This window comes from Sphingomonas sp. (genome assembly GCF_039594485.1).
Lineage (GTDB): Bacteria > Pseudomonadota > Alphaproteobacteria > Sphingomonadales > Sphingomonadaceae > Sphingomonas.
On the sequence record NZ_JBCNNI010000031.1, the window covers coordinates 1 to 49,108 of the forward strand.

At 68.6% G+C, this 49,108-nt stretch carries 49 protein-coding genes and 1 pseudogene; 29 read left to right on the forward strand and 21 right to left on the reverse strand.

What is annotated here, in order from left to right; all coding sequences use genetic code 11:
- A pseudogene (locus ABDV78_RS14390) lies at nt 1-217 on the reverse strand (electron transfer flavoprotein subunit beta/FixA family protein); the annotation flags it as partial.
- A 152-nt stretch (nt 218-369) separates the two neighbouring features.
- Nucleotides 370-1,569: an ADP-forming succinate--CoA ligase subunit beta gene (sucC, locus tag ABDV78_RS14395; protein ID WP_007405207.1), complete on the reverse strand. Its 1,200-nt coding sequence runs from the start codon at nt 1,567-1,569 to the stop codon at nt 370-372.
- A 195-nt stretch (nt 1,570-1,764) separates the two neighbouring features.
- Between sucC and ABDV78_RS14400 the strand changes: the two genes are divergently transcribed.
- Both ABDV78_RS14400 and ABDV78_RS14405 read left to right on the forward strand, forming a co-directional pair.
- Nucleotides 1,765-2,298 (forward strand): beta-carotene hydroxylase, encoded by a 534-nt coding sequence (locus ABDV78_RS14400; RefSeq protein ID WP_343528097.1) that lies wholly within the window; start codon nt 1,765-1,767, stop codon nt 2,296-2,298.
- A 27-nt stretch (nt 2,299-2,325) separates the two neighbouring features.
- Nucleotides 2,326-2,658, forward strand: coding sequence for a pilus assembly protein PilZ (locus ABDV78_RS14405; protein WP_343528098.1), 333 nt, complete (start codon nt 2,326-2,328; stop codon nt 2,656-2,658).
- Between the two features lie 114 nt (nt 2,659-2,772).
- Here ABDV78_RS14405 and ABDV78_RS14410 read toward each other — a convergent pair whose 3' ends face one another.
- Complete coding sequence (locus ABDV78_RS14410; protein WP_343528099.1) at nt 2,773-3,708, reverse strand: ribose-phosphate pyrophosphokinase; 936 nt, start codon at nt 3,706-3,708, stop codon at nt 2,773-2,775.
- Nucleotides 3,709-3,806: 98 nt separating this feature from the next.
- Between ABDV78_RS14410 and gltX the strand changes: the two genes are divergently transcribed.
- From gltX to ABDV78_RS14430, 4 genes are all read left to right on the forward strand, one after another.
- Entirely contained in the window at nt 3,807-5,141 is a 1,335-nt protein-coding gene (gltX, locus tag ABDV78_RS14415) for a glutamate--tRNA ligase (protein ID WP_343528100.1), read from the forward strand.
- 87 nt (nt 5,142-5,228) lie between these two features.
- On the forward strand, nt 5,229-6,125 hold the full coding sequence (locus ABDV78_RS14420) for a tetratricopeptide repeat protein (RefSeq protein ID WP_343528141.1): 897 nt from the start codon (nt 5,229-5,231) through the stop codon (nt 6,123-6,125).
- A 4-nt stretch (nt 6,126-6,129) separates the two neighbouring features.
- Nucleotides 6,130-6,735, forward strand: a complete 606-nt coding sequence (locus ABDV78_RS14425; protein WP_343528101.1) for an LON peptidase substrate-binding domain-containing protein — start codon at nt 6,130-6,132, stop codon at nt 6,733-6,735.
- A complete protein-coding gene (locus tag ABDV78_RS14430; RefSeq protein ID WP_343528102.1) occupies nt 6,732-6,911 on the forward strand; it encodes a Trm112 family protein in 180 nt (59 codons plus the stop codon). Before ABDV78_RS14425 ends, ABDV78_RS14430 begins: the two co-directional genes overlap by 4 nt.
- Nucleotides 6,912-6,934: 23 nt before the next feature.
- Here the strand turns inward: ABDV78_RS14430 and ABDV78_RS14435 are convergent, their stop codons facing one another.
- Genes ABDV78_RS14435 through ABDV78_RS14445 form a run of 3 tightly spaced genes read right to left on the reverse strand, consistent with a single transcriptional unit; the run spans nt 6,935 to nt 9,070 of the window.
- Nucleotides 6,935-7,507 carry an MAPEG family protein gene (locus ABDV78_RS14435; protein WP_343528103.1) on the reverse strand — a complete coding sequence of 191 codons (573 nt, stop codon included), beginning with the start codon at nt 7,505-7,507 and terminating at the stop codon, nt 6,935-6,937.
- Nucleotides 7,491-7,835, reverse strand: coding sequence for a VOC family protein (locus ABDV78_RS14440; RefSeq protein WP_343528104.1), 345 nt, complete (start codon nt 7,833-7,835; stop codon nt 7,491-7,493). The genes ABDV78_RS14435 and ABDV78_RS14440 overlap by 17 nt, the downstream gene beginning before the upstream one ends.
- Before the next feature lie 20 nt (nt 7,836-7,855).
- The gene (locus ABDV78_RS14445; RefSeq protein WP_343528105.1) at nt 7,856-9,070 is read right to left on the reverse strand and encodes a UbiH/UbiF/VisC/COQ6 family ubiquinone biosynthesis hydroxylase; all 1,215 of its coding nucleotides are present in this window, start codon (nt 9,068-9,070) and stop codon (nt 7,856-7,858) included.
- A gap of 124 nt (nt 9,071-9,194) precedes the next feature.
- Between ABDV78_RS14445 and ABDV78_RS14450 the strand changes: the two genes are divergently transcribed.
- On the forward strand, nt 9,195-11,513 hold the full coding sequence (locus ABDV78_RS14450) for a DNA translocase FtsK 4TM domain-containing protein (RefSeq protein ID WP_343528106.1): 2,319 nt from the start codon (nt 9,195-9,197) through the stop codon (nt 11,511-11,513).
- Nucleotides 11,514-11,547: 34 nt separating this feature from the next.
- Here ABDV78_RS14450 and ABDV78_RS14455 read toward each other — a convergent pair whose 3' ends face one another.
- The 6 genes from ABDV78_RS14455 to hemC form a co-directional block, all read right to left on the reverse strand.
- A complete protein-coding gene (locus ABDV78_RS14455; protein WP_343528107.1) occupies nt 11,548-12,309 on the reverse strand; it encodes a hypothetical protein in 762 nt (253 codons plus the stop codon).
- A gap of 64 nt (nt 12,310-12,373) precedes the next feature.
- Complete coding sequence (locus ABDV78_RS14460; RefSeq protein ID WP_343528109.1) at nt 12,374-12,979, reverse strand: response regulator; 606 nt, start codon at nt 12,977-12,979, stop codon at nt 12,374-12,376.
- Between the two features lie 2 nt (nt 12,980-12,981).
- Entirely contained in the window at nt 12,982-14,631 is a 1,650-nt protein-coding gene (locus ABDV78_RS14465) for a sensor histidine kinase (protein WP_343528110.1), read from the reverse strand.
- 81 nt (nt 14,632-14,712) lie between these two features.
- Nucleotides 14,713-15,684 carry a hypothetical protein gene (locus ABDV78_RS14470; RefSeq protein ID WP_343528111.1) on the reverse strand — a complete coding sequence of 324 codons (972 nt, stop codon included), beginning with the start codon at nt 15,682-15,684 and terminating at the stop codon, nt 14,713-14,715.
- Complete coding sequence (locus tag ABDV78_RS14475) at nt 15,681-16,364, reverse strand: uroporphyrinogen-III synthase (RefSeq protein WP_343528112.1); 684 nt, start codon at nt 16,362-16,364, stop codon at nt 15,681-15,683. The genes ABDV78_RS14470 and ABDV78_RS14475 overlap by 4 nt, the downstream gene beginning before the upstream one ends.
- 5 nt (nt 16,365-16,369) lie before the next feature.
- Entirely contained in the window at nt 16,370-17,281 is a 912-nt protein-coding gene (gene hemC, locus ABDV78_RS14480; protein ID WP_343528113.1) for a hydroxymethylbilane synthase, read from the reverse strand.
- Nucleotides 17,282-17,346: 65 nt separating this feature from the next.
- Between hemC and tsaD the strand changes: the two genes are divergently transcribed.
- Entirely contained in the window at nt 17,347-18,372 is a 1,026-nt protein-coding gene (gene tsaD / locus ABDV78_RS14485) for a tRNA (adenosine(37)-N6)-threonylcarbamoyltransferase complex transferase subunit TsaD (RefSeq protein WP_343528114.1), read from the forward strand.
- On the forward strand, nt 18,369-19,346 hold the full coding sequence (locus ABDV78_RS14490) for an NAD(P)H-dependent glycerol-3-phosphate dehydrogenase (RefSeq protein WP_343528115.1): 978 nt from the start codon (nt 18,369-18,371) through the stop codon (nt 19,344-19,346). Before tsaD ends, ABDV78_RS14490 begins: the two co-directional genes overlap by 4 nt.
- A 33-nt stretch (nt 19,347-19,379) precedes the next feature.
- On the opposite strand, the gene ABDV78_RS14495 is transcribed toward ABDV78_RS14490, so the two are convergent.
- Nucleotides 19,380-21,188 carry an AsmA family protein gene (locus tag ABDV78_RS14495; protein ID WP_343528116.1) on the reverse strand — a complete coding sequence of 603 codons (1,809 nt, stop codon included), beginning with the start codon at nt 21,186-21,188 and terminating at the stop codon, nt 19,380-19,382.
- A gap of 183 nt (nt 21,189-21,371) precedes the next feature.
- Here ABDV78_RS14495 and ABDV78_RS14500 point away from each other — a divergent pair, with 183 nt between their 5' ends.
- Genes ABDV78_RS14500 through ABDV78_RS14515 form a run of 4 tightly spaced genes read left to right on the forward strand, consistent with a single transcriptional unit; the run spans nt 21,372 to nt 23,488 of the window.
- Complete coding sequence (locus tag ABDV78_RS14500; protein ID WP_343528142.1) at nt 21,372-21,683, forward strand: YggT family protein; 312 nt, start codon at nt 21,372-21,374, stop codon at nt 21,681-21,683.
- Nucleotides 21,683-21,985: a DUF167 family protein gene (locus ABDV78_RS14505; RefSeq protein WP_343528117.1), complete on the forward strand. Its 303-nt coding sequence runs from the start codon at nt 21,683-21,685 to the stop codon at nt 21,983-21,985. Before ABDV78_RS14500 ends, ABDV78_RS14505 begins: the two co-directional genes overlap by 1 nt.
- A complete protein-coding gene (gene folD / locus ABDV78_RS14510; protein WP_343528118.1) occupies nt 21,982-22,860 on the forward strand; it encodes a bifunctional methylenetetrahydrofolate dehydrogenase/methenyltetrahydrofolate cyclohydrolase FolD in 879 nt (292 codons plus the stop codon). The genes ABDV78_RS14505 and folD overlap by 4 nt, the downstream gene beginning before the upstream one ends.
- A gap of 4 nt (nt 22,861-22,864) precedes the next feature.
- Nucleotides 22,865-23,488: a MarC family protein gene (locus ABDV78_RS14515; RefSeq protein ID WP_343528119.1), complete on the forward strand. Its 624-nt coding sequence runs from the start codon at nt 22,865-22,867 to the stop codon at nt 23,486-23,488.
- Between the two features lie 135 nt (nt 23,489-23,623).
- On the opposite strand, the gene ABDV78_RS14520 is transcribed toward ABDV78_RS14515, so the two are convergent.
- Nucleotides 23,624-25,393, reverse strand: a complete 1,770-nt coding sequence (locus tag ABDV78_RS14520) for an AcrB/AcrD/AcrF family protein (RefSeq protein WP_343528120.1) — start codon at nt 25,391-25,393, stop codon at nt 23,624-23,626.
- A 119-nt stretch (nt 25,394-25,512) separates the two neighbouring features.
- On the opposite strand from ABDV78_RS14520, the gene ABDV78_RS14525 reads away from it, so the two are divergent.
- From ABDV78_RS14525 to ABDV78_RS14555, 7 genes are all read left to right on the forward strand, one after another.
- Nucleotides 25,513-25,896 (forward strand): GtrA family protein, encoded by a 384-nt coding sequence (locus tag ABDV78_RS14525; protein ID WP_343528143.1) that lies wholly within the window; start codon nt 25,513-25,515, stop codon nt 25,894-25,896.
- A 4-nt stretch (nt 25,897-25,900) separates the two neighbouring features.
- A complete protein-coding gene (locus ABDV78_RS14530; RefSeq protein ID WP_343528121.1) occupies nt 25,901-26,629 on the forward strand; it encodes a class I SAM-dependent methyltransferase in 729 nt (242 codons plus the stop codon).
- Nucleotides 26,630-26,699: 70 nt separating this feature from the next.
- Entirely contained in the window at nt 26,700-27,809 is a 1,110-nt protein-coding gene (locus ABDV78_RS14535) for an 8-amino-7-oxononanoate synthase (RefSeq protein WP_343528122.1), read from the forward strand.
- Entirely contained in the window at nt 27,806-28,426 is a 621-nt protein-coding gene (bioD, locus tag ABDV78_RS14540; RefSeq protein ID WP_343528123.1) for a dethiobiotin synthase, read from the forward strand. The genes ABDV78_RS14535 and bioD overlap by 4 nt, the downstream gene beginning before the upstream one ends.
- The gene (locus ABDV78_RS14545) at nt 28,423-29,670 is read left to right on the forward strand and encodes an adenosylmethionine--8-amino-7-oxononanoate transaminase (protein WP_343528124.1); all 1,248 of its coding nucleotides are present in this window, start codon (nt 28,423-28,425) and stop codon (nt 29,668-29,670) included. The genes bioD and ABDV78_RS14545 overlap by 4 nt, the downstream gene beginning before the upstream one ends.
- A gap of 113 nt (nt 29,671-29,783) precedes the next feature.
- Nucleotides 29,784-33,203: a LamG-like jellyroll fold domain-containing protein gene (locus ABDV78_RS14550; protein WP_343528125.1), complete on the forward strand. Its 3,420-nt coding sequence runs from the start codon at nt 29,784-29,786 to the stop codon at nt 33,201-33,203.
- Nucleotides 33,200-33,949: an SGNH/GDSL hydrolase family protein gene (locus ABDV78_RS14555; protein WP_343528126.1), complete on the forward strand. Its 750-nt coding sequence runs from the start codon at nt 33,200-33,202 to the stop codon at nt 33,947-33,949. The genes ABDV78_RS14550 and ABDV78_RS14555 overlap by 4 nt, the downstream gene beginning before the upstream one ends.
- Here ABDV78_RS14555 and ABDV78_RS14560 read toward each other — a convergent pair.
- Together ABDV78_RS14560 and ABDV78_RS14565 are read right to left on the reverse strand one after the other, a co-directional pair.
- The gene (locus ABDV78_RS14560) at nt 33,928-34,341 is read right to left on the reverse strand and encodes a PaaI family thioesterase (protein WP_343528127.1); all 414 of its coding nucleotides are present in this window, start codon (nt 34,339-34,341) and stop codon (nt 33,928-33,930) included. The genes ABDV78_RS14555 and ABDV78_RS14560 overlap by 22 nt on opposite strands.
- Nucleotides 34,338-34,760 (reverse strand): PaaI family thioesterase, encoded by a 423-nt coding sequence (locus ABDV78_RS14565; RefSeq protein ID WP_343528128.1) that lies wholly within the window; start codon nt 34,758-34,760, stop codon nt 34,338-34,340. Before ABDV78_RS14565 ends, ABDV78_RS14560 begins: the two co-directional genes overlap by 4 nt.
- Nucleotides 34,761-34,822: 62 nt before the next feature.
- On the opposite strand from ABDV78_RS14565, the gene ABDV78_RS14570 reads away from it, so the two are divergent.
- Complete coding sequence (locus ABDV78_RS14570) at nt 34,823-35,608, forward strand: crotonase/enoyl-CoA hydratase family protein (protein ID WP_343528129.1); 786 nt, start codon at nt 34,823-34,825, stop codon at nt 35,606-35,608.
- Between the two features lie 120 nt (nt 35,609-35,728).
- On the opposite strand, the gene ABDV78_RS14575 is transcribed toward ABDV78_RS14570, so the two are convergent.
- Nucleotides 35,729-36,184, reverse strand: a complete 456-nt coding sequence (locus ABDV78_RS14575; protein WP_343528130.1) for a peptidylprolyl isomerase — start codon at nt 36,182-36,184, stop codon at nt 35,729-35,731.
- Nucleotides 36,185-36,301: 117 nt separating this feature from the next.
- On the opposite strand from ABDV78_RS14575, the gene mgtE reads away from it, so the two are divergent.
- The 4 genes from mgtE (at nt 36,302) to ABDV78_RS14595 (ending at nt 40,959) form a co-directional block, all read left to right on the forward strand.
- Complete coding sequence (gene mgtE / locus ABDV78_RS14580; RefSeq protein WP_343528144.1) at nt 36,302-37,714, forward strand: magnesium transporter; 1,413 nt, start codon at nt 36,302-36,304, stop codon at nt 37,712-37,714.
- Between the two features lie 147 nt (nt 37,715-37,861).
- Nucleotides 37,862-39,199 (forward strand): NupC/NupG family nucleoside CNT transporter, encoded by a 1,338-nt coding sequence (locus ABDV78_RS14585; RefSeq protein ID WP_343528131.1) that lies wholly within the window; start codon nt 37,862-37,864, stop codon nt 39,197-39,199.
- 258 nt (nt 39,200-39,457) lie between these two features.
- A complete protein-coding gene (locus ABDV78_RS14590) occupies nt 39,458-39,604 on the forward strand; it encodes a hypothetical protein (protein ID WP_343528132.1) in 147 nt (48 codons plus the stop codon).
- Nucleotides 39,605-39,630: 26 nt separating this feature from the next.
- A complete protein-coding gene (locus ABDV78_RS14595; RefSeq protein ID WP_343528133.1) occupies nt 39,631-40,959 on the forward strand; it encodes a carbohydrate porin in 1,329 nt (442 codons plus the stop codon).
- 33 nt (nt 40,960-40,992) lie between these two features.
- On the opposite strand, the gene ABDV78_RS14600 is transcribed toward ABDV78_RS14595, so the two are convergent.
- The gene (locus ABDV78_RS14600; protein WP_343528134.1) at nt 40,993-41,862 is read right to left on the reverse strand and encodes a 3-hydroxyacyl-CoA dehydrogenase NAD-binding domain-containing protein; all 870 of its coding nucleotides are present in this window, start codon (nt 41,860-41,862) and stop codon (nt 40,993-40,995) included.
- 77 nt (nt 41,863-41,939) lie between these two features.
- On the opposite strand from ABDV78_RS14600, the gene ABDV78_RS14605 reads away from it, so the two are divergent.
- Nucleotides 41,940-42,968 (forward strand): DUF1176 domain-containing protein, encoded by a 1,029-nt coding sequence (locus tag ABDV78_RS14605; RefSeq protein WP_343528135.1) that lies wholly within the window; start codon nt 41,940-41,942, stop codon nt 42,966-42,968.
- A 16-nt stretch (nt 42,969-42,984) separates the two neighbouring features.
- A complete protein-coding gene (locus ABDV78_RS14610; protein WP_343528136.1) occupies nt 42,985-43,605 on the forward strand; it encodes a YbhB/YbcL family Raf kinase inhibitor-like protein in 621 nt (206 codons plus the stop codon).
- Between the two features lie 405 nt (nt 43,606-44,010).
- Here ABDV78_RS14610 and ABDV78_RS14615 read toward each other — a convergent pair whose 3' ends face one another.
- Nucleotides 44,011-45,033, reverse strand: coding sequence for a GGDEF domain-containing protein (locus ABDV78_RS14615; RefSeq protein ID WP_343528137.1), 1,023 nt, complete (start codon nt 45,031-45,033; stop codon nt 44,011-44,013).
- A 112-nt stretch (nt 45,034-45,145) separates the two neighbouring features.
- Nucleotides 45,146-45,679 (reverse strand): peroxiredoxin, encoded by a 534-nt coding sequence (locus ABDV78_RS14620; RefSeq protein WP_343528138.1) that lies wholly within the window; start codon nt 45,677-45,679, stop codon nt 45,146-45,148.
- A 105-nt stretch (nt 45,680-45,784) separates the two neighbouring features.
- On the opposite strand from ABDV78_RS14620, the gene ABDV78_RS14625 reads away from it, so the two are divergent.
- Nucleotides 45,785-46,615 carry an inositol monophosphatase family protein gene (locus tag ABDV78_RS14625; protein ID WP_343528139.1) on the forward strand — a complete coding sequence of 277 codons (831 nt, stop codon included), beginning with the start codon at nt 45,785-45,787 and terminating at the stop codon, nt 46,613-46,615.
- A gap of 24 nt (nt 46,616-46,639) precedes the next feature.
- Here ABDV78_RS14625 and ABDV78_RS14630 read toward each other — a convergent pair whose 3' ends face one another.
- Nucleotides 46,640-48,757 carry an AsmA family protein gene (locus tag ABDV78_RS14630; RefSeq protein WP_343528140.1) on the reverse strand — a complete coding sequence of 706 codons (2,118 nt, stop codon included), beginning with the start codon at nt 48,755-48,757 and terminating at the stop codon, nt 46,640-46,642.
- Between the two features lie 206 nt (nt 48,758-48,963).
- Between ABDV78_RS14630 and ABDV78_RS14635 the strand changes: the two genes are divergently transcribed.
- The coding region (locus ABDV78_RS14635; protein ID WP_343528145.1) for a 50S ribosomal protein L35 at nt 48,964-49,108 on the forward strand (145 nt) is incomplete at its 3' end.

The following is a 49,108-nucleotide window of genomic DNA, read 5'->3' on the forward strand; positions in this document are numbered from 1 at the left end:
GCAGCGTGTCCGCCGCCTTGGGCTCGCCGATCGAGACGACGACGACCTCGGTCGCCGCCCCCTTCTCCTTCAGCCGGATCGCCTCTTCCACCGCGATCTCGTCAAACGGGTTCATCGACATCTTCACGTTCGCCAAGTCGACGCCCGAACCGTCCGCCTTCACACGCGGCTTCACATTGTAATCCAACACCCGCTTCACGGGCACGACGATCTTCATCGCGGTTCCTTCCCGGCTGGATAGCCTATCATGCCGCCGTCTTTGGCGGTGTTGCGAGCGCTTCGCAAGAGTTCAACCGGACCAACGACAAAGGGGCCCGGACGTTTCCGCCCGAGCCCCTTCTATCGGTCCATCAGGGCCGAAAGTGCGGATCAGGCGACCTTCTGTACCTCGGCGACGATCTTCTTGGCGGCATCGCCCAGATCGTTGGCGGGGACGATGGCGAGACCCGAATTGGCGAGGATTTCCTTGCCCTTCTCGACATTCGTGCCTTCGAGGCGGACGACCAGCGGAACCTGCAGGTTCACTTCCTTCGCCGCCGCGACGATGCCGTCGGCGATGATGTCGCAGCGCATGATGCCGCCGAAGATGTTGACCAGGATGCCCTTCACCGCCGGATCGCTCAGGATGATCTTGAACGCCGCGGTGACCTTCTCCTTGTTCGCGCCGCCGCCGACGTCGAGGAAGTTGGCCGGGAACATGCCGTTCAGCTTGATGATGTCCATCGTCGCCATGGCGAGGCCGGCGCCGTTGACCATGCAGCCGATGTCACCGTCGAGCTTGATGTATGCCAGGTCGTACTTCGACGCCTCCAGCTCCATCGCGTCCTCTTCGGTGGTGTCGCGCAGTTCCATCAGGTCCTTGTGACGGAACATGGCGTTGCCGTCGAAGCCGACCTTGGCGTCGAGCACCATCAGCTTGCCGTCCTCGGTGACGGCGAGCGGGTTGATCTCGATCTGTTCGGCATCGGTGCCCAGGAAGGCGGCGTACAGCTTCGACGCGACATTGGCGGCCTGCTTGGCGAGGTCGCCGGTCAGTTCCAGCGCGGCGGCGACGGCGCGGCCGTGATGCGGCATGAAGCCGGTCGCGGTGTCGATGTCGATCGAATGGATCTTCTCGGGCGTGTCATGCGCCACGGTTTCGATGTCCATGCCGCCCTCGGTCGAGGCGACCATCGAGACACGGCCGGTCGCGCGGTTGACGAGCAGCGCGAGGTAGAATTCCTTGGCGATGTCGACGCCGTCGGTCACGTACAGGCGGTTGACCTGCTTGCCCGCTTCGCCGGTCTGGATGGTGACCAGCGTGTTGCCCAGCATGTCGGTGGCGTGCGCGCGGACTTCCTCAGCGGTCTTGGCCAGGCGGACACCGCCCTTGGCGTCGGGGCCGAGTTCCTTGAACTTGCCCTTGCCGCGGCCGCCCGCATGGATCTGCGCCTTGACGACATAGAGCGGTCCGGGGAGCTTGGACGACGCCTCGACGGCCTCCTCGACGGTCATCGCGGCGAAGCCGGCGGGGACGGGCACGCCGAACTTGGCGAGCAATTCCTTGGCCTGATATTCGTGGATGTTCATGCGCTAGCCTTCCGCCTCTCGGGTGGTTCTAGGGAAATTGCTTCGCGCTAAAGCACAGCCGAACCGACAAATCCACCCCGAAACCGCTTTATTGCAATTGCATCGCAAGTGCGATTTCTGGTCGGTCGAGTTGTTATAAGAGCGCGACGAAGGGAATCGCGCGCAAAATCATCGCGGATGCGCTATATTGGTGCGATGCATTGGGCTTTCGGCATTCTCCTGTTCCTCGGCACCGTGATCTTCATGGAGGGATTCGCCTATGCGGCGCATCGCTGGATCATGCATGGGCCGGGTTGGTTCCTGCACGAAAGCCATCACCGGCCGCGCACCGGAAACTGGGAACTGAACGACCTGTACGCCGCGATCTTCGCGGTGCCGTCCTTCGTGATGATCCTGGGCGGCGCACAACTGGGCTGGTGGCCGGGCTTCACCTGGATCGGGGCGGGCATCGCGGCCTATGGCGCGATCTATTTCGGCTTTCACGACGTCATCGTGCACAAGAGGCTGCCGAGCCGCTATCTGCCCAAATCCGACTATATGAAGCGGATCATCCAGGCACACCGACTGCATCATGTGGTCGAGACGAAGCACGGGACGGTCAGCTTCGGTTTCCTGGTGGCGCCGAAGCCCGAGGCATTGAAGGCAGAATTAAAGCGTCGGGGGCGTGCCGGGGTCCGGCGGTCGACCGGGGCAGTCGGGGAGCGGGATGCCATGTTGGCGGAAAAGTAACCTTCTTGGCGTTACAGGGGACGTGTTATGGACAAGCCGGTCTTCACTCCGCCGTTCGAGCCGGTCGCCGGCCAGGATCTTCGCCGTTCGCTGCGTCACGCGGTGCGGATGCGCGCGCATCTGCGGGACAAGGGGCAGACCCGGTTCGAGATCGACGTGGTCGACCTCTCACCCGAAGGCTTTCGGGCCGAAACCAGCTTTACCCTGTGGCCGGGCACCATCGTCTGGTTGACCGTGCCGGGCCTCGCGCCGCTGGAGGCGGTGATCGCGTGGCGCGACCGGTTCAAATATGGCTGCGCCTTCTCCAAGCCGCTCCACCCGGCGGTGTTCGAGCATATCGTCGGTCTGGGGAATAGCTGACCCAGCGTCAGGCCGGCTTCGGCTGGGGTAGCTCGCCGTAAACCAGGGGCGAGCGCCAATGGCCCCGGCCTGTGTCGGAGCGGCGGCTTTCATCGTCCGCCGCCCCCCACAGCATCAATCGAACAGGCTCGACACGCTGGTTTCGTCGGCGATGCGCTTGATCGCCTCGCCCAGCAGCGGGGCGATGGGCAGGTGGCGGATCTTGGCGGTGGTGCCGATCGAGTCGTGATTGCCGATCGAGTCGGTGATGACCAGCTCGCGCAGTTCCGAGCCCTCGACTCGCGCCACCGCGCCGCCGGACAGCACGCCGTGGGTGACATAGGCGACGACATCCTGCGCCCCCGCCTGGCGCAGTGCGGCCGCCGCGTTGCACAGCGTGCCCGCCGAGTCGACGATATCGTCGATCAGGATGCAGAAGCGGCCTTCGACGTCGCCGATGATGTTCATCACCTCCGACTCGCCGGCGCGCTCACGGCGCTTGTCGACGATGGCGAGGGGGGCGTTGTTCAGCCGCTTGGCGAGCTGGCGTGCGCGCACCACGCCGCCGACGTCGGGCGACACGACCATGAGGTTGTCGTTCTTGAAGCGCGCCAGGATATCCGCCGACATGACCGGCGCGGCATAGAGATTGTCGGTCGGGATATCGAAGAAACCCTGGATCTGACCGGCGTGAAGGTCGACCGACAGGACGCGATCGGCGCCCGCAACGGTGATCAGATTGGCGACCAGCTTGGCCGAGATCGGGGTGCGGGGGCCGGGCTTCCGGTCCTGGCGCGCATAGCCGAAATAGGGGATGACGGCGGTGATGCGGCTGGCCGACGCGCGCTTCAGCGCGTCGATCATGATCAGCAGTTCCATGAGGTTGTCGTTGACCGGATAGCCGGTCGACTGGATCACGAACACATCCTCGCCGCGGACATTCTCCTGGATTTCGACGAAGATCTCCTCGTCGGCGAAGCGGCGCACCAGCGCCTCGGTCAGCGGCACTTCCAGATAGGCGGAAATGGCCTTGGCCAGCGGCAGGTTCGAATTGCCGGTCATCAACTTCATGGTGGTACCCCGTCCCCGCAGACAGACTGTCGTCCCGGCCCCTTTAATCGCGCTGTCACAATAGCGCAAAGGCGATTCCCCGATTATGGCGCAGGCCCATGACCGCGACCTCCGTGACCCGTTTCGCTCCCTCGCCCACCGGGCGGCTGCATGTCGGCAATATCCGCACCGCGCTGCACAACTGGATCTATGCGCAAAGCACCGGCGGGCGCTTCCTGCTGCGGATCGACGATACCGATGCCGAACGGAGCGAGGAACATTATGTCGAGGCGATCCGGGCGGACCTGGCCTGGCTGGGCCTGAACCCCGATGCCGAGGTGCGCCAGTCGCAGCGTTTCGCGCTGTACGAAGCGCGCTTCGCCGAACTGGTGGCGAGCGGCCATGTCTATCCGGCCTATGAGACGGCGCAGGAACTGGACCTGAAGCGCAAGATCCAGCTCGGGCGGGGTTTGCCGCCGGTCTATGACCGCGCCGCGCTGTCGCTGACCGACGAGGATCGTGCCAAGCTGGAAGGTGAGGGCGTTCGCCCGCACTGGCGCTTCAAGCTGGATCATGGCGCGCCCATCGAATGGGACGATGCGGTGCGCGGGGCCCAGCGTTTCGACCCCGCGACGATGAGCGATCCGGTGATCCGCCGGGCGGACGGGACGTGGCTCTATATGCTGCCCTCGGTGATCGACGATATCGACATGGGCGTGACCCAGGTGGTGCGCGGCGAGGATCATGTCTCGAACACCGCGCTCCAGATCCAGATGTTCCGGGCGCTGGGTGCCGAACTGCCGCGCTTCGCCCATGCCGCCCTGCTGACCGGCAATGAGGGCAAGCTGTCCAAGCGACTCGGCTCGCTGGGCGTCGATCATTTCCGTGGACAAGGGATCGAGCCGCAGGCGGTGCGCGCGCTGCTCGCGCGGATCGGCACCAGCGACCCGGTCGAGCCGGTCGCCGACATGGCCCCGCTGATCGCCGGATTCGACTTTTCGCGCTTCGGTCGCGCGCCCGCGCGGTTCGACGAGGCGGAACTGGCGCAGTTGAACGCCCGCATCCTTCACCAGACGCCGTATGAGGCGGTCGCCGACCGGCTGCCCGCCGGCATGGGCGCGGCGGAGTGGGAAGCGGTGCGGCCGAACCTCTCCACCGTCGCCGAGGCGGCGGACTGGTGGCAGGTGATCGAGGGGCCGGTCGACGCCCCCCAGCCCGCCGGGGAGGATCGCGCCTATCTCGCCCAGGCCGCGCAGGCGGCGGCCGGGATCGACTGGGCCAACGACCCCTGGCATGCGTTGACCGCCACGTTGAAGGAGGCGACCGGCCGCAAGGGCAAGACGCTGTTCCTCCCGCTGCGACTCGCGCTGACCGGGCGGGCGCAGGGGCCGGACATGGCGGCGCTTTTGCCCCTGATCGGGCGGGACCGGACGATCGCGCGGCTGAACGGCTGATTTGCCGATCGGTCTTTCATTACCGCCCGCCCTCGCCCACATAGGGCCGAGCAACACGTAAAGGAGCGTCTTTTGGCCACGTTGGGAATGTCGCCCGCCGACAAGGAAGCCGTCACCGCCTTCCGCCGCGATGTCGTCGAGCCGTCGATGACCAAGCTGGTCATCCTCGATTTCTGGGCGGAATGGTGCGGGCCGTGCAAGGCGCTGGGCCCCACGCTGGAAAAGGTCGCCGCCGACTATGCCGACAAGGGCGTGGTGCTGGCCAAGATCGACACCGACAAGAACCAGTTCATCGCCAACCAATTCCAGATCCGCTCGATCCCGACCGTCTATGCGATGTTCCAGGGGCAGCTTGTCGCCGACCTGACCAGCGCGCGGACCGAAAGCGCCTTGCGCGCGACGCTCGACCAGTTGCTCAAGCAATTGCCGATCCAGTCGGAGGCGGCGGACGCGGCGGCCGAGCTGGAGCCGCTGATCGCGATGGGCGAAGAGGTATTGGAAGCGGGCGACGCCCCGCGCGCGCTGTCGATCTTCGACCAGTTGCTCGACATGGCGCCCGAGCATCCCGCCGTGCTGTCGGGCCGCATCCGGGCGCTGCTCGCCGCCGGGCAGATCGACGATGCCGAAGCCGCGACCCAGGCGCTGCCCGAGACGCTGGCCAACGACCCGGCCATCCACCGCGCGGTCGCCGCCGTGGCGCTGGCGCGGTCCGCCCCCCCGGCGGCGGATTATGCCGGTCTGGCGGCCGAGGTCGCGGCCAGTCCCGACGATCACGAAAAGCGTTTCGCCCTCGCCAATGCGCAGATGGCGGCGGGCGATCGTGACGGGGCGGCGGACAACCTCCTGCACATCGTCGCGGCCGATCGGAGCTGGAACGAGGATGCCGCCCGTCAGCAGCTTTTGAAGCTGTTCGAGGTCGTCGGCATGACGGACCCCTGGGTGTCGCAGCAGCGGCGGCGCCTGTCCGCCATCCTGTTCGGATAAGGGCGTGGCGCGGCTCTCGATCTTTCCGCTGGCCGGGGCGATCCTGTTTCCGGGGATGCCCTTGCCGCTGCATATCTTCGAGCCGCGCTACCGGGCGCTCGTTTCCGATGCGATGGCGCGCGACCGGCGGATCGGCATGGTCCAGCCGTCGGGCGACGGCGACACGCCCAGCCTCTACCAGATCGGCTGTGTCGGCCGCATCGCCGAGGTCGAGGCGATGGAGGATGGCCGCTATAATCTGGTCCTTGAGGGCGTGTCGCTGTTCCGCATCGTCCGCGAGCTTCAGGTGACGACGCCCTTCCGCCAGGTTGAGGCGGAATTGCTGCCGATGGTGGACGAGGACCTGTTGTCGCTCGGCCGCCGTGCCTCGCTGGAGCAGGAATCGCGCCGCTTCGCCGAATTGCAGGGCTATGCGGTCGACTGGGACGCGGTCGGGCGGCTGGATGATGAGAGCCTGGTCAATGGCATCGCGCAGATCGCGCCCTTCGACGTGGCGGCGAAACAGGCGCTGTTGGAGGCGCCCGATCTGGAGCAGCGCGCCGAGCTGATCATCCAGTTGATGCAATTTTTCGGTCGCCATGACGGCGAGGATCGGGTGACGTTGCAATGACCCTGGACCCCTGGCTGCTCGAACGGCTGGTCTGCCCGGTGACGCGGACGCCCCTGCGCTATGACGAGGCCGCGCAGGAGCTGGTGTCGGAGGCGGCGGGGCTGGCCTATCCGGTGCGTGATGGCGTGCCGGTGATGCTGGTCGAGGAAGCGCGGCAACTCCCAACCCCCGCCTGAGCGACGCCAAGGGCGGCGGCGGGTCAGACCAGCCGACCGACCAGCGCCACCAGGATGATGAGCAGCGCCGCGACGCTGGAATAAAAGGTCAGCGCGAAGCCGAACGCCCGCGCCGCCGCGCCGCGTGCGTAATTCGCCCAGAACAGCGTCCGTCCCACCGAGAACAGCGCGGCCAGCGCCGGGACCATCACCCCCGAGCCTTCCACCACCCAGGCCAGCGCCAGATAGGCCGGGATCGCCAGCACCACCTGTTCCAGCGTGTTGCGCAGCACCGCCTGCGCGATGGCCACGCGCGGCGAGTCGCCGCCGCCGCCCGCCGCCGCATCGATATCGGCGGGGGATTCGAAGCGCAGCGCCGCGACATGTCCGATCGTTGCCGCCAGCCACAGGGCCGCGACCGTCGCCGCCGCCACGGCGCGGAGCACCCGGTCGGTCGGCGACAGGATCGGCGCGATGCTCCAGCTGACCGCCAGCGTCAGGACCACGACGACCAGCGCCGCGGCCATGCCGCGCGCCACGCCGGACTGGCGGCGGTCGCGAATCGGGGCCCGAGTCGGGCGGACAGTTTGGCCGGGATATTCAGGCCCAGGGATCATAGCTTCCGAAACTCCAGACATGGCCTTCCGGGTCCCGCACCGCATAGCCCCGCCCGCCATAGGGCTGGTCCTCCGGCGCCGCGATGATCGTCACGCCGCCCGCCTGGGTCGGGGTCTTCGATCCCGCGACGGCGGCATGGCGCGTTAGGAGCGTGCTCGACACCATGACCATGCGGTCCCGCCAGACGAGCTGCGCATGATGGATGATGGTCGGATCGTCCGGGTCGCCAAAGACCGCGTGCCGTTCGAACCCGAAGGCTTCACATAGAAAGTCGATGGCGCGCGGCGCATTCTCGTACCGGAGGCAGGGAATGATATCGTGCCGCATCGCCATTCTGCTCACATGGGTCAGACCATCACGCCCTGCAACAGCCGGGGCAATTGTCCGGTCTCGCCACGCGCCTCGGCCATGAAGCGTTCTTTCAGCGGCGGGATATGGTTGATGGCGGTGATGCCCAGCCGCCGGATCGCGCTCGCCGTCCTGCCGGGCACGCCGAAGATGCGGTTGAAGCTGTCGGTCGCGACCGACACCATCAGCGTGTCGAGCCCGCGCCACTGCTGATAGCGCTGAAGCAGCGCCGCATCCCCCAAGTCCATGCCGGTCCGCTTGCCCTCGACCAGCACCTCGACCAGTGCGGCGACATCGCGATACCCCAGGTTCACGCCCTGGCCCGCGATCGGATGGATGCCATGCGCCGAATCGCCGACCAGCACCAGCCGATCGCCGGTCATCGTCGCCGCGCGGTGGAAGCCCAGCGGATAGGCCGAACGCGGGGAGGCGTGGGACAGCGTGCCCAGGAACCCGCCCATGCTCTTCTCCGCCTCGGCCAGGAAGGCGCGGTCGGAGAGTTTCAGCATGGCGTCGCCATCGCGCCCCGACACCGACCAGACGATGGCGGAGCGATGCCCGATCGCGTCGTCCGGCAGCGGCAGCAGCGCGAAGGGGCCGGTGGGATAGAAGATCTCGAACGCGATATTCTCGTGGGCAACTTCGTGATGGAAGCAGCTGATGATCGCCTTGTGGTCATAGGACCAGCGCGCCACCTTGATCCCCGCCGCGTCGCGGGTCGGCGACTGCCGACCCTCGGCGGCGACCAGCAGGGGCGCGCGGACCGTGGTGCCGTCGCTCAAGGTCGCGGTGACGCCCGCCGGACCGCGCTCGACGCTGATCGCGCGGGTCTGCATGCGCAGGTCGACCAGCTCCGCCTCGTTCGCGGTCGCGTGGATCACGCGTCGGAGCAGCTTGTTCTCGAACATCGTGCCCAGCGCGCCGTCATCGGCGTCGGGAATGAAATCGAGCGCACCCGGCTCCAGCCCGTCGCTGACCCGGATATGCCGGATCTCGCAGCCCTGTCCGGCCAGCTTCGCGCCGATCCCGATCGCGTCCAGCATCCGCCAGCTCGCCGAGGCGACCGCGGAGGCACGGCCATCGAAGCCGGGGGCCAGGATCACCGCCGGATCGGCGGGATCGACGATGATCGAGGACAGGCCATGCGCGGCCAGCCCGACGCCCAGCGTCGCGCCGACCAGGCCGCCGCCGAGGATGATGACGTCGCTATCCATATGCTCGCTCCTAGACCGTCATGAGGCGGCAAACAATGTGGGCGTTTTGCCGCGCCTTGACGTGGGAACCGTCAGAGGCGATGAATTTTCCAGCATTTTCGGACATTCCTGAAGGACAAGACCCATGGCCAGCCGCGCGCAGCCGGTTCTATGGCGCGAGACGGTGAAGGCGGGCGCGGTGCGTAGCGGCGCCCTGGTCGTCGCGATCGCGCTGTTCGCGGTCACGCTGATGCTCGTGCTGGCGCTGGCCAGCTACCGGGCGAGCGACCCGGCGCTCAACACCGCCTCGGGCGCGGTGCCCGCCAACTGGCTGGGGCTGCCGGGCGCCTGGATCGCCGATATCGTGCTGACCCTGTTCGGTCCGGCCATCGCGCTGGTCCTGCCGGTCGGGCCGATCGTCGCGACCCGGCTGTGGCGCGACCGCCCGGCGGGACGCTGGGTGCGGATGCTGCGCCAGGCGGTGCTCGGCGTGGCCCTGATGGCATGTGCCCTGTCCTTCGTCTCCGACTCGGCGGTGCTGGCGCTGCCCGCCGGATGGGGGGGCGTGATCGGTCTGTCGGTCGTGGGGTTCGTCCGCTGGGCGCTGGGGTTCACCGGCCAGGCGGCGGTCGTCACCTGGGGTTCGGTGGCGATCGGGCTCGCCTTCGGGCTGGGCGGCGCGCTGATCTGGGGGCGCAGCCTGGAACTCGACCTGGCCGAACGGGGCCTGGCGCGATTGCGCCGCCGCCGCGCGGAAGGGGGCGGGGATGAAGATGGCGTGCCCTGGGACGATGAGGACGAATCCTTATACGAGGCCGAGGATGGCGACGAGGAGCCGCTGACCCTGGCGCGCAAGGCGGTGCCGGTGCGCGAGGATCGCCCCGCCCCCGTCATCGCCGACCGGCAGGTGGCGCCCGCGCCCGCGCGTCCCAAGGTGCCGGCCGATCGCGACGCGCCCTATACGCTGCCTGGCCTCGACCTGCTGACGCCGGCCCCGCCATCCTCGTCGGGGACGATCGACAAGGCGGCGCTGGAGCGCAATGCGCGGCTTCTGGAGAATGTGCTCGACGATTTCCGCGTCCAGGGCGCGATCGTCGAGGTTCGCCCCGGCCCGGTCGTCACCATGTACGAGCTGGAGCCCGCACCCGGCATCAAGGCCAATCGCGTCATCGCGCTGGCCGACGATATCGCGCGCAACATGTCGGCGATCTCGGCGCGCGTCGCGGTGATTCCGGGGCGCAACGTCATCGGCATCGAACTGCCCAATGCCAAGCGCGAGATGGTGTCGCTGCACGAACTGGTCGCGTCGCAGAGCTTCGCCGATCAGGCCGCGCAGCTTCCCATCATCCTGGGCAAGAACATCGCGGGCGACTCGGTGGTCGCCGACCTGGCGCCGATGCCGCATCTGCTGGTCGCGGGTACCACGGGTTCGGGCAAGTCGGTCGGCCTCAACGGCATGATCCTGTCGCTGCTCTATCGCCTGACGCCCGACCAGTGCCGGATGATCATGATCGATCCCAAGATGCTGGAACTGTCGATGTATGACGACATTCCGCATCTGTTGTCCCCGGTCGTCACCGATCCGGCCAAGGCGGTCCGCGCGCTCAAATGGGCGGTCGAGACGATGGAGGACCGCTATCGGCAGATGTCCTCGGTCGGCGTGCGCAGCCTTGCCAGCTTCAACGACAAGGTGCGCGCGGCCAAGGCCAAGGGTCAGCCGCTGGGTCGCAAGGTCCAGACCGGCTATCACCCCGAAACCGGCCAGCCGGTCTATGAGGAGGAAAAGCTCGAATACGAACCGCTGCCGCAGATCGTGGTGATCGTCGACGAGCTGGCCGACCTGATGATGACGGCGGGCAAGGAAGTCGAATTCCTGATCCAGCGGCTGGCGCAGAAGGCGCGCGCGGCGGGCATCCACCTGATCATGGCGACGCAGCGCCCCTCGGTCGACGTCATCACCGGCGTCATCAAGGCGAACCTGCCGACCCGCATCAGCTTCCACGTCACCTCCAAGATCGACTCGCGCACCATCCTGGGCGAGCAGGGCGCGGAACAGCTGCTGGGGCGTGGTGACATGCTCTACATGCCCGGCGGCAAGGGGATCGTGCGCGTCCATGGCCCCTTCGTCTCGGACGACGAGGTGCACCGGGTGGCGGACCATTGGCGGTCGCAGGGGCAGCCCGACTATATCTCCTCGGTCACCGAGGAACCGGCGGAGAGCTTTGCGCTCGACGGCGCACCGACCGGCGAGGATTCGGCCGAGGACCAGCAATATCGCGCCGCGATCCAGCTTGTGTGCGAGAGCCAGAAGGCCTCGACCTCCTGGCTCCAGCGACAGCTTCGGATCGGCTACAACTCGGCGGCGCGCCTGATCGAGCGGATGGAGACCGACGGCATCGTCAGCCGCCCCGACCATGTCGGCCGGCGCGAGGTGCTGCGCGATACCGACGGCCATCCCGTTTAAGGGCCTGGTCCAAGGCCAGGGGAGGCGATCGCCGTCAGGGATTGGCAGGCTTCAACGTCGCCGAACCGATATGCCAGCGCAGTTGGTCCGCGCTGGCCCCCGGCACGTCATTGACCCGGCGCACCACATATTGCCCGACGAAGCGCTGCCGCCGCCCGTCGTCGAGCTGAGCGTCGACCGTCACCGGCACCGTCGCATAGATCGAGCCCGCCGCGCCCTCGCTGGGCGGCATGGTGCCGATCGTCACGCTGGTCGCGCGGGTCCGGGCAAAGCCCTTCTGGAAATCCACAAAGCGCTGTCCCGGGCGTCCGTCATCGCCCCATTGGATCCAGGCGGTGGCATAGTCATGCGCGTTGATCGCCGAATAATAGCGGCGGATCACGTTCGCGGCCGCCGCATCGCTCTTCGGATCGACCGAGCAGCCGGGCGTCTTCGTCGCATCGTCGCCGAAGAGCGCACAGCTCCGGGCGATCTCGTCCTCGATGATCGCGCAGCTATTGGCCGCGTTGCACGGCGGATGGGTCGCGCCGGACACCGACAGGCAGATATTCACCAGCCGGTCGGCGGCGGCCTTCCCGCGGTCTGCGGAGCAGGAGAGGATGCGATCCGGCGCGGTCGCCACGGTCCTGATCGGCGCGGGAAGGCTGGCGGGCGTGGCCGTCGCGCTAATATTCCGGGGAGCATCGCTTCCGTTGGCGGGCGGGGATGCGTTGCTGCTGCGGTCGCCATCCTGTCCTCCGCATGCCGTCATCGGCAGCAGCAGCAGGCAGGCGATCCAGGGCGCGGGGCGTATCATGTTCGGGTTTCCCTTCCACCAGCAAAGCGTCTTCAACGCGTGCGGCGGGACCCGGCTCCCCGCATCAGGGTACCAGGGCGATAAGCTGCGCCACGCTCTGCGTCTGGGTCTTGGCGAGGACGGCGGCGCGGTGATCCTCGATCGTCTTTTGCGACAGGCCGAGCAGGGCGGCCATCGCCTTGTTGCCATGGCCCTGCACCATCAGGTCGAACACCTGCCGCTCGCGCGGGGACAGATCGGCCAGCCGCACGGCGGCGGCGCGGCGCGCCTGCGACCAGGCGATCCCTTCGCGCAGCGACGCGCCCAACCGCGCCTCGTCGACCGGCTTTTCCAGATAGTCGGTGCCGCCGTGTCGTCGCACCGCATCGACCGCATGCGCGGTGCTGGGCCAGGCGGTCATGAACAGGATCGCGACATGCGGGTCGATCGCGCGCAGCCGTTCGGCAAAGGTGAAGCCGTCCCAATCCCCCATCATCACATCGGTGACGACCGCGTGCGCGGGGCTGGCGGCATAATCGGCGAGCAGCGCGGCCGGATCGGCAAAGGACCGCGCCGCGAAGCCCTGTCGCGCCAGCAACCGCGCGACCGCCGCGCCGAGATCGCAATCGTCATCGAGGACATGGACCGTATCGGGCTGCGCGGGCGCGAGAGGGGGGCGGCGAAGCGGCATGGTCAATCCTGGACCAGCGGCAGCGAGAGGGTGGCGACGACCATGCCATCGGCCTGTCGCACACGGGTCAGCGTACCGCCATGCGCTTCCATGATCGCGCGCGCGATGAAGGTTCCGATCCCCATCCCGTCCTTGCCCGCCGGGCGGGAGCCCGTTGCATTGACGACGGTGATCGCACCCCATGCGCCCTGCCGGGTCGCGGTCATGATGACGACCGGATGGTCCGTTTCGCGCGCCGCCGCGATGGCGTTGCGCATGAGATTCATCACCGCCTGCGCCAGTTCGACCTCCTGGGCCATCACCCGCCAGGCCGGATCGACCGGCGGGACGGTCAGGATCACGCCCGCTTCCCGCGCCTCTGCCTTGGCCAGTTGGGCGACCGTCTCCATCAGCGTGGCGAGCGCGACCGGCTGAAGATTCGCGTCCGCATGTCCGCCAAAGCGACGCAGCCGGCGGATCAGCGTCGTCAGTCGATCCGCCTGGCGATCGATCAGTGCGGCGCTGTCGGCAATGTCGCCGGGCATCTCCTCGGTCCGGCGGCGCAGATGTCGCGCCTCGATCGCCAGGGTGGACAGCGGCTGGCTCAGTTCATGGATCACCGCCACCGACATGGCGCGCAGCGTCTTCAGCCGTTCGGCCTGGAAGAGCAGCCGGTCGCGCCGTTCGAGCGAGGCGCGCGCGGCGGCCTGCGCGTCGGCAAAGCTGCCCGCGAGATATCCGGTGACCACGACGGTCGCCAGCGCTAGATGCTGTTGCAACCGCGCCGGCGTATCCATCGCGCCCGCCGTGGCGGGCAGGACGATCAACACCACGACCAGCAACGCGGTCCAGACGGCGGCACGGCCCCGGCGCAATCCGATCCAGGCGACCGCGACCAGCACCGGCGCGGGCTGGATCCCCAATCCCCCCGCCGCCAGCAATTCCACCAGCGCCAGCCCCAGGACCAGCACCCCCGCCGTCTCGACACAGGCCGCGACCGTGGGCAGCGGCCCTGGCCAGCGCCGGGGTCCGCCCAGCGCATCGGCGATCCACAGCAGCGGGGGCGCGACGAACAGCGTGCCAAGCAGGTCGCCGACCGTGAACGCCGCCAGCGAGACGATGATCTCCCGCCCGTTCGCCACCCCGGTCAGTTCGGGGTTGAACAGCGCCTGCGGGACGGCGCACAGCGCGGCGGCCAGCGGGGCGAGCACCGCCGCCAGTCCCAGCGGCATCGGCGCGGTGAACAGCCCCGCCCGCCGGGTGCCCGCCAGCCACCGTATCGCCGCCACGGTCAGTCCATAGGCCAGCACGGGCCGCGCGATTCCCCAGAGCGTCGTCACGGCACTCGCGCGCGTCAGGGTGACATGGCCGAGCCCGACATCGACCAGGATCTCGACCAGCGCGACCATCGGCGTGATGCGCGGTCCCAGGCGCCACAGGAGCGCCAGCCGGACGCCCGCGGCCGGAAACCAGAGCGAGTAGAAGCCGCTGCCGCCCCACAGGGCCGCCAGCCGGTGCGCCATCGCGAAACCGGCGGCATAGAGCGCCAGGATCAGCCAGCCACGCCGGTCGGGCCAGAAGCCCTGAGGACCGGCCCCGCTTTCACCCCCTTGCGGCGACCCCAGCATCGGCGCGGCCTGGGCGACAGGGCGGGGATAGGGCATGGCGGTCATCGGGTCGTGTCTGGATCAGCCCGCCGGTACAGGGCATCCGGGAATTTCCCGGATTGCCTGGCCGTGAATCAGATCGACGGATCAGATCGATGGGGCGCCGAGGGCGGCGGCCGGGGGCGTCTGCTGTTGTGTCGTCTGCGTCTGCGGCTGTGAAGCGGCGTTGGCTTCAGGGTCGGATGCCACCGGATTGGTGATGATCGGTGCGGGCGGTGCGGGGACCGTGATCGCGGCGACCAGAGCGGCATTCTCGATCAGGTCGAGCGCGTGGCGCGCCAGCACATAACGCTTGGCGGCGCGCTGCCATCCCCCGGCCGCGTCGGCGCCGGGCAGGCGGGCGACTTCGGCACGGGCCGCCTCCACCTGTCCGCCGTCGAGCAGCCGCCGGGCGCGCAGCAGACGATCGGCGGGATTGGTCGAGGGCGCGGTCGCCTCGCGAATCACGATCAGCCGCCCCAGTTCCTGCCGCAGCCCTTCCCACCAGCCATCGCTGCCATCGACGACCAGATCGGGGGACAGCGTATCCAGCCCCTGGCGCAGCGTTTCCAGCGTGACCGGCTGGCGCGAGGCGACGATCAGGGCGGAGACGGCGCGCGGCTCGGTGGTGCCGAAGCGGATGCGGAGCTGTTCCTCCAGATAGCCGAGCGGCTGGCCGCGATCGATCGCGCGGCGCGCGGCGGCGGCGACCAGGATCGATTCGGCGCGCGCGGCCTGCGCCCCGGCGGTGGAGGCATCGTTGGCGATGGCGGCGGCGCGCGCCTCCAACGTGGCGAGCTGCGCGGCGAGCACGGCTTCGCGGGTGGCCAGCGTGACCGGATCGGCGGCGGCGGCATGCGCGCCCTCGGGCGTCGATGTGTCGCCGGTCGCGGTCCCGCCGGGCTTGGCGTTCACGGCGCGCGGCGCGGTGGTGGCGGTGCCGCCGAACCAGGACAGGTTGCGCATCGCATAGGCCATCAGGATCGACCCCGCGACGAAGGCGATCAGCAACAGCGCGAGGATGGCGCCCATACGGGGGCCGCGCGACGGCGGTCGGTCGAGGGGCGCGAAATCGTTCATGCGCCGCTTATCCCCGTGGCGGCGGTCCGGGTCAACGCCCGCGCGGCGGCGAGCATGGCGTCGTCGCGCGGGGCCGTGGCGACGGTGACGCCGCGCCAGCCGGTTCCCGCCGCCCGCGCCGTCTTCGCGCTGATCGCGACGATCGCCACCGAGGAACGCGGCATGCCCGCCCGGTCGACCAGTTCGCCCAACCGCTCGGCCGCCCGCGCCGAATGCAGCAGGACGATGGCGCCCGCCAGCGCGTGGACCGCTGGCGAATCGATCGGGATCGGCTCGGCGGCATAGACAATGCGGGTCATCGCCCCGGTTTCCACCCGGTCCTGTCCGGCCAGATGGAGCAGGCGATCCAGTCCCAGCCCGCGCGCCTCTTCGACCACGGCGGCGGCGTCGCGCGCGCCGGTGAGGATGACGGTCAGCCCCGCCTGCCGCGCGGCTGCGGCGGTGGCCGGGCCCACCGCGATCACCGGCTTTGCCCGCAGCCCTTCAAGCCCCGGCCCGGCCAGTCGCACCGCCTGCGCACTGGTGATCAGCAGCGCGTCGAACGCGTCCGGTTCGGGCGGCGTCCAGTCCACCGCGCGCGCCGCGAAGAAGGGCAGGGGCCGCGCCGCCATCCCCTGGGCGCGCAGGGCGGCGATCGTCGCGGCGTTGCCGGGTTCCGGCCGGACGACGACGATCGCCATGGCGTTCAGCCGCCCGCGAACAGGCGGCGTATCTCGGGCGCGGCGCGGTCGAGCAGATCGATCGCCAGCCGCGCGCCCAGTTCCTCGTGCCTGGCACCCTCGACCCATCCGCTGACCCGCGCCGACCCGTCTTCGGCGAGCAACTCTGCCCTCAGCGTCAGCATCTCCCCCGATAGCGAGGCGAGCGCGGCGACCGGGCTGTGGCAGTCAGCGACCAGCGCGGCGAGCAGCGACCGTTCCGCCATCACGCAGGCGTATGTCTCGGCATGGTCGATCGATCCGATCAGCATCGTCGCGGCGGCATCGTCGGCGCGCGTCTCGATCCCGACCGCGCCTTGTGCGGGGGCGGGCAGCATCTGGTCGGTCGGCACCGCATGCCCGACCTCGCGTCCCAGCCGGTCGAGCCCGGCGGCGGCGAGCAGGGTCGCGTCCATCTCGCCGCTGGCCAGCCTGGCGAGCCGCGTGTCGACATTGCCGCGCAGCAGGGTGATGGTCAGGTCGGGGCGGTGGGAGAGCAATTGCGCGCGGCGGCGCGGGCTGCTGGTGCCGACGACCGCGCCGGGCCGAAGCTCGGCGATCGTCTCCGCCCCGATCAGCCGGTCGCGGACATCCGCGCGTGGCAGCATCGCGGCGATATGGATGGCATCGGGGCGGATCGTCTCGACATCCTTCATCGAATGGACTGAGGCGTCGATTTCTCCGTCCAGCAGCGCGCGGTCCAGTTCCTTGGTCCACAGCGCCTTGCCGCCAATCTCGGCCAGCGCGCGGTCCTGCACCCGGTCGCCGGTGGTCCTGATCGGCACGATCTCGATCGCGTCCTCGTTCCACCCCTGCGCATCGGCGAGGGCGGCGCGCACCATATGGGCCTGGGTGAGGGCCAGCGGCGAACCGCGCGTACCGAGACGAAAACGAACCATGCCATGCCTTTGCCGCAATACGCCCCCCTTCGACAACCGCCATGCGAGGGGGTATGGGGTGGGCCATGCTGATCCTGGGACTGGAATCCTCGTGCGACGAGACGGCCGCCGCGCTCGTCACCGATGACGGACGCGTGCTGGCGCATCGTTTGCTGGGGCAGGAGGCGGCGCATGCCCCGTTCGGCGGCGTCGTCCCCGAAATCGCCGCGCGCGCGCATGTCGAGGCGATGGAGCCGCTGGTCGCCGCCGCGTTCTCCGATGCGGGCGTGAGCCTGTCCGACGTCGATGCGATCGCCGCGACCGCGGGGCCGGGGCTGATCGGTGGGGTGATGGTCGGGTTGGTGACGGGCAAGGCGCTGGCCCATGCGGCGGGCAAGCCGCTGATCGCGGTCAATCATCTGGAGGGCCATGCGCTGTCGCCGCGGCTGTCGGATCGCGAACTGGCCTATCCCTATCTTCTGTTGCTCGTGTCGGGCGGCCATTGCCAGTTGCTGCTGGTCGAGGGCGTCGGCCGCTATCGGCGGATGGCGACGACGATCGACGACGCGGCGGGCGAGGCGTTCGACAAGACGGCCAAGCTGCTCGGGCTGGGCTATCCCGGCGGGCCGCGCGTCGAGGCGGCGGCGCGTGACGGCGATCCTTATGCGGTGCCGCTGCCCCGCCCGTTAAAGGGCGCGGCAGAGCCGCATTTCTCCTTCGCGGGGCTCAAGAGCGCGGTCGCGCGCGCGGTCGGGCATCACCGGCCGGAGGATATCGCCGCGTCCTTCCAGCAGGCGGTGGTCGACTGTCTGCTCGACCGGACCCGCCGCGCGCTGGCCGATGTGCCGCCCGTGACCGCGCTGGTGGTCGCAGGGGGTGTTGCGGCCAACGGGGTGATCCGGGGGGCGCTGGAGGGCTTGGCCGCCGAGCACGGGTTGCGCTTCGTCGCGCCGCCGCTCTGGTTGTGCACCGACAATGCCGCGATGATCGCCTGGGCCGGCGTCGAGCGGTTCCGCGAAGGACTGACCGACCCGCTCGACACGCAGGCGCGCGCGCGCTGGCCGCTCGATCCGGCGGCGGAGGCGGTGCGCGGGGCGGGAGTGAAGGCATGAGGATCGGTATCATCGGCGCGGGCGCCTGGGGCACCGCGCTGGCGCAGGTGGCGGCCTATGGCGACCGGCCGGTGCGGATCTGGGCGCGCGATCCGGCGGTGGCGGAGGCGATCAACGCCACCCATGCCAATCCGCTCTATCTGCCGGGCATCGCGCTGTCGCCGACGATCAAGGCGGTCAGCGATCCGGCCGCGATGGCGGAGATGGAGGCGCTGCTGGTCGTGACCCCGGCGCAGGCGGTGGGGGCGGTGCTGGCAACGATGCCGGTCGGCCGTACGCCGTTGATCCTCTGTTCCAAGGGGATCGAGGCGGGGACCCGGCGGCTGGTCGGTGAGGTGGCGCGTGCGCTCTACCCGGATGCGCCGATCGCGGTGCTGTCCGGCCCGACCTTCGCGCATGAGGTGGCGGCGGGGCTGCCGACGGCGGTGACTCTGGCGTGCGAGGAGCCGGGGCTTCGCGAACGCCTGTCGGCGCGCATCGCCGCGCCGCATTTCCGACCCTATGCCACCGATGATGTGACGGGCGCGGAGATCGGCGGCGCGATCAAGAACGTCCTCGCCATCGGGTGCGGCGTGGTCGAGGGCGCGGGGCTGGGCCAGAACGCCCGCGCCGCCCTGATCGCGCGGGGCTTTGCCGAGATGACCCGCTTTGGCCTCGCGCGCGGCGGCCGGGCGGAGACGCTGGCGGGTCTGTCGGGGCTCGGCGACCTGGTGCTGACCTGTTCGTCGACCGCGTCGCGCAATTTCTCGCTGGGCGTCGGGCTTGGCCAGGGGCGATCTGCGGCGGAACTGCTTGCCGACCGGCGGACCGTGGCGGAGGGTGCGTTCACCGCCCCCGTCCTGCGCCAGGCGGCGGCGGAGGCGGGCGTCGACATGCCGGTGTGCGAGGCGGTGTGCCGGCTGCTGGAGGGCGCTGCGGTGGGCGTGGTGATCGGCGCGCTGCTGGCGCGTCCGCTCAAGGCGGAGGGGGCCTGAGCCCCTCCGCTCCGGCGGAATGGAAGGCGGGTCTTACCGCAGCACCTGTCGCACCAGCCCCGCGCAATCGGCGCTTTGCGCCTTGGGCCCCGTATCCCCGGTGATCGCCCTGCCAATCGACTTGAAGATGTTGCCGACCGACTTCACCTGTTTCGGGATCACCAGATCGGGCTTCTCCAACGTCCCCGTGACCGTCGCCGCCCCCGCCAGCCGGAGCGTCGCGCCCTGTTTGGGCGCGCCGGTCAGCCGCAGCGCCAGCCGCTCGTCGGGGAAGCTCACCGTCCCCGTCCCGTCCAGCCGACTGCGTGAGGTGTCGACGATCAGCGGATCGGCCCGCCCGGTGCCGTTCTTCATGTCCACCCCCAGGACCAGGCAGCGCAGGCTCGCCCGTCCTTCATCCCCCATGAACGCGGCGCCCGCATCGAAGCCCAGCGCCGTCGCATAACGATCGGGCAGCGAGCCGTTGGCGACGGCCAGCCCGATCCGCCCGCTCGACCGGCCGATCGCGGCGCGGACCGTCTCGCCGCTGCCGGTCAGTTTCGCGCGCGCGGCGACCCTGCCCGTGATCTGGGTCTGGCCCGACAGCGACAGGACGCTCGCACCGCTCAGCCGGAGGTCGAGCGACAGGCGCGGCACCTTGGCCCCGCCGCGCTGGTCGATCACCGCCTGTCCCGTCACCACGCCTTCGCGCAAGGCGATGCGGATATCGCCGAGGGTCAGCAACTGGTGGTCCATCGTCATCCGCCCGGCCAGCCCGGTGATCGGCGAGGTCCCTTGCGCGCTGACCACGCGGCCCACCCGGAATCGGATCGTGCCGTCGGTCGAATCGATCTTGCCGATGTCGATTCGGGTATCGGGGACGAGGCGCGGGCCGATCCGTCGTTCGAGTGCCGCCGCCTCCGCGCGCGCTTCCGCCGAGGAGAGATCGTCGAAGTCGAGTTGCCGCGCGACCACCTCGCCGTCGAGCAGCGTGCGCCCCTGCTTCTTGTCGACGGTCAGATGCCCTGCCAGGTCGGAGCGGCCGATCTGACCCTTCAGGTTGGTGATGGTCCAGCGCGGCCGGTCGTGCCGGACATGTGCGGCGAGTTCGACCGCACGGGTCTGGAACAGCCCCGCCTCGATCACCGCGTCGATTCGTTTCAGGTCGTCGGCCTTGGCGGTCAGATCCAGCGTCATCGCATCGGTATCAAGCGGCCGGTCCATCGTGCCGCTCGCCTTCATCGTCAGCAGGTCGCCGGTGATCGCGGCGGTGAAGGGCCAGCGGCCGGGCTTCACCGCGCCGCCGGTGAAGGCGATGCGGACAGGCGCGCCGCGCACCGAGCCCGTGCCCTCGGCGCGGACGCCCTTGTCCGGGTCGGCGGCGATGCGCAGCGTGGCGTCGCGATCCTGCTTGGCGTCGTTGTAGCGGATCACGCCATCGGTGATGGTCAATCCCTGCAGATCGGTCGAGCTGCCGCCTTCCGCCGGTTCGCCGGGGCGCGACCAGTTGGTGCGGCCCTGCTTGTCGCGGACCAAGCTGAGGCGAAGGCCGGACACGCGGATATCCTCGGGGACGAAGGCGCCTTTCAGCAGCGGCCAGACCGAGAAACGGATTTCCGCGCGTGCGACCTGGGCGAAATCGTCCTTCCCGGCCCAGCGCCCGGCCCAGTCCGCCTGGGGAATGCGCAGGTTCTGGACCATGATCGTCGGGTGGAAGCCGAAGCCGTCGAGCCGTTGGACCGATCCGATCGTCACGGGGCGCCCGAATCGCTCGGTCGCTTCGCGACAGACCACGCCGCGCAACACGCCCCAGGGAAAGACCGCCAGGATCACGAGAAGGATGATCGGCAGTCCAATCGCCACCCCCACCAGGATCCGTATCCAGCCTCGCCGTCCGACCGGACGATTCCTCACCTGCATCATGAACATGGGACGCGCGACCCGCGGGTTCGTTCCGCCTGCGTCAGGACCGTCCCGCACGATTATTGCCCCGGCGGTCGCCGCGCCCTAGATATGGCGCATCGTTATCGGGAGCCGCCTGCGTTGATCCTCCTCATTCTTCAGATCCTTCAGATTCTGCTCGACGTCGTCTGGTGGATCATCATCGTGCAGGCGATCCTGTCCTGGCTGATCGCCTTCAACGTCATCAATACCTCGAATGATTTCATCCGTTCGGTCTGGTATGCGCTGCAGCGGATGACCGATCCGCTCTATCGCCCGATCCGGCGCATCCTGCCCGATTTCGGCGCGCTCGACCTGTCGCCGATGGTCGTGCTGCTGGCCGTCATCATCCTCGACAAGATCCTGAATACCGCGATCGCCAACCAGATGTACGGGGGCGCGGTCGTCGTCGGCTGATGCCTGCCTGGACCCTGCGTGACGATGGCCTTCAGATCGCCGTTCGCGTCACCCCGCGCGGCGGCCGGGACAGCCTGAGCGCGGGGACGGAGGAGCATTTCGCCGCGCGGCTCTCCGCCCCGCCGGTGGACGGCGCGGCCAATGCGGCGCTTATCCCGTTGGTGGCCAAGCAGTTCGGCGTGCCCAAGCGCGCGGTGACGATCGTCGCGGGCGAGACGGCGCGGCTGAAACGCCTGCATATCGCGGGAGAACCGCAAGTGCTGGCGCACGTGGCCGAGGCGCTTTATGGCAGTACGCCATGACCAGCGCCACGATCATCGACGGCAAGGCGTTCGCCGCCGGCCTCCGCACCCGCATTGCCACCCAGGTTGCCGCATTCCGCGAAAAGGCGGGCCGCGCGCCCGGTCTTGCGGTCGTTCTGGTGGGCGAAGACCCCGCCTCCAGCGTCTATGTCCGGTCCAAGGGCAAGGCGACGCGCGAGGCGGGTATGGAAAGCTTCGAGCATCGGCTGCCCGCCGATACCGATCAGGCGACCCTGCTGGCCCTGGTCGAACAGCTCAACGCCGATCCGACGGTGGACGGCATCCTCGTCCAGCTTCCCCTGCCGGGCCAGATCGACGCGCAGGTCGTGATCCAGACGATCGATCCCGACAAGGATGTCGACGGTTTCCACCCGGTCAATGCCGGACGGCTGGCCACCGGCGTCGAGGGCTTCGTGCCCTGCACGCCGCTGGGCTGCCTGATGCTGCTCAAGAGCATCCACCCCAGCCTGTCGGGCATGGACGCGGTGGTCGTCGGCCGTTCCAACATCGTCGGCAAGCCGATGGCGCAGTTGCTGCTCGGCGAAAGCTGCACCGTGACGGTGGCGCACAGCCGCACCCGCAACCTGGCCGAGGTCGTCGGCCGCGCCGATATCGTCGTCGCGGCGGTCGGCGTGCCCGGCCTGGTCAAGGGCGCGTGGATCAAGCCGGGCGCCAGCGTCATCGACGTCGGCATCAACCGCATCGAGACCGGCCTGGTCGGCGATGTCGAATATGACGTGGCCGCCGAGCGCGCCGGCGCGATCACCCCGGTTCCGGGCGGGGTCGGGCCGATGACGATCGCGGTCCTGCTGCGCAACACGCTGATCTCGGCGGGACGGCGCGAGGGCGTCGCGATCGACCAGACGGCGCTGTAAGCCGGTGCTCGAACTCTTCATCTCCTCGTTGATCACCTTCTTCGTGGTGATCGACCCGCCGGGCTGCGCGCCCATCTATGCGGGGTTGTCGGCGGGGGCCACGCCGCAGCATCGCCGGGCGATGGCGATCCGGGCGGTCTTCGTCGCCGCGGTCATCCTGTTCGTCTTCGCGCTGTTCGGCGAGGCGCTGCTCCACGGCCTGGGCATCGAAATGGCGGCGTTCCGCATCGCGGGCGGCATCATGCTGTTCCTGATCGCGCTGGAGATGGTGTTCGAGAAGCGGACCCAGCGGCGCGAGGATCGCGCGGCCAAGGTCGCCGACGATCCGCATGATGCGGAGGACGTGTCGATCTTCCCCATGGCGATGCCGATGATCGCCGGGCCCGGATCGATCGCCACCGTGATGCTGCTGATGAGCCGCAATCAGGGGCTGGAGGCGTCCATCGTCGTGCTGGCGGCGATGGCGACGATCCTGCTCCTGACGCTGATCGCGCTGCTGGCGGCGGGGCCGTTGATGCGGCTGCTGGGCGCCAAGATCGAGGCGGTGATCACCCGCGTCCTGGGTGTCCTGCTCGCCGCGCTGGCGGTGCAGTTCGTGATCGACGGTGTGACGGCCAGCCTGCGTTGATTTTGCCGCCGCCCTTGGCGGTATTTTCCGGCGGTGGGACAGGAGGTGGTACACCCCTTCCGCGTTCTCCGCGCCTCCGCGTGACCTTCAAACTCGCAATCCGCGAGCGGTTCGACCGCGAAGGCGCGAAGACTCTCAACTGATCCGGTACAACCGCAGCGGAGATCCCTTGGGCAGCGGCAGCGGGGTCAGCCAGTCCGGCACCCAGCCATGCGCCATCCGGTCATAGAATCCGCCCGGCGCGCGTGCCCGGTAATTGGTCGATTCGGCCATGTCGGGGCAGAGCAGCAACAGGGTCGCGCCGTGCCGCTTCATGATGCGGCGCGCCTGGGCCTCGCTGCCCTGAAAGGCGTGCTGCACGTCCAGGATCGCATCGCCGTTGCGATGATAGGGCCCCGCGATCGCATCGTGGTGCGTGGTCACGATCAGGCGTGGGCTGAGGTCGACAAAGGTGAAGATCGTCGTCGCGGGATAGGCGTTGACCCGTGTCAGCACCGAGGTCCGCACGCACTGCCCCGTCGCGCGGTTGACGCGCGCGGCATAGGCCTGGGGCTGCGCGGCGGGCAGATATTTGATGAGGATCGCCGCGGCGATCCCGGTCGGCAACAGGATCGCCGCGACCATCACCGGCACCCGCAACAGCGGTGAGCGCAGCCGGTTGATCCAGGGGATCAGCATCCAGATCAGCGCCGCGACGCCGGGGACCGCCAGCATCTGAGCCGCCGGGGCCGCGCGCGCCTGCCACAACAGCATCAGGCAGGCGAAGGTCGTGAACAGCGCGATCGCGCTCCATCCGATCGTCCGCCGCCGCCACGCGGCCAGGATCGCCCCGACCATCCCGATCACCGGCATGATCGCCATCGGCACCGCGATGCGAAGCGGGTGCTTGTAGATCGGCTTGGCCTCGCGGACATTGTTCAGCCAGTTGCGCTGAAGCTCGGGGCTGACCTGTTCGGGGCGGGTCAGGCATTGCGGGAACAGGCTGGCGAAGCCGCCCGCGATCACCGCCCCCGCCACCACCGCGAGGCCCAGCCGGGCCCCGCGCGACTCGGGGTTGATCCGCGCCAGCAGGAACAGCAGCGCCCCCGCCACCACCGTCACAGACAGCCAGACCGGGGTCAGCGCGTCGCAACGCATGGCGTAATTGGCGTTGGAGGCAAAGGCGGCGAACCCCGCCGCGCTCCCTCCGCCCAGGGTGAGGGCATAGATGGCGAGCCGGGGCGCCTCCGCCCGGTCCCACACCCAGCGCAGGGTCAGGATCGCGCCCGCCATCGCGGCATAGGGCAGCATCTCCAGCCCGATCGCCAGCGACACCGCGCTCGCCAGCCCGACCAGCGCGCCGCCGCGCCGCGCTTCTGGATCGCACAGCCCGGCGACGGTGACCGCCAGCATCGCAAGCTGCCATCCGTGATGGTCGATGCGCATCGGCATGTACATCAACTGGGTCGCCCCCGCGCAATAGAGCAGCGCCATGCCCAGCGGCCAGGCATAGGGCGCGATCAACCGGCGCAGCGTCGCCGCGATCGCCAGCATGGTGATCGACAAGGGGATCATCGGCGCCAGGCCGCAGGCGAGTCGCTCCGCCCAGGCCGGGGTGGTGAACAGGCGGAAGAACAGGATCAGCGCCGCGATCGGCAGGTCGACGATGCGGCTCCAATGGATGTCGAACCCGGCGGGCGGGTTCAGCCGATATTGGCGCAGGTCGTACCAGCCCTGGCCCGCCATCCAGGCGCGCACCTGCATCAGGCGCATATTGTCGTCGGTATCGCCCAGCGACCACCAGCGTATCTGGTTCCACCGGTCGAACAGGTACCAGGCGGTGATCGCGACCCAGGCGACCAGCACCCAGCGCCGCCAGTTACGGTCGATCTCGTCCAGCAGACGTTCCAAAGACGCTTCCCTCATACCCGCCCGCGATTTAAGGCGCAGGACAACGGACCCCGCTCTATCGCGGGCGACGCAAAGGGCAAGGCGGCGGCGTGGCGACTTTATCTCGGCAGATCGAACGGTGGCGGGACAGCGGCATGCTGGGCCAGCTCATCCGGTTCGGCATTGCGGGCGGGTTGTCGACGGTCGTCTATTCGGCTGTCTATCTGCCGCTGACCTCCTGGGTCCTGCCCAGGACCCAGGCCGTGCTGGCGGTGCCGCCCGCTTTCCTGGTCGCGGTGATCTTCGGCTTTTTCCTGCACAGCGCCTGGAGCTTTCGCGGTCACGGCAGCCGCGATTCCAGCGGGCGGCAGCATCTGAAATTTCTTGTGGTGCAGGGCTTCGGACTGGCACTCAACGCATTCTTCACCTGGTTGGCGACGGGTGTCCTGCATCAACAACCCTGGGTCGCGCTGATTCCGGTGGTCACGATCACGCCGATCGCGACCTTCGCGCTCAACCGCCAATGGGTCTTCGGATAAGTTCATGGACCGTATCGTTTACGACCGCATGGCGGCGCACGACTCCACCCATTGGTGGTACCGCGCCCGCCGCGACATCCTGGCCGATTATCTCGACCGTTATGGCAAGCTGCCGGGGGATGCGCGCATCCTGGAGATTGGTTGCGGCACCGGGCACAATCTTCCGATGCTGGCCGCGTTCGGCACGGTCGACGCGATCGAGATCGATCCGGCGGCGCGCGCGATCGCGTCGCAGCGGCTGGGCCGCCCGGTCGGCGATGCGCCGCTTCCCGAACTGCCGGGGATCGAGCGGGGCGCATATGACCTGATCGCGGTGCTCGATGTGGTCGAGCATATCGAGGATGACGTGGCCGCGCTCGCCGCGATGAAGGCGTGCCTGAAGCCCGGCGGCAAGATCCTGATCGCGGTGCCGGCGCATCAATGGATGTGGTCGGCGCACGACGTGGTGAACCATCACCATCGCCGCTATTCCAAGGCGACCCTGGTTTCGGCGATCGAGAAGGCGGGGCTCGCGCCGCGAAGGCTGACCTATTTCAACTCGCTGCTCTTCCCGCTGGCCGCCGCCGCGCGGATCGCCGGGCGGTTGACCGGGCGCGACGACAGTGACGATTCGCCCCCGCCCGCGCCGCTCAACAAGGCGTTCGAGGCGATCTTCCGGCTGGAGCGGCATCTGGTCGGCCGCGTGCCGCTGACCCCGGGCGTGTCGATCGTGACGCTGGCGGAGCCCGTCTGACGGATATGCCGGGCATGGCCTTCGCGATTTCCGGTTCCGCTGCTCCCGCTGGGTGATTAGGGAAGTCCCCATGCTGGACTTTCATCGCGCTGATCTGGCCCGGCTGGCCGGGCGGGACCGGTTGCGGGTGCTCGCCCCGCAAAGGGGCAAGGACTTCGCATCCAATGATTATCTGGGCCTGGCGAGCAGCCCGCGCCTCGCCGCCGCCATCGCGCGCGCGGTTGAGGATGGCGTGCCCGTCGGCTCGGGCGGCTCGCGGCTGCTGCGCGGCAATCATCCCGAGCATGAGGCGCTGGAGACCCAGGCCGCTGCCTTTTTCGGCGCCGAATCGAGCCTCTATTTCTCCTCCGGCTATACCGCCAATGTCGCGATCCTGGCCACGCTGCCGCAGCGGGGCGACCTGATCGTCCATGACGCGCTGGTCCATGCCAGCATGCATGAGGGGATGCGCCTGTCGCGCGCGCAGGCGGTTCCTGTCGCGCATAATGACGCCGGGGCGTTCGAGGATGCGATTCGCGCATGGCGCGCGAGCGGCGGCACGGGCACGCCCTGGATCGCGGTCGAAAGCCTCTACAGCATGGATGGCGACACCGCGCCGCTGGCCGATCTGACCGCCATTGCCGAGCGGCATGACGCGATGCTGATCGTCGACGAGGCGCATGCGACCGGCGTCTTTGGCGAGCGGGGGCAGGGCCTGTCGTCGCCGGGTGAGCGGGTGGTGACGCTCCACACCTGCGGCAAGGCGATGGGGTGCGAGGGCGCGCTGGTCGCCGGACCCGCGATCCTGCGCGACTATCTGGTCAATCGCGGGCGTGGGTTCATCTTCTCCACCGCGCCCTCGCCGCTGATGGCGCGCGGGGTATGCGAGGCGTTGCGGATGCTCGCCGACGAGCCCGAACGGCGGGCCGCGCTGCACGCCCGCATCGCGCTGGCGGGGGAGCGTCTTGCACGACATGGCGCATCGGCGAGCGGCACGCCGATCATGCCGCTGATCCTGCGCGACAATGGCCGCACGATGCGCGCGGCCCAGGCGCTGCAGGCGCGCGGGTTCGACATACGCGGCATCCGCCCGCCGACCGTGCCGGTGGGCGCGGCGCGGCTGCGGCTGTCCATCACCCTCAATATCGAGGAGGCGGACATCACCGCCCTCGACGATGCCCTGAGCGAGGTTCTGGCATGAGCGCGATCATCGTCACCGGCACCGATACCGAGATCGGCAAGACCGTCTTTTCCGCCGCGCTGACCGGCGCGCTGGGCGCCAGCTATTGGAAGCCGGTGCAGGCGGGCACCGATGAGGCCGGGCATGGCGATGCCGAGACGGTGGCGCGCTTGAGCGGCCGTCCGGTCCTCCCTTCCGCCTATCGGCTGAAGACGCCCTATTCGCCGCACCGCGCCGCCGAGATCGACGGGGTGACGATCGATCGCGAACGACTCGCGCTGCCGCCGGTTGAGGGACCGCTGGTGGCGGAGGGCGCGGGTGGCGTGCTGGTCCCGGTAACGCGGCAGATGCTGTTCGCCGACCTGTTCGCCTATTGGGGGCGGCCCGTGGTGCTGGTCGCGCGGACCGCGCTGGGGACGATCAACCACAGCCTGTTGTCGATCGAAGCGTTGCGGTCGCGCGGTGTGCCGATCCTGGGCGTCGCCTTTGTCGGCGAGCCGGTCGAGGACAGCGAGGCGACCATCGCCGCGATCGGCGGGGTGAAGCGGCTCGGCCGCCTGCCGCGTCTGGCGGCGCTGAATCGCGAGACCCTGGCCGAGGCCTTTGCCCGCAATTTCGACATCGAGGATTTCCGGTGACCTCGCCCGTCTGGCACCCCTTCACCCAGCATGGGCTGGGCGAACCGATCCCGATGGTCGCCTCCGCCTCCGGTGCCGTGCTGACCACGGTGGACGGACGCGCGGTGATCGACGCGATATCGAGCTGGTGGGTGACGACGCACGGCCACAACCATCCCCGCATCGCCGCCGCCATCGCCGCGCAGGCGCACAGGCTCGACCAGATCATCTTCGCGGGCTGGACCCACGAACCCGCCGAGGAGGTGGCGGCCGAGCTGGTGCGGATCACGCCCGACGCGCTGACGCGGGTCTTCTTCTCCGACTCAGGGTCGACCGCGGTCGAGGTCGCGCTCAAGATGGCGCTGGGCTATTGGCTCAACCGTGGCGAGGCGCGCCACCGCATTCTCGTTCTCGAACACAGCTATCACGGCGACACGATCGGCGCGATGTCGGTGGGCGCGCGGGGCGTATTCAACCGGCCCTATGCGCCGCTGCTCTTCGACGTCGGCACCATCCCCTTTCCGACGGATGTGCAGGCGACGCTCGACGCGCTTGAGGCGGAATGCCGGGCGGGTGCGGCGGCGTTCATCGTCGAACCGCTGGTGCTGGGCGCGGGAGGTATGCTCTTCTACGCGCCCGAGACGCTGGCCGCGATGCGCGACATCTGCGCGGCGCATGGCGTCCTGTTCATCGCGGACGAGGTGATGACCGGATGGGGTCGCACCGGCACGCTGCTCGCCTGCGAACAGGCGGGGGTGGTGCCCGATATCCTGTGCCTGTCCAAGGGACTGACCGGCGGCGCGGTGCCGCTGGCGGTGACCCTGGCGACCGAGGCGATCTTCCAGGCGCATTGGTCGGAGAGCGATCGGTCGCGGCAATTCTTCCATTCCTCCAGCTACACCGCCAACCCCATCGCCTGCGCGGCGGCGGCGGCCAATCTGGCGATCTGGCGCGAGGAGCCGGTGCAGGAGCGGATCGATGCGCTCGCCGGCGCGCAGGCCCGGCATCTGGCGGCGGTCGGCGGTGCGGCGGCGGTGTGCAATCCCCGCCAACTCGGCACCATCGCCGCGTTCGAACTGGGCGCGGGGCAGGATTATCTGTCCGATCTCGGCCCCCGGCTGCTCGCGCATTTCCGGGAGCGTGACCTGTTGGTCCGGCCGTTGGGCAACACCATCTATGTCATGCCGCCCTATGCGATCACCCCCGAACAGCTCGGTACAGTGTGGACCGGCATCGATGAGGCGATTGCGCGCTTCGCGGGTTGAGCAAAACCTGAGCCTTTGACTTTACGGCTTTTCATTTGCTTTATCCGGCGGCAGTTCAAAAGGGAGCAGGCATGAGCGTGGCGACGGCAAGAGCGACAAGGGCTCTGGCATCGATGACGGCGCTGATGTGGGGGCTGGCGGCGATGGCTCAAACCGCGCCCACTCCTGCGTCCCCTGCCGCGACCCCGGCCCAGCCGCCCCTGGGGCCGATCAATGCCGATCTGCCGCCAGGCGGTGATTCCTATCGCCGTGCGATCGTGACGACGCCCGTCGCCGCCCCCAACTGGACGCTGTCCGCCTGGGTCCAGCCGCGCAGCGTGGCGGGCAAGGGCACGACGATGCTGATCGGCGGTTTCGGCGATCCCGTCGCTGGGCCGCGCCGTTACCTCGCGCTGGTCGATGGCCAGCCCGCGCTGGTGACCGAGGCGGGGGTGGTCCAGGGCGGTGATGCCGACCGCAACAAATGGACCTATATCGCGGCCAGCTATGACGGGAAGATCGTCCGGCTGTTCGTCAACGGCCGACAGGTGGTGCAGCGCGGCCTGTCGCTGGAACCCGTCACCGGCATCGCGACGCTGGCCCCGCGCAGCTATCAGCCGATCTTTGCGGGCAAGGTCGTCGACTTCCGCATGGTGCGCGAGGTGGTCGATCCGCTGGCCATCCGCGTCGCCGCCCGGCGCGCGCCCGATCCGGCGAAACTGGCGCTCCAGACCGGCAGCTCGACCTGGCCCTATCAGACCCGCCAGATGCAGGGGCAGACGGTGCCGCAGGACGCCTGGACCCTGCCCCAGTCCAGGGCGCCGATCCCGACCAGCGGCACGGCCGGTCCCGAGCCCAAGGAGCCCGCGCTCGTCTCCACCGCGACCGGCCAATGGGCGGTGAATGGCTGGCGGTTGATCGAGGCGGCCAAGGTCGGCCCGGGCGGCGCGGACCTGTCGCAGGGCAATTTCGACGCGAGCAAATGGTATGCCGCGACCGTGCCGGGCACGGTGCTGACCACGCTGATCGATCGCGGCGTCTATCCCGATCCGGCGGTGGGTCTGAACAATCTGTCCATCCCCGAGACGCTGGCGCGACAGGATTACTGGTACCGCACCGAGTTCGACACGCCCGCGGAGGCCGCCGGACGGCAGATGTGGCTGACCTTCAATGGCGTGAACTATTCGGCCCAGGTCTGGGTCAATGGCCGGATGGCGGGGACGATGAAGGGCGCCTTCATCCGGGGGCGCTTCCCCGTCACGCTTGCGGCCGGGCGCAACGCCATCGCGGTGCGGGTTTCGCCGCCGCCGCATCCGGGCCTGGCGCATGAGGAATCGATGACGGCGGGCGTGGGCGAGAATGGCGGCGTCCAGATGCTTGACGGCCCGACCTTCGTCGCGACCGAGGGCTGGGACTGGATTCCGTCGGTCCGCGACCGCAATACCGGGCTGTGGCAGGGCGTGACGCTGGCCGCGACCGGGCCGGCGGTGATGGGCGATCCGCAGGTGGTCACGACCTTGCCCAAGCCCGACAATTCGGTCGCGGATGTCGAGATCGCGGTTCCCGTCACGAATAACGGGCAGGCCCCGGTGACGACGACGGTGCGCGCGGTATTCGATGACGTGGTCGTCGAAAAGCCGGTGACCGTCGCGCCGGGCCAGACGATCCGCGCCGTCCTGTCGCCGACCGAATTCCCGCAACTGTCGGTCAGGAATCCGCGCCTGTGGTGGCCCAATGGCTATGGCGACCCGGCGCTGCATGATCTGGCGCTGACGGCGGCGGTCGATGGCGCGCTGTCCGATTCGAAGGCGCTGCGGTTCGGGATGCGACAGGTGACCTATGACCTGTCGCTGTTCGACGATGACGGCGATCTGGAGCGGGTGACGCTGGACCTCAATCGCGTCCGGGGCGGGCCGCGCGTGATCGACACCAGCCATGCGGGCATCCGCAAGACCGGCAATGGCTGGGCAATGAGCTTTACCCCCGGTGGCGACCAGTCGGCGGCGGTGAGCAAGGTCACCGACGATCCGCGCCTCGCCCCCCATCTCGTCCTGCGCGTCAACGGCGTGCGGATCGCGGCGCGCGGCGGCAATATCGGCATGGACGATTATCGGAAGCGCGTCGATCGCGCGCATCTCGAGCCCTTCTTCCGCCTCCACCGCGACGCGCATCTGAACATCATCCGCAACTGGGTGGGGCAGAACACCGAGGAGAGCTTCTTCGACCTGGCCGACGAATATGGCCTGATGGTCCTGTCCGACTTCTGGGAGTCGACCCAGGACTATAATATGGAGGCCGAGGACCCGCAGGCATTCCTCGCCAATGCGACGGACGTGGTCCGCCGTTTCCGCAACCACCCCTCGATCGTCGCCTGGTTCGGCCGGAACGAGGGCGTGCCGCAGCCGATCCTGAACAGCGGGCTCGACACGCTGCTGCGCGCCGAGGACGGGACGCGGCTCTACATGCCCTCGTCCAACGCGGTGAACCTGCAAGGATCCGGCCCCTATAACTGGCGGCCGCCGGTCGAGTATTTCACGACCCATGCCAAGGGTTTCTCGGTCGAGGTCGGCACGCCGTCATTGCCGACGCTGGAGGCGTGGAAGCGCGCCATCCCGGCCGAGGCGGATCGCTGGCCGATCGGCGATGTCTGGGCCTATCATGACTGGCACCAGACCGGGAACGGCGCGGTCAAGAGCTTCACCGATGCGATGGAACGCCGCTTCGGCCCCGCCACGGGCTTGGAGGATTTCGAGCGCAAGGCGCAGATGATGGAATATGAATCCTACCGCGCCATCTTCGAGGGAATGAATGCGGGCCTGTGGACCGAGAATTCGGGGCGGATGCTGTGGATGACGCAACCCGCCTGGCCATCTTCGGCATGGCAGATATTCTCCTCCGACTATGACACCCATGCCGCCTTTTACGGCGTGAAGAAGGCCGCCGAGCCGGTCCATGTCCAGATGAACCTGCCCGATCACCGCGTCGTGCTGGTCAACAACAGCCGCGACGCGCTGAAGGGCGTGCAGGTGCGCGCGCGGATCATCGGGCTCGATGGACGGGCCGAGGGCGAGCAGGAGGCGAAGGTCGCCGCCAGTGCCGAGGGGGTGACGCCGGTGCTGACCCTCGACCTCGCATCGGCGATGAAACGGGGGGCCGTGCTCGTCCGGTTGGAGGCGACGGACGCGGGCGGGCAGGTCCTGTCGACCAACAGCTATTGGCAGGCGCAGGACGAGGCGGGCTATCGCGCGCTGTCCGGCATGGCGGCCGCCACCGTCACCGCCAGCGCGACGACCCAGGCGCAGGGCGACGAGACGGTCGCCAGCGTCACCCTGACCAATGGCGGATCGGTGCCCGCGATCGAGACCAAGCTGACTGTGATGAATGCCGACGGCACCCAGGTCCTGCCCGCCTATTTCAGCGACAATTACGTCACCCTGTTGCCCGGAGAAGCCCGCGTGATCGAGATTCGCTATCCCACGGCCAAGGCGGACAAGCCGACCATGGCCTTGCGCGGCTGGAACGTCACCGCGACGGCCACGGACCTGCGGCCGTGAGGCGCGTCGTCCTTGCCGCGATCGCCGCGCTGATCCTCGCCGCGCCTGCGTCTGCGCAGCAGAAGGAAACCGACGCGCAGCGCTGGACCCGCGAATGGGAGGAGCGGTTGCACAACGACTTCGCCTATCTGGCGCGCTACCGCGATGCCAATGCCGCGCTGACCCCGACGCCGGGCCACCCGCGCATTGTCTTCATGGGCGATTCGATCACCGAGGGCTGGGCCGGCAAGATGCCGCAATTCTTCACCCCGGGCCGGATCGGGCGCGGGATCAGCGGGCAGACGACCGCGCAGATGCTGCTGCGCTTCCGCCAGGACGTGATCGACCTGCATCCGGCGGTGGTGCAGATCATGGCGGGCACCAACGACATTGCGGGCAATACCGGACCGACGACCGATGCGCAGGTCCAAGGCAATATCATGTCGATGGTCGAACTGGCCCAGGCGCATGGCATCCGCGTGATCCTGGCCTCGATCCCGCCCGCCGATCATTTCGAATGGAAGCCGGGGCTGAAGCCCGCGCCGCGCATCGCCGCGCTGAATGGCTGGTTGAAGGATTATGCTGCCCAGGTCGGCGCGACTTATGCCGATTACTGGTCGGCCCTGCATGTCGGCGACGCGCTGAATCCCGCCTGGGGCAGCGACGGGGTGCACCCGAACGAAGCCGGCTATGCCGCGATGGCCCCGGTCGCCGATGCCGCGATCAAGCAGGCCCTGGCGAAGCCTCAGCCCCGCAAGACGCGGTAATTCAGCCGCGCCGTCGCGATCGGACGGTTGCGATCCTCCTGCCAGGCGGTCGCCTCGACATTGGCGACCCGCTGGCCCAGGCGCAGGATGGTGCCGACCGCGCGGGTCGGATGGTCGCGGCCGGTGCGCAGATAGTCGGTCGTCACCGTCACCGGCTTGATCCGGCCGCCGCCCTCGCGCGACAGGCGATGGGTGAGGGCGGCGATCCCCGCCACCTCCAGCAGCCCCGCGATCGCACCGCCCTGGAGCAGGCCGGGCCAGCCCATCACATGGTCGCCGAACGGCATGACCAGTTGCGGACTATCCTCGATCCATTCGATCGAGCAGTCGAGCCATTCGGCATAGGGCGGCAGGACCATCGCCTGCCCGATCTCGGTGCGCGGCACGTTCATGGCTTCATCCCCATGAAGGTGCCCGCGACATGCGCGATGGGGTCGTCGGGATCGCCGTCATGCGCGATCCCCCGGACAAAGGCGACGCTGCGCGTGAGCCGATAGCATTCGCCCCGTCCGATCACCGTCCGTTCGGGGACGGCGGGGCGGAGATAGTCGACGCGCAGGTCCAGCGTCACATGCGCCTCGAACGCCCCGCGCTTCAGCCAGACGGCGACACTGGTTGCCATGTCCATCATCGCGACGATCGGCCCCGACGCGAGGACGCCGCTCGCCGGATCGCCGATCAGCCGCGGATCATAGGGCAGCGCCAGTTCCGCCCAGTCCTCGCCATGGGCGCGATAGCCGATGCCCAGATGCCGCCCGTGCCCGCCGCCCATGCCGCCCTGCGCGACGAACCGTTCCATATCGAACCCCATGGGCTCATGATCTACACGACGGCAAGGCCCGTGCAAAAGGGTGTGCGAAAAGGGAGAGCGACATGCGGGACCGGGTGACGATCGAGGTGAATGGAGGCATCGCCGATGTCCGGCTGGCGCGTGGCGAGAAGCTGAACGCGATCGATCGCGAGATGTTCGACGCGCTGGCGGAGGCGATCGACGCGCTGGCGGGGCGCGGCGACCTGCGCGTCGTGGTGCTGTCGGGGGAGGGGGATGGTTTCTGCTCGGGCCTCGACATGGCGGCGATGGCGGGGGGTGATCTGGCCGGGCTCGACCTGTCGGCCCGCACCCATGGCCCGGCCAATCGCGTGCAGCAGGTGGCCTGGGGCTGGCGGACGCTGCCGGTGCCGGTGATCGCGGCGGTGCACGGCGTGGCCTTCGGTGGCGCGACGCAGATCATGGCGGGTGCCGACATCCGGCTGGCGCACCCCGCTACCCGCTTTGCGATCCGCGAGGTGCATTGGGGGATCGTCCCCGACATGGGCGGCTTTGCGCTGTGGAGGGGCGTGCGCGAGGATGTCTTGCGCGAATGGATCTATACCGCGCGCGAATTCGACGCCGCCGAGGCGCTGGCGGCAGGGTTCGTCACCCGGCTTTGCGACGACCCGCGTGGCGAGGCGCTGGCCCTGGCGCGTAGGATCGCCGAGCGCAGCCCCGATGCGGTGCGCAGCGCCAAGCGGTTGTTCGGGGCGATGGCGATCACCGGCCCGGAAGCGATGCTCGCGATGGAAAGCGCCGAGCAGGTGGCGCTGATGCAGGGCGCGAATCACCGCGAGGCGGTCGCTGCGAACATGGAGCGGCGGCGACCGGCGTTCCGGGACGCCTGATCATCCATTCCCCCTCGCCCAGGGGAGGAAAAAGGGGTGCGTCCACCTGACCCCGCCGCCATGAAAAAGGGGGAGCCCTTCGCAGGACTCCCCCCCCTTTCCCGGCTCTCGCGCGCGAAATTACTCCGCGCGGGCCTTCAGGATCTTGCCCGGGCTGCGGGGCGGCTCACCCTTGGGCAGCGCGTCGACATGCTCCATGCCGCTCTCGACCTGGCCCCAGACCGTGTACTGGCGATCGAGGAAGCGCGCATCGTCGAAGCAGATGAAGAACTGCGAATTGGCCGAGTTCGGGTCGTTGGTCCGCGCCATCGAGCAGGTGCCGCGCACGTGCGGCTCGGCGTTGAATTCCTGTTTCAGGTTCGGCTTGTCCGAGCCCGACATGCCGGTGCCCGTGGGGTCGCCGCCCTGCGCCATGAAGCCGGGGATCACGCGGTGGAACACGACGCCGTCGTAAAAGCCCTCATTGGCAAGGCCGCCGATGCGGGCGACATGCTCGGGTGCCAGGTCGGGGCGCAGGGTGATGACGACGTCGCCGCTGTCGAGCGTCAGGGTCAGCTTGGAAAAAGTATCGGCCATAAGGGGTCTTCCTTGGTTGATGCGCCGCAGGTAGGGATTCCCGCGCCCGCTGGCAAATGCCGCCGCCGCAAGTTAGAGGCGTGACACAGCATTCATGATCGACCGAGGGAGGCCGAGATCAGCGACACCGAACTCCCCGAACTCGAAACCGAGGTCCAGCCGCCCGAAACCCAGCTGGACGAGGACGACCGGCTGAAGCCCGAATATGTCAGCGCGGTCCTCGACGCGCTGGAGGCGGGCGACGACGAGGGCGCCCGCGCGCTGGTCGAGCCGCTGCATCCCGCCGATATCGCCGACCTGTTCGAGCTGGTGGGGGACGAGGAGCGCGTCAACCTGGCGCGTGCGGTCGCGGACCTGCTGAACGGCGACGTCTTCGCCGAGATGAACGACTATGTGCGCGAGCAGCTCATCCAGGCGCTCGAACCGCATGAGGTCGCCGACATCGCCTCCGAACTCGACACCGACGATGCGGTGGCGATCATCGAGGACATGGACGAGGACGAGCAGCGCGCGGTGCTGCGCGCGCTCGACCCGGACGACCGCGCCGCGATCGAGGAGGCGCTGTCCTTCCCCGAGGAGTCCGCCGGTCGCCTGATGCAGCGCGAGCTGATCGCGGTGCCCGAGCATTGGACGGTGGCCGAGACGATCCAGTTCCTGCGCGACGATGAGGAACTGACCACCGATTTCTGGGAAATCTTCGTCGTCGATCCCGGCCACCGCCCGATCGGGACGTGCCAGCTCTCATGGATCCTCCGCGCGCCGGGGCAGATCGTCATCGGCGACGTGATGAAGCGCGAACAGACGCTGATCCCGGTCGATATGGACCAGGAAGAGGTGGCGCTGCGCTTCCAGAAATATGCGCTGATCTCGGCGGCCGTGGTCGATGCCAGCGGGCGGCTGGTCGGCATGATCACCGTCGACGACATCGTCCACATCATCCAGCAGGAGGCGGGCGAGGACGTGCTGCGCCTGTCGGGCGCGGGCGAGGGCGACATCAACGAGCCGGTGCTCGACAGCTACAAGAGCCGCGTCCGCTGGCTGATCGCCAATCTGGTCACCGCGATGGTCGCCTCCTCGGTGATCGCGGCGTTCGAGGGGACGATCGCGCGGATGGTGGCGCTGGCCACGCTGATGCCGATCGTGGCGGGGGTCGGCGGCAATGCGGGGACGCAGACGCTGGCGGTGACGGTGCGCGCGCTGGCGACCAACCAGCTCACCCGGTCCAACACGGCGCGCGCGATCATGCGCGAAATCCGCGTGGCGATGATGAACGGGGTGACCGTCGCGGCGGTGATCGGGGTCGGGGTCAGCCTGGTCTTCGGCAATCCGGCGCTGGGGCTGGTGATCGCGGCGGCGATGATGACCAACATCCTCGTCGCGGGGCTGGCGGGGGTGCTGGTGCCGGTGACGCTGGATCGGTTCGATGCCGATCCGGCGGTGGCGTCGTCGGTGTTTGTCACGATGACCACCGATTCGATCGGCTTCCTGGCGTTCCTGGGCCTTGCCACGGCATCGGGGCTGACAGGTTAAGCGTGTTCCTCCCCTCGCAGGGAGGGAATTTTACTCCCCAATCAAAACTGTAGCGGTCCTCTCGCACCTTGCTTATGATGCACCCCCGCGCAGCCGGGGGGCCGCGTCATGTCTCCACCCGTCAACGCGGATAGTTAAGCAGCGCGCATGAATCGTTTTGCCATCGGTATCGCCGGTATTCTCGTCATTCTGGCGATCGCGGTCGCCCTGTCGACCGACCGGCGGGCCATCCGCCCGCGCGTCGTCGGCGCGGCTTTCGCGTTGCAGGCGGGGATCGCCGTCCTTGTCCTCTATGTCCCCTGGGGCAAGCGGGTTCTGCAATGGCTGTCGGCCGGGGTGGCCGGGCTGCTCGGCTATGCCAATGAGGGGACCAAGTTCCTGTTCGGCGCGCTCGCCTCCGATCCGCTGGGGCGCAATTTCGCGATCCAGGCGCTGCCGGTCATCATCTTCTTCGCCGCGCTGGTTTCGATCCTCTATTATCTGGGGATCATGCAGCGCGTCGTGCGCTGGCTGGGCGGCGCGATCGAGAAGGTGATCGGCGTGTCCAAGGTCGAATCGCTGTGCGCGGCGGCCAACGTCTTTGTCGGCCAGTCCGAATCGCCGCTCGTCATCCGTCCCTATCTGGCCGGGCTGACCCCGGCGCAGCTGTTCACCGTGATGACCAGCGGCATGGCGGGCGTGGCGGGGACGATCCTGGCGGCCTATGCCTCGATGGGCATCTCGGTCGAATATCTGCTAGCGGCCAGCTTCATGGCGGCGCCGGGCGGCATCCTGATGGCCAAGATCATCATGCCCGACCGGATCGCGCCGCCCGAGGGCGAATTGCCGCTGGAGGACATGTCGGCCGAGGATCGGGACATCCGCCTGGCCGCCAGCCGCCGGATCGGTCCCGGCCTGGGCCTGGCCGCGCTGCCCAGCGAAGGGACGGCGGGGGAACCCCTGCCCGAAGCCACCCATGACGAGGAAAAGCCCGCCAACATCATCATGGCGGCGGCGCAGGGGGCGCAGACCGGCGTGAAGCTGGCCGTTGCGGTCGGCGCGATGGTGCTGGCCTTCGTCGCGCTGGTCGCCCTGGCGAACGGATTGCTCGGCGGGCTCGGCAACATGATCGGGGTGCCGGGGCTCAGCTTCCAGGCGCTGCTGGGCTATGTGTTCCAGCCGATCATGCTGCTCCTCAACGTGCCGTGGAACGAGGCGGGGATCGCGGGCGGGCTGTTCGGCGAGAAGATCGTGCTCAACGAGTTCGTCGCCTATATCGACCTGGGCAAGCAGGCCGCGCATTTGTCGCCGCGCACCGTCGCGGTCATCACCTTCGCCTTGTGCGGTTTCGCCAATTTCTCGTCGATCGCGATCCAGATGGCGGTGACGGGCAGCCTGGCCCCCAATCAGCGGCCGACCATCGCCCGGCTGGGCATTCGCGCGCTGATCGCGGGGAGCCTGGCGAACCTGATGTCGGCGGCGCTGGCGGGCCTGCTGATCGGATAGGGCGCTTTCGGGGTTGATCCTGAATGCGGGCGCGTTATGGGCGCCTTGTCGACCGCGAACGTGGCCGGCCAACACAACAGGATCATAATGCCCCGATCTAGTCCCTTGTCCGGCGACGAGGACAGTAGGCGCTTCGGCGTCCACGTCTTTGCCGACCGTCTGACGGGCCTGACGGGGTCGCCGAGGGCGGCCCGCTAAACGCCGTTCCTTGCCGACCTTCCGCCGGGCTCGACCACACGAACCCCAAGGAGGTCTCCCATGACCCGTATGATGTTCCGCGCGCATGTCCGCGCCCAGTCGCTCGCCACCGTCATGGCCAGCGTTCCCCTTGAGCGTGCGCGGTTGCTCCGCGCCGTGGCGACCAGCCGCCCCCAGGCGATCCGCCGGACCCGCCCCTCGGCCTGACCGCCCCGCTTCCAAGGACGACCCTGATGACCCGTATCGTTTCGCGGGCCGCGCTGTGCGGCCTGTTGCTGTTCGCGCGCGCCGCCGCCGCACAGGATCTTGCCCCGCCGATCGACAAGCCGCAGGATTTCGCCATCCACGGCCAGGCGACCGTCGTCGCGCAGGGCGTGGGCGGCTTCACCTCGCCCTATAAGGGGGACAACAGCCTGACCCCGCATCAGGTGAAGGAAACCGCCGACGTCACCGCCTATATCGGCGCGCGCCCATGGGGTGGCGGCGAGGTCTGGGTGAATCCAGAGATCGATCAGGGCTTCGGCCTGTCGAATACGCTGGGCATCGCGGGTTTCCCGAGCGCCGAGGCCTATAAGGTCGGCCGGTCCGAACCCTATTTCCGGCTGCAACGCGCCTTTTTCCGCCAGACCTTCGGGCTGGGCGGCGGGCGCGAGGCCGTGGCGGCCGCCGCCAACCAGCTCGCCGGATCGCGCGATCGCGACCGGATCGTGCTGACCATCGGCAAGTTCGGCGTCGGCGACGTGTTCGACACCAATGCCTATGCCCATGACCCGCGCGGCGACTTCCTCAACTGGGCGGTCGTCGATACCGGCAGCTTCGACTACGCCGCCGATGCCTGGGGGTACACCACCGGCATCGCGACCGAGGTCTATCGCGGCGACTGGACGTGGCGCGCCGGGCTGTTCAACCTGTCGACCATCCCCAATGGCGAGCGGCTGGAGCATGGTTTCGGCCAGTATCAGGTCGATGCGGAGATCGAGCATCGGCACCAGCTCGCCGGGCGGCCGGGATCGGTGCGGTTCGGCATCTTCCGCAACCGTGGCAATTTCAGCCGCTTCGACGAGGCGCTGGCCTATGCCGCCACGACCGGCGGGGCGGTCGATCCGTCCTTCACCCGGCGGCGGATGACGCGGATCGGCGGCTATATGAACATGGACCAGGCGCTGACCGATACGCTGGGCCTGTTCGCGCGGGTCGGGGTCAGCGACGGGTCGATCGAGCCCTATGACTTCACCGATATCGACCGCACGGCGCAGATCGGCGGGGCGCTGACCGGCAAGGGCTGGGGCCGGGCGCAGGACCGGGTCGGGCTGGCGCTGGTCGCCAACGGGATCTCGGCCGAGCATCGCCGCTATCTGGCGGCGGGCGGTCTGGGCGTGCTCGTCGGCGACGGGCGGTTGCCCAATGCGGGCGCGGAGGAGATTGCCGAGGTCTATTACGACGTCTCGCTGTTCCGGTCGCTCGCGGTGACGCTGGATGCCCAATATGTCGAGAATCCCGGCTACAACCGCGACCGCGGACCCGCCGAGGTGTTCGCGCTCAGGGTTCACGGCGCCTTTTGAATCTGTTCCTCCCCTTGCAGGGGAGGAATTATCTTACCGCGTCGGCACCGGCTCCGCGCCCGTATAGTCATAGAAACCGCGCTGGACCTTGCGGCCATACCAGCCCGCTTCGACATATTTGACCAGCAGCGGGGCAGGGCGGAACTTGGGGTCGCCGGTCCCCTCGAACAGGACGCGGGTGATCTCCAGGCAGGTGTCGAGCCCGATGAAATCGGCCAGCGTCAGCGGCCCCATCGGGTGATTGAGCCCCAACTGGCACGCGGCGTCGATATCGGGGATCGTCGCCACGCCCTCGCCAAGGGCGAAGATCGCCTCGTTGATCATCGGCATCAGCACGCGGTTGACGATGAATCCCGGCGCGTCATTGGCATGGACCACGCGCTTGCCGAGATCCTGTGCGAAGGCTTCGACCGTGGCGACCGTCCCGTCCGAGGTGGCGAGCCCCCGGATCAGTTCGATCAGGCCCATGACCGGCACCGGGTTGAAGAAGTGGACGCCGACGAAGCGGCCCGCATCCGGCGCGGCCTGCGCCAGCCGGGTGATCGGGATGGACGAGGTGTTGGTGGCCAGGATCGCGGTGCCGGACAGGACCTTGCCGACCTCCTCGAAGATCGCGCGCTTCACGCCCTCGCGCTCGGTCGCGGCCTCGATCACCAGTTCGCACGGGGCCATCGCCGAAAGGCTGCCGACCGGCTCGATCCGGGCCAGCAGCGCATCGGCGTCGGCGCGGGTGGTCTTCTCCTTCGTCACCAGCCGGTCGAGCGCCTTGGCGATGGCGGCCTTTCCCGCCTCGGCCCGTTCGGCGGAGACATCGGCCAGCTTGACCGCATAGCCCGCTGCCGCCGACACTTGCGCAATGCCCGCGCCCATCTGACCGGCACCGATCACGCCCACTGACTTCATCGCAATGCTCTCCCTATTCTTTGACCATGGTCCTATCCGTTTCGGAACGCCACCGCCAGCAAAGGGGTTGATCCCGCATGATCCGCATCGCCGTTCTCCTGGGGTTGATGAGCCTGGCCCAGCCCGTCGCGGCGGCCGTGACGGACACACCCAGACCCGCCCGGCTGACCCTGTTCCGCGACTGGATCGTCGCCTGCGACAATGGCGGCGGGTGCGAGGCGGCGTCGCTGTCACCCGATGACGGCATGTTGCAGGACGCCGGGCTGCTCGTCCGCCGGGCTGCCGACGGGGCGGTCTCGGTGAAGGTCGCCGACATGACTGGCAAGGGACAGCGGGCGGTGATCCGCATCGATGGACGCCCCGCCGCGACCGTCGCGCTCACCAGGCAGGCGGCGGGGTGGGTCGAGGGCGCCCCGGCGCGGGCCTTGGCGAGGGCGCTGGTGCGAGGACGCCGCGCCGCGATCCTGACGCCCGTCGCCAGGCCCGTATCGCTGAACGGTATCGCCGCCGCCCTGCGCTACATGGACGATCGCCAGCGGCGGGCGGGCACGGCGACCGCGTTGGTCGCCAGCGGGCGTGCGGCCTATCATGGCACCATTCCCATGCTGCCGGTGGTGGGGGTGGTGACGCCGCCGCCGGGTGCGGCGCCGGATGTTCCCGCCGCCGCGATCAACGACATGCGGCGCCGTCTGGGCTGCGCGATCGGCGATGGCAGCATGGTCAGCGCCGACGCCTATCGGCTCGACCGGCGGTCGACGCTGGTGCTGCTGTCCTGTGGTGCGGGGGCCTATAATTATCTGGTCAAGCCGCTGATCTGGCGGGCCGGGCGGTTGAGCCCCGCACGGTTCGACTATGCCCTGTCCTTCGCCGACGAGGCCGAGCCCGGCGGGGCGGTGACGCTGGTCAACGCCGAATGGAGCGACACGGGCCGCCTGTCGAGCTGGAGCAAGGGGCGGGGTCTCGGCGATTGCGGTGATGCGCAGCAATTCGGTTGGGACGGCGCCCGGTTCCGCCTCCTGGAGGCGGCAAGCATGACCGAATGTCGCGGGGCGATCGATACGCTCCATGTCTGGCGGACCCGCCCCGTGGCGGTCCGCGCACCATAGGCGAGGAGAGAGGATCATGCTGGAACATCTGCCCGCCTGGCTGGGCAAAGCGATGAGCGGTTGGCGCGCCGGGGTCGAATCGATCGCGCTCGTCCGCCCCGAACTGACGCCGCCCGCCAGCCTGGCGCTGAGCAGCCCGGCCTTTGCCGACATGGCGCGGTTGCCCGAGCGGTTCACCGCCGATGGCGACGGGGTATCGCCGCCGCTGGTCTGGGGCGATCCGCCCGAGGGCACGGCGATGCTGGCGCTGCTGGTCGAGGATGCCGATGCACCGACGCCGCAGCCGCTGGTCCATGCGATCCTCTGGAACCTGCCGCCCAATGCCGGGAATCTGGTCGAGGGGGCGATCGCCGCCGATGGACCCGGCACGCCGCAAGGGGGTGATGTCGGCCGCAACTCCTATCTCGGCGAAGGCTGGTTGCCGCCCGATCCGCCGCGCGGACATGGCGAACATCGTTATGTGTTTCAGCTTTTCGCGCTGGATGCGCCGGTGGAGATCGGCGGGACGACGCCCGGGCGCGGCGCGATGGTCGAGGCGATGGCGGGGCATGTGCTCGCCGCCGGGGTGCTCACCGGCACCTATTCGCGGGAAGAGGAAGCGCCGGTGGGGCCGGTCGGAGCGGTCGCCCCCGCCTGACGAAGGCGCGGGCAGCGGCCGAGTGTCGAGGCGGGACGACCCGGCCGGATAGACAGCGAAGGCTTTGCGGGATGCGGTCGGTGGCGTCGAATGGCAACGCGAGCGCGCATCGGTTCAGGCGATCGGCAGGATGGGCGTGGCCGAGGTGATGGCGATCCCCGCGAACAGCAGCGCGCCGATGCAGGAAACGAGGAACTGGCGAGCCTGGTTGGTCTGAAACATGATGTCACTCCCTTTTTCGATCCGGCCGCCCAACCCTTGGGCGGCCGATGCTGGGAGCTTTGCAGGCGGCGTGCCAACTCTCTATACTATTGAAAATAGGAGATATTTGATTTCCGCACGTGGCGGATTGGTGGAATGCGCCAGATGGCGGAAGTGTTTTCCGCCATTTTGCGGCGGAAAACCTCAGTCGCAATAGGCCAGGTCGCGGCCGTCATTCTTGGCGCGATAGAGCAGTTCGTCGGCACGGGCGAACAGCGTCTCCTGCGTATCGCCGGGGCGGAAGGTGGTCATTCCCGCCGAGAAGGTGATCTGCCCGATCGACTCGCCGGTTTCCCGCGCGCGAAGATTGCGTTGGCGCACCGAGGCGCGGGCACGCTCGACCAGGGAAAATGCTTCCTTGGCCGAGACGTTGGAGATCAGGATCGCGAATTCCTCCCCACCATGGCGGCTGACCAGATGGCCGCGCCCCTCCTCGGCGAGAATCTGACCGATGGCGTTGAGCACGCGGTCGCCGACCGCATGGCCATGCTCGTCATTGATCCGCTTGAACCGGTCGACATCGCACAAGGCCAGATGGCAGGGGGCCAGCGTCTGGAAACACTGGTTCAGCGCCTCATTGAAGGCCAGACGGTTCGCCAGCCCGGTCAGCGGATCGCGCCGCGCGGTCGCCCGCGCCTCGGCCAGCTTTTCGCGCAGGGCCTCCGCCTCGGCGGTGCTCTGCGCCAATTGCCGCTCGGCGGCGTGGATCCGCTCCAGCATCTCGCCGGTCAGCGTCGCCAGCGCGTTCAGCCCGTTCGTCGCGCCAAGCTGGATCGCTGCCGCGTTGCGGGCCAGATCGGCGCCGAAGGCCGAGGTGTCCGCCTGGATGGTCCGAATCATCGCCGAAAAGGCCTCGACCTGCCCCTGCGTCTGTTCGGCCAGCGAATCGGTTTGCGCCTCGCTGGTGGAGGGGACGAAATGCCGGGGCGGGGCGGGGGGCGCGTGGTCGTCGGGGGGCATCGGCTGCGGGGCCGGGCCGCCCAGTCGCAGGATGTCGTCCTGATGCAGCCGCACGCCGCCATCGATCAGATCGGCGGCGGCGCGCGCCAGGCTGCTGTTCGGATCGGTCAGGATGGCATGGACGAAGGCATAATGCGCAGGATCGGGAGCGAGCCGGTGATCGTCGAGAAACTGGCCGATGCGATCGTAAAGGCGGTCCTTGTGCATCAGGGCGAAATTCCCCGAACGCCGATCCGATCCATGGCAAAACTCCACCGAGCCCCATTTGGCGGAACCACCCCGTCGCTCCCCACGCATGACAGGCCCCTGTTCACATCAATCAGCGTTTGGCCGCGAGATCACGCACCGCGGCCAACGTCGTGGCGACATGTTCTGCGGGGTTCATGTCGTCATGGACGAAGACGACGCGGCCATCGCGGCCAATGACGTAGCTGGTGCGAGAGGTGATATCGCGACCTTCGAGCTGGCGGCCGAGCGCGACGTCATAGCCCTTGACGATGGCGGGGCCGGCGCTGGCGACAGGGAACTTGCCCGCGCATTCGGCCTTGGAAAAGGCGGCCAGCTTGTCCACCGGATCGGCCGACATGCCGATCACGCGGGCGCCCGCCGCGCGGAAGGCGTCGATCTTCTCGGCAAAGGCGCGCGCCTCGGCGCTGCATCCGCTGGTAAAGGCAGCGGGGAAGAAATAGAGGACGACCGGACCGTGGCGAAGCTGGTCCTTCAGGTTCAGCGTGAACACCTTGCCCGCCACCGCGCCGCGCGTGGTGAAATCGGGTGCGGTCGCCCCGGGGCGCAATGCCGCGGCAGCGGGAACCGCCGCCATTGCCAGAAGAACGCCGACCAAAGCCCTCATGCCCTCTATCCTCGCGTAAAACGTGGTTAACGTGACGAATGAGTATCCTGTCCGTGGGATGCCGTCCATTGCTGATAGCGCCAAGCTATCCTATCGACATGCCCCATGTCCGTACATGCCGCCGATATCGATCTTGCGATGAAGCTGGCCGACGCCGCCGGTGCCGCCATCCGTCCCTATTTCCGTCGCGAGATGGGCCTGGAAATCAAGGCGGATCGCTCGCCCGTGACGCTGGCCGACCGCGAGGCCGAGGCGGCGATGCGCCGCATCCTGGACGCCGAACGTTCGGGCGACGGGATTCACGGCGAAGAATATGGCGTCAAGGAGGGGGTGACGGGACGGCAATGGGTGCTCGACCCCATTGACGGCACGCGCAGCTTCACGGTCGGGCGGCCGATCTTCGGGACGCTGATCGCGCTGGTCGACCAGGGCTGGCCGGTGCTGGGCATCATCGACCAGCCGATTACCCGCGAACGCTGGGTCGGCGTGATGGGTCGACCAACCCTGTTCAACGGCGCGCCGGCACGGACGCGACTTTGCCCGCAACTCGAGGGGGCAACCATCGCGACGACCAGTCCGCACCTGTTCGATGATGACGACGTGCCGCATTTCATGGCGCTGGTCACCGCGATCAGCGGCAACAGCCCGCGCCAGGGGCCGGTCTATGGCGGCGACTGCTATAATTACGGTCTGCTGGCGAGCGGGCATGTCGACATCGTCTGCGAATCGGGGCTGAAGCTGCACGACTTTGCCGCGCTGGTGCCCGTGGTCGAGGGCGCGGGCGGGCGGATGTGCGATTGGAACGGCGATCCGCTGACCGCCGACAGCGCGGGGCATGTGCTGGCGATCGGCGACCCCGCGCGCACCGAAGAGATATTGGAGGCGCTGCGCAACGTGCCCCACGACCACGACCACGACCACGACCACGACCACTGACCGGCCTGCCCGGCGGGGCGGGGATCAGAAGATCCCCAGGAACTTCTTGCGCTGCGCCTTGGCTTCGCTCTGCGTCTGGCGGCCATCCTTCGACTTGGCGGTGGTGCCGTTGCCGACATCCTGGCGCGGCGCGCCCTTGCTGGTGCGCTGCGCATTGGCGCGGGCACCGGATAGCACGGGACCGCAGGCCGCCGCCTTGGCGTCACCGACATCGACGAACGCCAGCACGCCCGCCAGCGGCGTCGCCACCACCGCCAGGCCCAGCCCGGCCCCCGCGCGGGCGAGCAGGTCGCCGCTGATCGGGTCGATTCCCGGCTGTGCGAAGCTGCCCGTCAGGCCGATAGGGGACTGACCGGAGAACAGGCTGAACTTCTTGGCGTCGGCGCGGATCGCCATGTCGATGGCTTCGTTGCGGAAGCTGAAGCCGCCGCGCCCGATGATGACGTTCTTGGACGTGTCGATCAGGATTGGGTCCGCCGCCGCGACCCCGCCGCGCACGGTGAAGGCGACCAGGCCGCAGTTGATCCGCACCGGCTCCTTCAGCCGCTCCTCGAACATCTTCTGGACGAAGGTGCCGATATCCAGTTCGGCGAGCTGTGCGTTGCGGGTCCATAGCGAGCCCGCGGGCAGGATGAACGCCATCCGTCCGTTTGCGCTGGCGAGTGAATCATGGATGGTGTCCCCGCGCCCCTGCAACTGGACGCGACCCTTGACGGTGCCCGTCGTCCCCGCCTCCGCCACGCCCCAGCCCGCGAGCAGTCGGCCCAGCGGCGTCGGCGAAAGGCGGATGTCATAGGTGACCCGGCTGGGGCGGGGGCGCGTGTCGAACACCAGGTCAGACGCCACATCGCCCCGCGCCATCGCGAAGCGCAGTGGCGACAGGGTCAGCTTGCCACGATCCAGCGCCAGCGTCAGGTCGACGTTCGAGATCGGCACCCGGCGCGAGCGGACCGTGCGGATCGTCCATTTCAGCCCGGCATCAAACCGCTGCATCGTCGCCACCGGCAATGCGGCGTCGGGCAACAGCCTTTGCGCGCCCGCCCCCGTCGCGGCGGCGGCGGCCTGTGCGCCCTTGGACGCGACGATGTCCGGGTTATAGCCGATGAAGGGTGCCGCATCGATGATGTCGAGCTTGTCCGTCGCCAGTTCCGAATCGAGATGCAGCCGTTCGCCATTGGTCACGGTCAGCTTGCCCGCCAGGTCGCTGTCGCCGAATGTCCCCTTCATCCGGGTGAAGCGATAGACATCGCCGTCCTTCACCAGTTGCGCGCGCAGGTCATAGGTGCGGGTGCGCGGGATGACGACGCCGATGATGTCGAGCAGGCTGGACAGATCCCTGCCCCGCGCCCGCGTCGTCAGCGGGACCTTCTCGACATCGGAGATCGAGGGCAGGGTGCCCGCGACATCGACCACATTGCCCGCCGCGCGCATCCGCGCGATCAGTTCGTTCCTGCCGCGATTGGCGGTCGCGTCGGGCGACAGGAGCTGCGCAGTCAGGGTGAACGGCGTGGTGCGGATCACGCCCTTGCCGCGCACGCCGACCGCATGGCCGATCCGTGCATCGCGCGACCGGATATCGTCGAGCGCGAGGTCGGCGATCACCCGCATCCGGGGATCGCGATAGCGTATCGTCGTTCCCGTCACCGTCGCCACATCGATTCGCGGGAATTCCAACGGCCTGCCACCCTTCTTCGCGCTGAAGGTCCAGGTGTTGGCGCGGTGGTCGGGCGTCCATTCCAGGTCGACCGCGCCGTTGGTCAATTCCAGCCGGGTGAAGCGCCGCTTGCCGAACAGCAGCGACAGCGGCGCGATCCGCGAATCGATCCTGTCGGCGGTGAACAGATTGGGGCGACTGGCCCAATCCGGGTTGGAGATGGCGATCTTCTCGGCGACGAACTTGATCCGCCATGGTGCGAAATAAAGCTGGAAGTCGCCGCCTATGGTGACCGTCCGGTGGGTCAGGCGTCCGGCGATCGATTCGAAGGGATGGCGCAGGAACCGCCCTTTGGTGATGAACAGCACCAGCCAGATCGCGGCGATGACGGTCAGCAGTCCGATGGCGATTCGCACGGCCCGGCGCCGCCACCCCGCGCGGAGCGCGGTCGGGCGGGCGGTGGTGTCGGCCGCAGGCGCATGATCCATGACAGCCCCAAGCGCCCGAGCGAGGCGGTGGTTCCCTTCGCCGTACCAGGCCCTATTCCCGGCCCCGTCGTCTCTCGGCCCGTCGTCGGTTGCATTCCCCCCGCAGTTCGGCTAAGCGGCGCGCTTCCCGAGCGAGGTGTCACGAACGGCCCGGCCATCAGGGCTGCCGCGGCCGTTTCTGCCTTGCTCAAAGCGAAAGGACCAAAATGCCCAAGCTCAAGACCAAGAGCGGCGTCAAGAAGCGCTTCAAGCTCACCGCGACCGGCAAGCTCAAGCACGGCGTCGCCGGCAAGCGCCACCGCCTGATCAGCCATAACGGCAAGTATATCCGCCAGAACCGCGGCACCTCGG

Coding starts and splice junctions, on each gene's coding strand:
- sucC (WP_007405207.1), bottom strand. CDS start 1,569: ATGAACATCCACGAATATCAGGCCAAGGAATTGCTCGCCAAGTTCGGC.
- ABDV78_RS14400 (WP_343528097.1), top strand. CDS start 1,765: ATGCATTGGGCTTTCGGCATTCTCCTGTTCCTCGGCACCGTGATCTTC.
- ABDV78_RS14405 (WP_343528098.1), top strand. CDS start 2,326: ATGGACAAGCCGGTCTTCACTCCGCCGTTCGAGCCGGTCGCCGGCCAG.
- ABDV78_RS14410 (WP_343528099.1), bottom strand. CDS start 3,708: ATGAAGTTGATGACCGGCAATTCGAACCTGCCGCTGGCCAAGGCCATT.
- gltX (WP_343528100.1), top strand. CDS start 3,807: ATGACCGCGACCTCCGTGACCCGTTTCGCTCCCTCGCCCACCGGGCGG.
- ABDV78_RS14420 (WP_343528141.1), top strand. CDS start 5,229: ATGTCGCCCGCCGACAAGGAAGCCGTCACCGCCTTCCGCCGCGATGTC.
- ABDV78_RS14430 (WP_343528102.1), top strand. CDS start 6,732: ATGACCCTGGACCCCTGGCTGCTCGAACGGCTGGTCTGCCCGGTGACG.
- ABDV78_RS14435 (WP_343528103.1), bottom strand. CDS start 7,507: ATGATCCCTGGGCCTGAATATCCCGGCCAAACTGTCCGCCCGACTCGG.
- ABDV78_RS14440 (WP_343528104.1), bottom strand. CDS start 7,835: ATGCGGCACGATATCATTCCCTGCCTCCGGTACGAGAATGCGCCGCGC.
- ABDV78_RS14445 (WP_343528105.1), bottom strand. CDS start 9,070: ATGGATAGCGACGTCATCATCCTCGGCGGCGGCCTGGTCGGCGCGACG.
- ABDV78_RS14450 (WP_343528106.1), top strand. CDS start 9,195: ATGGCCAGCCGCGCGCAGCCGGTTCTATGGCGCGAGACGGTGAAGGCG.
- ABDV78_RS14455 (WP_343528107.1), bottom strand. CDS start 12,309: ATGATACGCCCCGCGCCCTGGATCGCCTGCCTGCTGCTGCTGCCGATG.
- ABDV78_RS14460 (WP_343528109.1), bottom strand. CDS start 12,979: ATGCCGCTTCGCCGCCCCCCTCTCGCGCCCGCGCAGCCCGATACGGTC.
- ABDV78_RS14465 (WP_343528110.1), bottom strand. CDS start 14,631: ATGACCGCCATGCCCTATCCCCGCCCTGTCGCCCAGGCCGCGCCGATG.
- ABDV78_RS14470 (WP_343528111.1), bottom strand. CDS start 15,684: ATGAACGATTTCGCGCCCCTCGACCGACCGCCGTCGCGCGGCCCCCGT.
- ABDV78_RS14475 (WP_343528112.1), bottom strand. CDS start 16,364: ATGGCGATCGTCGTCGTCCGGCCGGAACCCGGCAACGCCGCGACGATC.
- hemC (WP_343528113.1), bottom strand. CDS start 17,281: ATGGTTCGTTTTCGTCTCGGTACGCGCGGTTCGCCGCTGGCCCTCACC.
- tsaD (WP_343528114.1), top strand. CDS start 17,347: ATGCTGATCCTGGGACTGGAATCCTCGTGCGACGAGACGGCCGCCGCG.
- ABDV78_RS14490 (WP_343528115.1), top strand. CDS start 18,369: ATGAGGATCGGTATCATCGGCGCGGGCGCCTGGGGCACCGCGCTGGCG.
- ABDV78_RS14505 (WP_343528117.1), top strand. CDS start 21,683: ATGCCTGCCTGGACCCTGCGTGACGATGGCCTTCAGATCGCCGTTCGC.
- folD (WP_343528118.1), top strand. CDS start 21,982: ATGACCAGCGCCACGATCATCGACGGCAAGGCGTTCGCCGCCGGCCTC.
- ABDV78_RS14520 (WP_343528120.1), bottom strand. CDS start 25,393: ATGAGGGAAGCGTCTTTGGAACGTCTGCTGGACGAGATCGACCGTAAC.
- ABDV78_RS14525 (WP_343528143.1), top strand. CDS start 25,513: ATGCTGGGCCAGCTCATCCGGTTCGGCATTGCGGGCGGGTTGTCGACG.
- ABDV78_RS14530 (WP_343528121.1), top strand. CDS start 25,901: ATGGACCGTATCGTTTACGACCGCATGGCGGCGCACGACTCCACCCAT.
- ABDV78_RS14535 (WP_343528122.1), top strand. CDS start 26,700: ATGCTGGACTTTCATCGCGCTGATCTGGCCCGGCTGGCCGGGCGGGAC.
- bioD (WP_343528123.1), top strand. CDS start 27,806: ATGAGCGCGATCATCGTCACCGGCACCGATACCGAGATCGGCAAGACC.
- ABDV78_RS14550 (WP_343528125.1), top strand. CDS start 29,784: ATGACGGCGCTGATGTGGGGGCTGGCGGCGATGGCTCAAACCGCGCCC.
- ABDV78_RS14560 (WP_343528127.1), bottom strand. CDS start 34,341: ATGAACGTGCCGCGCACCGAGATCGGGCAGGCGATGGTCCTGCCGCCC.
- ABDV78_RS14565 (WP_343528128.1), bottom strand. CDS start 34,760: ATGGGGTTCGATATGGAACGGTTCGTCGCGCAGGGCGGCATGGGCGGC.
- ABDV78_RS14570 (WP_343528129.1), top strand. CDS start 34,823: ATGCGGGACCGGGTGACGATCGAGGTGAATGGAGGCATCGCCGATGTC.
- ABDV78_RS14575 (WP_343528130.1), bottom strand. CDS start 36,184: ATGGCCGATACTTTTTCCAAGCTGACCCTGACGCTCGACAGCGGCGAC.
- ABDV78_RS14585 (WP_343528131.1), top strand. CDS start 37,862: ATGAATCGTTTTGCCATCGGTATCGCCGGTATTCTCGTCATTCTGGCG.
- ABDV78_RS14590 (WP_343528132.1), top strand. CDS start 39,458: ATGACCCGTATGATGTTCCGCGCGCATGTCCGCGCCCAGTCGCTCGCC.
- ABDV78_RS14595 (WP_343528133.1), top strand. CDS start 39,631: ATGACCCGTATCGTTTCGCGGGCCGCGCTGTGCGGCCTGTTGCTGTTC.
- ABDV78_RS14600 (WP_343528134.1), bottom strand. CDS start 41,862: ATGAAGTCAGTGGGCGTGATCGGTGCCGGTCAGATGGGCGCGGGCATT.
- ABDV78_RS14605 (WP_343528135.1), top strand. CDS start 41,940: ATGATCCGCATCGCCGTTCTCCTGGGGTTGATGAGCCTGGCCCAGCCC.
- ABDV78_RS14610 (WP_343528136.1), top strand. CDS start 42,985: ATGCTGGAACATCTGCCCGCCTGGCTGGGCAAAGCGATGAGCGGTTGG.
- ABDV78_RS14615 (WP_343528137.1), bottom strand. CDS start 45,033: ATGCACAAGGACCGCCTTTACGATCGCATCGGCCAGTTTCTCGACGAT.
- ABDV78_RS14620 (WP_343528138.1), bottom strand. CDS start 45,679: ATGAGGGCTTTGGTCGGCGTTCTTCTGGCAATGGCGGCGGTTCCCGCT.
- ABDV78_RS14625 (WP_343528139.1), top strand. CDS start 45,785: ATGTCCGTACATGCCGCCGATATCGATCTTGCGATGAAGCTGGCCGAC.
- ABDV78_RS14630 (WP_343528140.1), bottom strand. CDS start 48,757: ATGGATCATGCGCCTGCGGCCGACACCACCGCCCGCCCGACCGCGCTC.